The organism is Micromonospora sp. CPCC 205561 (assembly GCF_036906775.1).
Lineage (GTDB): Bacteria > Actinomycetota > Actinomycetes > Mycobacteriales > Micromonosporaceae > Micromonospora.
On sequence record NZ_JBAKHV010000041.1, the window covers coordinates 1 to 57671 of the forward strand.

40 protein-coding genes (1 of these 40 running past the window's edge) are annotated in these 57671 nt (G+C 74.5%); 16 read left to right on the forward strand and 24 right to left on the reverse strand.

Going from position 1 to position 57671, the window contains the following annotated elements:
- The 3 genes from V6V16_RS20330 to V6V16_RS20340 form a co-directional block, all read right to left on the reverse strand.
- Positions 1–1058: ATP-binding protein (locus tag V6V16_RS20330; protein WP_334564330.1), on the reverse strand; the 1058-nt coding region annotated here is incomplete at its 3' end.
- Between the two features lie 85 nt (positions 1059–1143).
- A complete protein-coding gene (locus V6V16_RS20335; protein WP_334564401.1) occupies positions 1144–1755 on the reverse strand; it encodes a TetR/AcrR family transcriptional regulator in 612 nt (203 codons plus the stop codon).
- Between the two features lie 220 nt (positions 1756–1975).
- On the reverse strand, positions 1976–2746 hold the full coding sequence (locus V6V16_RS20340) for an SDR family oxidoreductase (RefSeq protein ID WP_334564332.1): 771 nt from the start codon (positions 2744–2746) through the stop codon (positions 1976–1978).
- A 135-nt stretch (positions 2747–2881) separates the two neighbouring features.
- On the opposite strand from V6V16_RS20340, the gene V6V16_RS20345 reads away from it, so the two are divergent.
- Positions 2882–4102, forward strand: coding sequence for an acetyl-CoA C-acetyltransferase (locus V6V16_RS20345; RefSeq protein WP_334564334.1), 1221 nt, complete (start codon positions 2882–2884; stop codon positions 4100–4102).
- Between the two features lie 95 nt (positions 4103–4197).
- On the opposite strand, the gene V6V16_RS20350 is transcribed toward V6V16_RS20345, so the two are convergent.
- From V6V16_RS20350 to V6V16_RS20375, 6 genes are all read right to left on the reverse strand, one after another.
- A complete protein-coding gene (locus V6V16_RS20350) occupies positions 4198–5481 on the reverse strand; it encodes an ABC transporter substrate-binding protein (protein WP_334564336.1) in 1284 nt (427 codons plus the stop codon).
- 82 nt (positions 5482–5563) lie between these two features.
- Positions 5564–6679: a branched-chain amino acid ABC transporter permease gene (locus tag V6V16_RS20355; protein ID WP_442934117.1), complete on the reverse strand. Its 1116-nt coding sequence runs from the start codon at positions 6677–6679 to the stop codon at positions 5564–5566.
- The gene (locus V6V16_RS20360) at positions 6676–7554 is read right to left on the reverse strand and encodes a branched-chain amino acid ABC transporter permease (RefSeq protein WP_334564339.1); all 879 of its coding nucleotides are present in this window, start codon (positions 7552–7554) and stop codon (positions 6676–6678) included. The genes V6V16_RS20355 and V6V16_RS20360 overlap by 4 nt, the downstream gene beginning before the upstream one ends.
- A gap of 25 nt (positions 7555–7579) precedes the next feature.
- Positions 7580–8302 (reverse strand): ABC transporter ATP-binding protein, encoded by a 723-nt coding sequence (locus V6V16_RS20365; RefSeq protein ID WP_334564342.1) that lies wholly within the window; start codon positions 8300–8302, stop codon positions 7580–7582.
- On the reverse strand, positions 8299–9084 hold the full coding sequence (locus V6V16_RS20370) for an ABC transporter ATP-binding protein (protein ID WP_334564345.1): 786 nt from the start codon (positions 9082–9084) through the stop codon (positions 8299–8301). Before V6V16_RS20370 ends, V6V16_RS20365 begins: the two co-directional genes overlap by 4 nt.
- 196 nt (positions 9085–9280) lie before the next feature.
- Positions 9281–10120, reverse strand: a complete 840-nt coding sequence (locus V6V16_RS20375) for an alpha/beta hydrolase family protein (RefSeq protein WP_334564405.1) — start codon at positions 10118–10120, stop codon at positions 9281–9283.
- A 230-nt stretch (positions 10121–10350) separates the two neighbouring features.
- Here V6V16_RS20375 and V6V16_RS20380 point away from each other — a divergent pair, with 230 nt between their 5' ends.
- The 9 genes from V6V16_RS20380 to V6V16_RS20420 all read left to right on the forward strand — a co-directional run bounded on the left by V6V16_RS20380 (position 10351) and on the right by V6V16_RS20420 (position 19513).
- The gene (locus tag V6V16_RS20380; protein WP_334564347.1) at positions 10351–11565 is read left to right on the forward strand and encodes a hypothetical protein; all 1215 of its coding nucleotides are present in this window, start codon (positions 10351–10353) and stop codon (positions 11563–11565) included.
- A complete protein-coding gene (locus V6V16_RS20385; protein ID WP_334564349.1) occupies positions 11558–12142 on the forward strand; it encodes a hemerythrin domain-containing protein in 585 nt (194 codons plus the stop codon). The genes V6V16_RS20380 and V6V16_RS20385 overlap by 8 nt, the downstream gene beginning before the upstream one ends.
- Positions 12143–12396: 254 nt before the next feature.
- Entirely contained in the window at positions 12397–13188 is a 792-nt protein-coding gene (locus tag V6V16_RS20390) for a shikimate dehydrogenase family protein (RefSeq protein ID WP_334564352.1), read from the forward strand.
- A gap of 255 nt (positions 13189–13443) precedes the next feature.
- Positions 13444–14316, forward strand: a complete 873-nt coding sequence (locus V6V16_RS20395) for an STM4015 family protein (RefSeq protein WP_334564354.1) — start codon at positions 13444–13446, stop codon at positions 14314–14316.
- Complete coding sequence (locus tag V6V16_RS20400) at positions 14317–15270, forward strand: STM4015 family protein (protein ID WP_334564356.1); 954 nt, start codon at positions 14317–14319, stop codon at positions 15268–15270. It abuts the gene before it with no gap.
- Position 15271: 1 nt separating this feature from the next.
- Positions 15272–16423, forward strand: coding sequence for an STM4014 family protein (locus tag V6V16_RS20405; protein ID WP_334564358.1), 1152 nt, complete (start codon positions 15272–15274; stop codon positions 16421–16423).
- The gene (locus V6V16_RS20410) at positions 16411–17214 is read left to right on the forward strand and encodes an STM4013/SEN3800 family hydrolase (RefSeq protein ID WP_334564360.1); all 804 of its coding nucleotides are present in this window, start codon (positions 16411–16413) and stop codon (positions 17212–17214) included. The genes V6V16_RS20405 and V6V16_RS20410 overlap by 13 nt, the downstream gene beginning before the upstream one ends.
- Positions 17211–18533, forward strand: coding sequence for an STM4012 family radical SAM protein (locus V6V16_RS20415; protein WP_334564362.1), 1323 nt, complete (start codon positions 17211–17213; stop codon positions 18531–18533). Before V6V16_RS20410 ends, V6V16_RS20415 begins: the two co-directional genes overlap by 4 nt.
- Positions 18530–19513: an STM4011 family radical SAM protein gene (locus tag V6V16_RS20420; RefSeq protein ID WP_334564364.1), complete on the forward strand. Its 984-nt coding sequence runs from the start codon at positions 18530–18532 to the stop codon at positions 19511–19513. Before V6V16_RS20415 ends, V6V16_RS20420 begins: the two co-directional genes overlap by 4 nt.
- Before the next feature lie 111 nt (positions 19514–19624).
- On the opposite strand, the gene V6V16_RS20425 is transcribed toward V6V16_RS20420, so the two are convergent.
- The 5 genes from V6V16_RS20425 to V6V16_RS20445 form a co-directional block, all read right to left on the reverse strand.
- Positions 19625–21370: a pectate lyase family protein gene (locus tag V6V16_RS20425; RefSeq protein WP_334564367.1), complete on the reverse strand. Its 1746-nt coding sequence runs from the start codon at positions 21368–21370 to the stop codon at positions 19625–19627.
- Positions 21371–21576: 206 nt separating this feature from the next.
- Positions 21577–23166, reverse strand: a complete 1590-nt coding sequence (locus tag V6V16_RS20430; RefSeq protein WP_334564369.1) for an MDR family MFS transporter — start codon at positions 23164–23166, stop codon at positions 21577–21579.
- Positions 23167–23230: 64 nt separating this feature from the next.
- Positions 23231–23851, reverse strand: coding sequence for an acyl-CoA-like ligand-binding transcription factor (locus V6V16_RS20435; RefSeq protein ID WP_334564371.1), 621 nt, complete (start codon positions 23849–23851; stop codon positions 23231–23233).
- 115 nt (positions 23852–23966) lie between these two features.
- Positions 23967–26591 (reverse strand): discoidin domain-containing protein, encoded by a 2625-nt coding sequence (locus tag V6V16_RS20440; protein WP_334564373.1) that lies wholly within the window; start codon positions 26589–26591, stop codon positions 23967–23969.
- Positions 26592–26766: 175 nt separating this feature from the next.
- The gene (locus tag V6V16_RS20445; protein ID WP_334564375.1) at positions 26767–28008 is read right to left on the reverse strand and encodes an ROK family transcriptional regulator; all 1242 of its coding nucleotides are present in this window, start codon (positions 28006–28008) and stop codon (positions 26767–26769) included.
- Between the two features lie 220 nt (positions 28009–28228).
- Here V6V16_RS20445 and V6V16_RS20450 point away from each other — a divergent pair, with 220 nt between their 5' ends.
- The 4 genes from V6V16_RS20450 to V6V16_RS20465 all read left to right on the forward strand — a co-directional run bounded on the left by V6V16_RS20450 (position 28229) and on the right by V6V16_RS20465 (position 32823).
- Complete coding sequence (locus V6V16_RS20450; protein WP_334564377.1) at positions 28229–29527, forward strand: ABC transporter substrate-binding protein; 1299 nt, start codon at positions 28229–28231, stop codon at positions 29525–29527.
- A 66-nt stretch (positions 29528–29593) separates the two neighbouring features.
- The gene (locus V6V16_RS20455; RefSeq protein WP_334564379.1) at positions 29594–30577 is read left to right on the forward strand and encodes a carbohydrate ABC transporter permease; all 984 of its coding nucleotides are present in this window, start codon (positions 29594–29596) and stop codon (positions 30575–30577) included.
- Entirely contained in the window at positions 30570–31409 is an 840-nt protein-coding gene (locus V6V16_RS20460; protein ID WP_334564381.1) for a carbohydrate ABC transporter permease, read from the forward strand. Before V6V16_RS20455 ends, V6V16_RS20460 begins: the two co-directional genes overlap by 8 nt.
- Before the next feature lie 4 nt (positions 31410–31413).
- Positions 31414–32823, forward strand: coding sequence for a GH1 family beta-glucosidase (locus V6V16_RS20465; RefSeq protein WP_442934118.1), 1410 nt, complete (start codon positions 31414–31416; stop codon positions 32821–32823).
- 77 nt (positions 32824–32900) lie between these two features.
- Here the strand turns inward: V6V16_RS20465 and V6V16_RS20470 are convergent, their stop codons facing one another.
- Complete coding sequence (locus V6V16_RS20470; protein ID WP_334564384.1) at positions 32901–33194, reverse strand: hypothetical protein; 294 nt, start codon at positions 33192–33194, stop codon at positions 32901–32903.
- A complete protein-coding gene (locus V6V16_RS20475) occupies positions 33188–33508 on the reverse strand; it encodes a hypothetical protein (protein ID WP_334564385.1) in 321 nt (106 codons plus the stop codon). Before V6V16_RS20475 ends, V6V16_RS20470 begins: the two co-directional genes overlap by 7 nt.
- A gap of 123 nt (positions 33509–33631) precedes the next feature.
- On the opposite strand from V6V16_RS20475, the gene V6V16_RS20480 reads away from it, so the two are divergent.
- Positions 33632–34561, forward strand: coding sequence for a diacylglycerol/lipid kinase family protein (locus tag V6V16_RS20480; RefSeq protein WP_334564386.1), 930 nt, complete (start codon positions 33632–33634; stop codon positions 34559–34561).
- Between the two features lie 17 nt (positions 34562–34578).
- On the opposite strand, the gene V6V16_RS20485 is transcribed toward V6V16_RS20480, so the two are convergent.
- The gene (locus V6V16_RS20485) at positions 34579–35754 is read right to left on the reverse strand and encodes a trans-sulfuration enzyme family protein (protein ID WP_334564388.1); all 1176 of its coding nucleotides are present in this window, start codon (positions 35752–35754) and stop codon (positions 34579–34581) included.
- A 295-nt stretch (positions 35755–36049) separates the two neighbouring features.
- Here V6V16_RS20485 and V6V16_RS20490 point away from each other — a divergent pair, with 295 nt between their 5' ends.
- Positions 36050–37660 carry an RICIN domain-containing protein gene (locus tag V6V16_RS20490; protein ID WP_334564390.1) on the forward strand — a complete coding sequence of 537 codons (1611 nt, stop codon included), beginning with the start codon at positions 36050–36052 and terminating at the stop codon, positions 37658–37660.
- Positions 37661–37797: 137 nt separating this feature from the next.
- Here V6V16_RS20490 and V6V16_RS20495 read toward each other — a convergent pair whose 3' ends face one another.
- The 7 genes from V6V16_RS20495 to V6V16_RS20525 all read right to left on the reverse strand — a co-directional run.
- Complete coding sequence (locus V6V16_RS20495; RefSeq protein ID WP_334564391.1) at positions 37798–38601, reverse strand: SGNH/GDSL hydrolase family protein; 804 nt, start codon at positions 38599–38601, stop codon at positions 37798–37800.
- 211 nt (positions 38602–38812) lie between these two features.
- On the reverse strand, positions 38813–39991 hold the full coding sequence (locus V6V16_RS20500) for a class I SAM-dependent methyltransferase (RefSeq protein ID WP_334564392.1): 1179 nt from the start codon (positions 39989–39991) through the stop codon (positions 38813–38815).
- Between the two features lie 36 nt (positions 39992–40027).
- Positions 40028–40756 carry a thioesterase II family protein gene (locus tag V6V16_RS20505; protein ID WP_334564394.1) on the reverse strand — a complete coding sequence of 243 codons (729 nt, stop codon included), beginning with the start codon at positions 40754–40756 and terminating at the stop codon, positions 40028–40030.
- Positions 40757–40856: 100 nt separating this feature from the next.
- On the reverse strand, positions 40857–41792 hold the full coding sequence (locus tag V6V16_RS20510; RefSeq protein WP_334564396.1) for a TauD/TfdA family dioxygenase: 936 nt from the start codon (positions 41790–41792) through the stop codon (positions 40857–40859).
- A gap of 56 nt (positions 41793–41848) precedes the next feature.
- The gene (locus V6V16_RS20515; protein ID WP_334564398.1) at positions 41849–43240 is read right to left on the reverse strand and encodes an MFS transporter; all 1392 of its coding nucleotides are present in this window, start codon (positions 43238–43240) and stop codon (positions 41849–41851) included.
- Complete coding sequence (locus tag V6V16_RS20520) at positions 43237–44220, reverse strand: ornithine carbamoyltransferase (RefSeq protein ID WP_334564399.1); 984 nt, start codon at positions 44218–44220, stop codon at positions 43237–43239. The genes V6V16_RS20515 and V6V16_RS20520 overlap by 4 nt, the downstream gene beginning before the upstream one ends.
- Positions 44220–57671, reverse strand: the 3' portion of a protein-coding gene (locus V6V16_RS20525) for an amino acid adenylation domain-containing protein (RefSeq protein WP_334564400.1). The gene runs 444 nt beyond the window's last position; the window shows 13452 of its 13896 coding nt (coding positions 445–13896); the start codon falls outside the window, past its right edge — the gene reads right to left on this strand; its stop codon occupies positions 44220–44222. Before V6V16_RS20525 ends, V6V16_RS20520 begins: the two co-directional genes overlap by 1 nt.

Sequence of the window (57671 nt, forward strand, 5' to 3'; positions counted from 1 at the left end):
TGCCCGGCCCGGCGCAGCCGGTGCCCGGCCCCGTCGAGCACGCCGGCGAGGAGCAGGTGCGCCGCGCGCCGGGCGGCCAGCGGCGCGGCGGCGCGGACCACGGCGCGCACGAGGGGCTGTGGAAAGGTGACCCGGCGCGGCCCGACGCGCACCAGGCCGGCGAGCTCTGCCGGCGCGAGCGCCTCGACGGCGGCACCGGCGACCCGGGCGGCCCGGGCCAGGGTGGCCACTTCGCCGTCCTCGTCGAGCGCGGCGAGCAGCAGCACCCGCCGCGTGTCGGCCGGCAACCGGTCGAGCCGGGAGCGGTGGGCCCGGCCGAGCCTGCCCTCGGGCGGCGGCGCCTCGGGCAGCGGTTCCTCCCCCCGGCACTGCCCCGGGGTGAGCACCTCGGCCAGGTCGACCAGCGCCTGGGGGTTGCCACCGGCGGCGGCGTTGAGCGCGGCGGCCACCGGCGGCGCGGGCGGCCGTCCGGCCATCCGGTCGGCGAGCACGGCGGCACCGTCCGCGTCGGCGAGCGGCCGGAGCCGGTGCTGGGGTATGCCGTCGAGCGCGACGTCGGTGGTGGTGGTGAGCAGGACCGCCACCCGGTTGCGGCGCAGGCGGCGGGCGACGAACGCCAGCGCGTCGGCGGTGGGCCGGTCGCCCCGGTCGACGTCGTCCACCGTGCACAGCAGCGGGCGCTCCCGCGCGGTGGCGGCGAGCAGGTTCAGCACGGCCAGGCAGAGGGCCAGGCGGCGGTGGGCGGGGCAGCCCGCGCCGGCCAGCGCCCGCAGCAGCACCCGCCGCTGCTCCTCCGGGAGCGCCCCCGCCCGGTCGAGCACCGGGTCCAGCAGGCGTTGCAGTCCCGCGTACGGCAGGCTCGCCTCCTCGGCGAGCCCGGCACCGGCCAGCACGGCACAGCCCTCGGCCTGCCGGTGCGCGTAGTCGACCAGCGCCGTCCGGCCCGAGCCCGGCTCGCCCTGGACCAGCAGCGCTCCCCCGCCCCCGGGCAGGTCGCCGAGCAGGCGGCGAATCGCGGCGCACTCCTCGGCGCGGCCCCGCAGTACGGTTATTTGCACTGACGATGCAGTAACCATGGATCGAGTGTTACCTATTGGTAGCCCGTTGGAAAGGGCACGGAGCGCCTCGGCGCCCGATCACGCGTCAGCGCGCCCCGATGTCGGCCAACAGGGCGGCGACCGTCCGGGCCATCACCGCACGGGCCTGGTCCACGCCCAGCCCCAGCCCGTCGCGCAGCATCGACCAGGCCGACCACATGCTCGCCGCCACCAGGGCGTTCACCACCTGCTCCCGGGCCGGGCCGGCCTGCGCCAACTCGGCGGCGAAGAGCTGCTCCACCTCGTCGCGGACCCGCTCGATGTGCTTGAGGCGGTTGCGGTGCAGCTGGTCGGAGACCGGCTCGCGCATCTGGGCGGCCCGTGCCGACGGGGCGATGAGCTGGAGCAGCCGGGCCCGCTGCCGGCAGTACGCGTCGACCCGCCTGGGCAGCGGCAGCGCGGGCGAGATCGGGCGGTAGGCGGCGTCCTGCTGCCGCAGCAGCTCCGCGCCGCTGGCCTCGAAGAGGGTCTCCATGTCCTTGAAGTTCGTCCAGAGCGTGCGCAGCGAGATGCCGGCCCGCTCGGCGATGCGCTCGCCGGTCGGCCGCAGGTCACCCTCGGAGATCAGCGCCAGGTGCGCCTCGACGATGGCCGCCCGGGTGCGCTCGGCCCGAGCGGTCCGGCCGTCGACCCGGACCGGCGCCTCGGCACCGCCCATCCGCGTCCGCCCCCTCATCCCCGCCACGTCGCCCGCACCGCCCCGCCGAGTCTAGCCAGGTCCCGGCACGCCCCTGCGCGGCCGGTCCACCGGCACGCCGCGATCGTCGCGGCGCGCCGATTCCCGCCGGCCGGGCCGATCCCGCCCGCGATCGGGCCGGCCGCGCCGTCCCGCCCCGGGGCCGGCGGCCCGGCGGCCGACCCGCCCCCACCGGGCGCGCTCATCCGCTCAGCCGGCCGGCGAGGCCGACCCCGCCGTCGAGCACCAGGGTCTGCCCGGTGATCCAGGACGCGTCGTCGGAGGCGAGGAAGGCGACCGCCCCGGCGACGTCGTCCGGCAGCCCCAGCCGCTTGAGCGGGTACGCCCGGGCGGCCTCCTCCTCGCGCCCCTCGTGCAGTGCGGCGGCGAAGCGCGTCCTCACCACCGCGGGGGCGACCGCATTGACCCGGACGGTCGGGGCGAGCTCCACGGCCAGGCAGGCGGTGAGGTGGTCGACCGCGGCCTTGCTCACGCCGTAGAAGGCGATGCCGGGCGACGCGGTGCGCCCGGCGATCGACGAGACGTTGACGACGCAGCCGCCCCGGGCCCCCATCCCGGCGGCGCAGACCTGCTGCACCCAGCCGAGCGTGCCGACGACGTTGACGTCGAGGATCTTGCGGGCCGCGGCCGCGTCCAGGTCGACCAGCGGGCCGTACGCCGGGTTGATGCCGACGTTGTTGACCAGCAGGTCCACCGGGCCGAACGCCTCCGTCACGGCCTCGACCGCCGCCCGCCGGTGCCCCGCGTCGTCGGCCCGGCCGGCGACCGCCACCGCGCGGGCCGGCCCGCCGAGCGCCGCGACCGCCTCGGCCAGGGCCTCCTCGTGCCGGGCGGTCACGCCCACCCGGGCGCCCTCGGCGACCAGCCGCCGGGCCACGGCCAGACCGATGCCCCGGCTGGCGCCCGTGACGAGGGCGACCCGCCCCGCGAGCCGCCCTGAATCTGCATCCACGATGCAGATAGTAGGAGGCGCGGTCACGGCCGTCAACGACGGAACATCGATGGACGCGTCACACTCCATTGACAGACCGGCGCACTAACAGCACTGTCGATGCAGATAGTTGCCCGCCTCGGAGAGGACGTCGTCATGCCCGAAGCCGTCATCGTCGCCGCCGCCCGGTCACCGATCGGGCGAGCCCGCAAGGGGTCCCTGCGCGACCTGCGCGCCGACGACCTGGCCGCGACCATCGTGCGCGCCGCCCTCGACCAGGTACCGGCGCTCGACCCGCGGGAGATCGACGACCTGATGCTCGGCTGCGGGCAGCCGGCCGGCGAGCAGGGCCACAACCTCGCCCGGGTGGTCGCCACGCTGCTCGGGCTGGACCAGCTGCCCGGCACCACCGTCAACCGGTACTGCTCGTCGTCGTTGCAGACCACCCGGATGGCCCTGCACGCCATCCGCGCGGGCGAGGGAGACGCCTTCCTGTCGGTGGGGGTGGAGTGCGTCTCCCGCTACGACCGGGGCCGTGCCGACGGGCACCCCGGCAGCACCAACCCCGCCTTCGCGGAAGCCCTGGGCCGTACCGCCGCCAGGGCCGCCGGTGGCGTGCCGGGTTGGCACGATCCGCGCGAGGACGGCGAGCTGCCGGACGTCTACGTCGCGATGGGGCAGACCGCCGAGAACGTGGCGCGGCTGCGCGGGGTCTCCCGGCTCAGCCAGGACGAGTTCGCCGTCCGCTCGCAGCTGCTGGCCGAGAAGGCGATCGCCGACGGCTTCTGGGCCCGCGAGATCACCCCGGTCGCCGTGCCCGGTGGCGCGGTGGTCGCCGCCGACGACGGGCCGCGTCCCGGGGTGACCCTGGAGGCGGTGGCGGCGCTGCCGCCGGTGTTCCGGCCCGACGGCACGGTGACCGCGGGCAACTGCTGCCCGCTGAACGACGGCGCCGCCGCGCTCGTCGTGATGTCGGACGTACGGGCGCGGGAGCTGGGTGTCACCCCGCTGGCCCGGATCGTCTCCACCGGCCTGGGCGCCCTCTCCCCCGAGATCATGGGCCTGGGTCCCGTGGAGGCGTCCCGGCACGCGCTGCGTCGGGCCGGCATGTCCATCGGCGACGTCGACCTCGTGGAGATGAACGAGGCGTTCGCCGCGCAGGTGCTGCCGAGCGCCCGGGAGCTGGGTGTCGACTGGGACCGGCTGAACGTCAACGGGGGCGCGATCGCGGTCGGCCACCCGTTGGGCATGACCGGTGCCCGGATCACCACCACGCTGCTCAACTCGCTGCGCTGGCACGACCAGCAGATCGGGTTGGCGACCATGTGCGTCGGCGGCGGCCAGGGCATGGCGATGATCGTCGAACGGCTGAGCTGACGCCGGACGCCGGCACCCGCCCCGCCGCCCGACGACCGGGCGGGCCCGGCGGCGCCGGCGCGGTCACCGGGTGACCGTGCCGGCGCCGCGCCTCATCAGGAGGCCGTCGGGATGCCGTTGGCCGGCGGGGCCACCGCCGGTGCGGTGTACTCGCGGACCGGCCCGTCGCCCTCGTCCGTCTCGTACGTCGGCCCGAAGTAGGTCTGCACCCCACCGCTGACCCGGTTGAGTCGCTGCCCGCCGTAGCCGGAGTGGTCGCTCTCGGAATAGCGCAGCGGGGCCAGCCCCGGGCCCTGGTAGCCGCCCTTGCCGACCGCCTCCAGCACCGACTCGCGGGTGAGGTCCTTGCCCGCCGCCTGGAGCACCTGGACGAAGAGGTAGCCGACCGCCATGCCGTAGACGGTGTTGCCGTCGAACGGCGCGTCCGCGTTGTGCTCCTTGTTCACCTTCGTGAAGAGCTGGATCCACGGGTTGGCGGCGTCGTTCTGCATCGGCAGGTAGTTGGCGCCGATCATGCCCTCCAGCAGCCCCGCGTTCTCGCCGAGCTGCTTGGCGAGGGTCGGGTGGTCGGCGCCGACGTTGGAGACGATCCACTGGGGCTTGAAGCGCAGCCGGGCGGCGGTGCCGACGGCCAACGCGGTGAACCCCGGCACGGTGGCGAGGACGACGACCTCGCACCCGGCCGCCTTGAACGCGCCGATCTGGGGCGCCACGTTGGGGTTGCTGGTGACGTACGTCTGCTTGGCCACCACCGCGCCCGCGCCCAGCACCTTCTCCACCCCGACCAGGCTGTCCCGCCCGAAGTCGTCGTCCTGGCCGAGGAAGCACACCTTGCGCCCCGGCAGGCTGGTCTTCACGTGGTTGGCGAGGATCTTGCCCTCGACGGTGTAGTCGGGGTTGAACCCGAACGTGCCCGGATACCGGTCGGGCTGGTCCCAGCTGCGGCTGCCCGAGGCGACGAAGAGGTCGGGCACCCGGTTGCTCTTGAGGAAGTCCAGCACCCCGCTGTGGGTCGGCGTGCCGAGCCCGTTGAGGACGGCGAAGACCTTGTCCTGGAGGACCAGCTGACGCACCACCTGCTGGGTGTTCGCCGGGTTGTACCCGTCGTCCATCACCTTGTAGGTGATCTTGCGGCCGTGCACGCCGCCGTTGGCGTTGACGTAGTCGAAGTACGCCTTGGTGGCCGGGGCGATCTTGGAGTACCCGGCCGCGGCCGGGCCGGTGAGCGGCATGTGGGTGCCGACCACGATCTCGCTGTCGGTGACGCCGGGCACCGGCCCGCGGCCTCCGCCGCCGCCGTCGTCGCTACAGCCGGCGGCGGTGACGAGCAGGGTGAGGGCGCTGGCGATCGCGAGAGCGCGTCGTGTCGAGGGTGGCATGTGGACACCGACCTTTCCTCGGTCCGGTCATTCGGTGATGGGGCGGGTGGGGCGAGGTACGCGTCCGGTGGACCCGGACCGTTCAGGAGCGTCGCCGGCGCGGCAGGCGGGCGGCCAGGGCCCGGCCGAGCCGGGCCACCAGGCCCTGCACGCCGCCGGGCGCGGCGATCATGACGACGATCAGCGTCACCCCGAAGATGGCCAGCGGCAGGTTGCCCTCCATCCGCTGCGCCGCAGCCGGTGAGAGGCTGAGCCAGTCGGTCAGGGCGTGGGTGAGATCCGGCAGGGCGACCAGCAGGACGGCACCCCAGAGCGCACCGGCCAGGCTGCCCAGCCCACCGATGACGACGGCCATCAGCAGGAACAGCGAGAGCGTCAGCGAGAACGCCCCGGGCGACACGCTCTGCGCGAGCACCGCGAGCAGGGCCCCGCCGAGGCCGGCGCAGGCGGCGCTGACCACGAAGGCGAGGACCTGGGTGCGGGCGACGTGGATGCCGGCGAGACGGGCGGCGACCTCGTCGTCGCGGACCGCGCGGAAGGTGCGGCCGTAGCGGCTGCGCACGAGGTTGGCCAGCAGCAGCAGGGCGAGCAGGGTGGCCGCCGCGGTGACCCAGAGCTGCCACCGCTCGTAGGGGAAGTAGGCGCCGAGCGCCGCCGGCGAGGGCTCGACCGGCACCGCCAGCCCCTGCTCCCCGTTGAACACGCCGTCGAAGGTGACGGCCAGCGCCGGCACCACGACCGCCACGGCCAGGGTGACGCCGGCCAGGTAGGGGCCGCGCAGCCGGGCCGCGGCCACCCCGACCACCGCGCCGACGCCGAGTGTGGCGACGACCGCCGCGGCCAGCGAGACCGGCAGCAGCCAGCCGCCGGTCATCCCGGCGTCGGCGAACGCGTTCTGGCACAGGGCCGTCGTGTACGCCCCGGTGGCCATCAACGCGCCGTGCCCCAGCGAGAGCTGGCCGTTGAGGCCGGTGAGGACAGTCAGCCCGGCGGTGGCGCAGAGGTAGGCGGCCACCGTGGCGAGCTGGAAGTTGCGGAACGGCTCCAGCCCGTAGCTGGCGGCCACCAGCAGCAGCGCGGCGACCGCCGCGAGGCCGAGGTGCCGCAGCAGGGTCGAGCCTCGGCGGGGGTCGGCCGGTCCGGCGTCGGCGGCGGGAACGCGGGCCTGCGGCGGAGTTGCCGCCCGGGTGGCGCTCACACCCGCCTCGCCGTGACCGGTGCGAAGAGGCCGCCGGGGCGGACCAGCAGCACCGCCAGCAGCAGCACCAGCACCGCGAGCGGGGTGAGGTCGCTGCCGGCGTACCCGCTGACGTAGGAGAGCAGCAGGCCGACCGCGAGGCCACCGACCACCGCGCCCGGCGGACTGTCCAGCCCGCCCACCACGGCGGCGGTGAACGCCGAGACGAAGACCAGGTCCATCGCGTGCGGGTGCAGGCCCAGCTCGGTGGGGATGACCAGCATGCCGGCCAGCGCACCGACCCCGGAGGCCAGCGCCCACCCCAGGGTCAGCATGCCGCCGACGTTCACCCCGAGCAGCCGCGACACCTCGGGGGCGAAGGCCGCCGCGCGCATCCGCAGCCCCACCGCCGTCCGGGTGAAGGTCCAGGCGAGCGCGACGACGACCACCCCGACCGCGGCGAAGACGAAGAGGTCGTACGGCGAGACGACGGCGAGCCCGCCCACGGTCAGCGCGGACCGGGAGAAGGGCGCCCCGGCCGGCAGGAACTCGCTGCCGTAGACCATGCCGAGGACGGCCTGGATCAGCAGCACCAGCCCGAGCGCGACGATCACCGGGTTGAGCGGCGACGCGTGGTCGACGAAACGCATCACCGCCACGTCGACCACCGCGCCGAGGAGCAGCCCGGCGGCGAGCGCGGCCAGGAAACCCAGCCAGTACGAGCCGGTCGCGGCGGAGACGCTGTACGCCACGTAGGCGGCGGCGACGGCCATCGCGCCCTGGGCGAAGTTGACGATCCGGGCCGCCCGCCAGATCAGCACCAGGGCCAGGGCGAACGCGGCGAGGACCGCGCCCCTGGAGAGGCCGTCGAGGGTGAGGAAGACGAAGCGGTCCAACGGTCCTCCCGCGGGGACGAGGTGGTCAGAAGCCGAGGTAGGCGTGGCGCAGGTCGGCGTCGTCACGCAGCCGCGCCGCCGGGGCGGTGCTGACGACCCGGCCCAGGGACATCACCACCCCCTGGTCGGCGACGGAGAGGGCGCTGCGGACGTTCTGCTCGACCAGCAGCACGGTCAGCCCGGTGTCGTCGCGCAGCCGGCGCAGCAGCGCCATGGTCTGGGCCACGACCCGGGGGGCCAGGCCCAGCGACGGCTCGTCGAGCAGCAGCAGGCGGGGCCGGCCGACCAGGGCCCGCCCCAGGGCGAGCATCTGCCGCTCGCCGCCGGAGAGCTGGTGCCCGAGGTGGCGGCGGCGCCGGGCCAGCGGCTCGAAGAGCTGGTAGACCTCGTCGAGGGCGCGGGCGGCGTCGGCCCGGTCGCGCCGCCACAGGCCGCCGAGCCGCAGGTTCTCGTCCACGGACAGCTCGCCGACCACGCCGCGGCCCTCCGGCACGTGGGCCATGCCGCGGCGCACGAGCTGCTCCACCGGGACGCCGCGCAGGTCCTCCCCGGCCAGCACGACCCGGCCGGCGACCGGACGCAGCATGCCGGAGAGGGTGCGCAGCAGGGTGGTCTTGCCGGCGCCGTTGGCCCCGACCACCGCCGCGATGGTGCCGCGCGCGACGGTGAGGTCGATCCCGTGCAGCACCGGCGCGGCCCCGTAGCCGGCGACCAGGCCGCTCACCTCGAGCAGGCCGTCGCCGGTCATGCCGCGGCCTCGTCGACCGCGGCGCCCAGGTAGGCGTCGGCGACCGCCGGATCGTCGCGCACCTCGTCGGGGGTGCCGGTGGCGATCACCCGGCCGAAGTCGAGCACCACGATCTCGTCGCAGACCGACATCACCAGATCCATGTGGTGCTCCACCAGCAGCACGGCACACGGGTCGGCGTCGCGCCGGGGCAGCCCCCGGATCAGCTCCGCCAGCTCGGCGATGTCGTCGGCGCCCAGCCCTCCGGCGGGTTCGTCGAGCAGGAGCAGCCGGGGACGCGCGGCCAGCGCGCGGGCCAGGGCGACCCGCTGGCGTACGGCGAAGGGCAGCGTGCCCGGAGCGGCGCCGGCGTGCCCGGCGATGCCCAGGCCGTCGAGGACGTCGAGGGCGTGCCGGCGCAGCCGGCGCTCGTCGCGGTCGCTGCGCGGCAGGCCGAGCAGGGCGGCGAGGAATCCGGCGCGGGCCGTGTGGGTGGCCCCGGCCATCACGTTCTCCAGCACGGTGAGCCCGGCGAAGAGGCCGGTGCCCTGCAGGGTGCGGGCGATGCCGTGCCGGGTCAGCTGGTGCGGGCGCGGGCGCAGTGCGCGGCCGTCGAGGCTCAGCGAGCCCGAGTCCGGCGCGACGAAGCCGCAGACGACGTTGAACAGCGTGGTCTTGCCGGCCCCGTTGGGCCCGATCACGCCGACCACCCGGCCCGGGGGCACCCGCAGCGAGACGTCGTCGAGGGCGGTGAGCCCGCCGAAGCGCACCCCGATCTGGTGCAGTGCGAGCCCTTGCTCCATGACCCGTCCCCCCGGCAGCCGCCAGTATTTACACTGGGAGTGTACGTTTCTGAGATGCGCCGTCAATACCTCCGACGTCCCGGGCGCACGCGCTCGTCGGTCGCCGCCCGACGGGCACGGCGACCGACGATCTGCGCACCGACCGGGCGGCCACGCGCCGCGGGGCGGCCGCGGGTGGCGGCCGCCCCGGGGAGCGTCAGGCGCTCGGGCAGGTGTTGCGGTACTCCTCGACGGCGGAGCCGCTCGGGCCCGGGCAGAGGAACTGCTCGTAGCGGGTGTCGTCGTCGACGAACCGCTTGAGCCAGGCGACCGCCTGCCGGGCCGTCGGCGTGTTGACGGACTGCGGGAAGAAGTGGCTCGCCCCGTTGAGTTCCAGGTACGCCTTCTCCGACGCTGCCGGGATGGTGTTGTAGAACGGCTCCGAGTGCGACGAGACCGGCGCGACGCTGTCGCTCTCGCCGCCGATGATCAGCGTCGGCACCCGGACGTCGGACCAGGACTTGTCCAGGTTCCACGGCGCGAGCGGCACGGCGGCCTGCAACGACGGCCGCGCGACCGCGGCCTCCAGGCTGCCGCCGCCGCCCATCGAGTGGCCGGAGACGGCGAGGCGGCTGGCGTCGATCCGACCGCGTACCGAGCTGCGCTGCGTCAGGTAGTCGAGCGCGGCGAGCAGCTGCCGGCCCCGGCTGTCGGGCTGGTCGAGGCGGCTGTTGGTCTCGATGCCGATCACCACGAACCCGTGCGAGGCGATCCGCGGCCCGAGCCAGTCGATGCTGGACCAGGCGGCGGTGTAGCCGGGCGAGATGGCGACGGCGCCGAAGGTGCCCTCGCTGGTGCTGGTGGGGTAGTAGATGACGCCCCCGCCGAAGCCCGTCACGCTGAGCGAGGAGACGCTCTGCGACGAGGTGGCGAACGGGCCCCTGCTCGCCTCCAGCAGCGCGACGGTCGGAGCGGGGCCGCGCTCGTACGGGTTGGCGGCGGCGCTGGCGGCGGGCGGGGCGGCCAGCGCGCCCGTCGCGGCCAGCGCGGCGGCCATGGCCAGCCCGGCGGCTCGGCGGGCGAAACGGGGACGGGTGGTGGTGGTTGCTGATGACACGTCGGGAACTCCCTACGGGACGGGGCATATCGACTCGCATCAGTCTTCGGCGGTGGCGACGGGCCCGCATCGGTGAAATCACCAGTCCCGGGAGGGAAAACCGCGGTGGGCCGTTTTCGGCCGGACTGTCGGGGTACGGCAGGAACACCCCGGCCGTATGAGGAGATGACGTGTTCAATCCGCTGGAGCACAAGGGAATCCCACTGGAGAGCCAGATCCGCAACTGGCGTGAGCTCAACGTGGAGCCGATCGACCCGGAGGCGGTCGACCCGTACACCCGCTGCCGCATCATCACGATGAACGGCATCGAGGTCGAGGCGATCAACTTCCAGCACCAGTTCGCCCGCAACTGCCCGGACCAGGACGTCCGCCGGCAGCTGGCGTACGTGCGCTACCTGGAGAGCCAGCAGCAGCGGGTGGTGAACTGGCTGCTGCCCGGCGTGGCGAGCGTGCTGGAGACGACGCTCGGCTACGAGCAGGTCGCCGTCGACCTGACCGCTTGGGTGGCCCGGCACGAACCGGACCCCTACCTGAAGCAGGGCTACGAGTTCGGCGTCCTGGAGGACTTCGACCATCTGTACCGCTACGCCAACCTCTACGAGATGGTGGAACGCCGCAAGGCCGAGAAGATCGTCGACGGCCTGACCGAGGTCATGCCCGGCCGGCCCACCATCGTGGAGCACCGGCACCCGTTCGACGAGGTGCGCACCCCGTACGACCGCAACACCGTCGACCCCCGCTCGAAGCTGCACGCGCTGACCATCCTGTCGGCCGAGCAGCAGGTCATGTTCTATTACATGAATGTCGGCCCGCAGTACATGGAGCCGATCGCGCGGCAGCTCTACCAGGAGATCAGCCTCATCGAACAGGAGCACGTGACGCACTACGAGTCGCTGCTCGACCCGGGCGAGAACTGGTGGGAGCGGCTGCTCACCCACGAGTACAACGAGTGCTGGCTCTACTACTCCTTCATGACGCAGGAGACCGACCCGCGGATCAAGGCGGTGTGGGAGCTGCACCTGCAGATGGAGTTGGCGCACCTGCAGCAGGCCGCCGACCTGCTGCGCCGCCACGACGGTCGCGAGCCGGAGGAGATCGTGGGCAACGCCGGCCTGCCCGAGCCGCTGACCTTCGAACCGAACAAGGAGTACCTGCGACACCTGCTCGCCACCCAGGTCGACCTGAACAAGATCGGCGAGGGGTACGTGCGGGAGGCGCACGAGCGGTTCGAGTCGATGCAGCAGCAGCTGCACGGCGGCCAGAAGCCGCCGAGCGAGCAGGTCATCGACATGCACCGGGAACGCTTCGGCGACGAGTACCGCATCGAGACCGAGGGGCCCCACCCGGTGGAGTCGCTGCGTTCGCGGGGCGGCAGCCATGCGTGACAACGGCACCCCGGCCACGCCCGGTCCCGAGGAGGACGTCGTCGACCTGCTGCTGGCCCAGCACGCGCAGATCGAGCAGCTGTTCCTGCTGGTCATCGGCAGCACCGGAGAGACCCGCCGGGAGGCCTTCGACGACCTGGTCAAGCTCCTCGCCGTGCACGAGACCGCCGAGGAGGAGGTCGTCCACCCGATGGCCCGGACCCTGCCCGTCGGTGGCGGCGACGCGATGGTCGACGAGCGGCTCGCCGAGGAGCGTCAGGCCAAGGAGACGTTGCAGACCCTGATCGCCGGCGGTGTCGACGCCGACGGCTTCGACACCGGGATCATCCTGCTGCGCGACGCCGTGCTCGCCCACGCGCGCTACGAGGAACGCCAGGAGTTCCCGATGCTGCGCCAGCACCTGCCACCCGACCGGCTGCGCACGATGGCCGGCGCGGTGCGCATGGCGGAGGCGACCGCCCCCACCCGGCCGCACCCGAGCACCCAGTCGGCGAAGGGCAACCTCGCGTTGGGGCCGGCGCTGGCGGTCATCGACCGGGTGCGCGACGCCCTGCGCAGACCCTCCTCCAGCGGCTGAGCCCGCCGGACACACCCACCTGCCGCGCCCACCCGACCAACCGGCCGGGTGGGCGCGGCGCGTCCGTCCCGGTGCGACGGAGGCGGCCGACCCCCGGCGCGTCCCGACGCCGCCCCGGCCAGCCACGACCCGTACCCGTCGTGGCCGGCCGTCGCGTGGACGGCCCGCGCCGGGGCGGGCGCCGCGTCACGTAGGGTCGGCAGCGCCCCGGTCCGGCCGCGCCCGGACGTCCCCTGCCCACCCGGAGCCGACCGATGACCGAGATTGGCGGAGCCACCAGGGTGTACGCGCTGCTCGGCGACCCGATCGCGCAGGTCCGCGCCCCCGGGCTGCTCAACCCGCTGCTGGCCCGGCGCGGCACCGACGCGGTGCTCGTCCCGGTGCACGCGGCCCCGGCCGACCTCGACCAGGTGGTGCGGGGCCTGCAGCGGGTGGCGAACCTGCACGGGATGCTCGTCACCGTGCCGCACAAGGCCGCCGTCCTCGCCCTCGCGGACCGGGCCAGCGGGCGCGCCCGCCTGGCCGGCAGCGCCAACGCCCTGCGGCGCGAGCCGGACGGCACCTGGAGCGCCGACACCTTCGACGGGGACGGCTTCGTCCGCGGGCTGGCCGCGGCCGGGCACCACCCGCGGGGTCGCCGGGCGTGCGTGGTCGGCGCGGGCGGGGCGGGCAGCGCCATCGCGGTCGCCCTGCTCGACGCCGGCGTGGCGGAGCTGCGGCTCAGCGACACGGACCCGGAACGACGGGAGACGCTGCGGCGGCGGCTCTCGGCCGCGTACCCGGGCCGGGTCCGCGCGACGGCGCTACCGCTGCTGGCCGACGCCGACCTCGCCGTCAACGCCACGCCCCTGGGGCTGCGCCCCGACGACCCGCCGCCGTTCCCGGTCGCCGAGCTGCCCGCGGACGCCCTGGTCGCCGACATCATCATGACGCCGGCGGAGACCGCGCTGCTGGCCGAGGCTCGCGCGCGGGGACTGCCGGCGCATCCCGGCGAGCCGATGCTCGCCCACCAGCTCGACGCCTACCTCGCGTTCTTCGGTCTGTGACCGGCCGCCGACCGGTGCGGCACACCCCGTGACCGCCGCCCGCCGGGGACCGTCACGTCCGCTGCCCGCGGGTGGGCCGCGGGCGCACCACGATGGCGTCGGGGTGGGAACCGGTCGGCGGCCGTCGCTGATCATCATGTCGCCCGGACCTGTTACCGTCGCGCCGCCGCTGCACCAGTCGGACCGGAGGTAGGCGTGATCAATTCGCACGTGTCGTCGTTCGTCGGATTACCGGTAGTGACCTTCACCCCGGGAATGACACTCCCCGACGACCCCTCGGCGGTCGCCTGGCGGCTGGAGGTCGAGGAGCACGACGCGGATCCGGAGGAGTTCGCCGCCCTGGTGGCGGCGATGCGCGAGCAGGTGCCCGCCGACGCGGTGCGCGCCCTGGTGATCGGCGAGTGGGGCGAGGCGTACGAGCGGCCGCTGCCCGTCGGGACGCTGGTCGAGGCCGCCGGGGAGTGGACCGGGCTGCGGGCGGTCTTCCTCGCCGACCTGACGTACGAGCAGTGCGAGATCTCCTGGCTGACGCACGGCGACATCACCGGGCTGCTGGCGGCGTACCCGTCGCTGGGGGTGCTCTGGGTGCGCGGCGCGCAGGGCCTGCGGCTGGAGCCGATCCGGCACGCCGGGCTGCGCGAGCTGCGCTTCGAGTCCGGCGGGCTGCCCGCCGTGTTGGTCCGCGCCGTCGGCGCGTGTGAGCTGCCGGCCCTGCACCGGCTGGACCTCTGGCTCGGCAGGCGCGACTACGGCGGCGACGCGGGCGTCGAGGACCTGGCCGGAGTGCTCTCCGGTGCCGGCCTGCCGGCGCTGCGGTACCTCGCTTTGGGCAACGCCGAGATCGCCGACGCGGTGGCGGCGGCCGTCGCCGACGCGCCGGTCGTCCCCCGGCTGGAGGCGCTCGACCTGTCGAGGGGCACGCTGACCGACGAGGGCGCGAAGGCGCTGCTGGCCGGCCAGCCGCTGACCCACCTGACGCGGCTCGACCTGCACCACCACTTCCTCTCGGAGGAGATGGCCGCCGCCGTGGTCGCCGCGCTGCCGGGCGTGCAGGTCGACCTGGCGGACCCGCAGACCGCCGAGGAGTACGACGGCAAGCTCTACCGCTACACCGCCGTCGGGGAGTGAGTGGCGTTGACCTTCGGTTCCCACGCGCAGCACTTCGCCGGCCGCCCGGTGGTGGACGTCCCCGTCGACGGGCCGCTGCCCACGGTGGACGGTCCGGTCTCGTGGCGGTTCGCCCTCTGGCACTTCAACGAGACCACCGAGTACAAGCTCTCGGAGGAGTTCCGCGTCGCGTTCGACCGGTTCGTCGCGCAGGCCGGGCCGTCCGTGGAGTCCCTGGTCATCGGCTCCTGGGGCTACGCGGCGTTCCACACCGCCCCGGTCGCGCAGCTCTGCGCGGCGGCGTCGCGCCTGCCCGCCCTGCGTGCCCTGTTCCTCGGTGACATGACTGTCGAGGAGTGCGAGGTCTCCTGGATGAAGGTGGGCGACGTCAGCCCGCTGCTGACGGCGTACCCGCAGCTGGAGGTGCTGCGGGTACGCGGCGGCGAGGACTTCGCCTTCTCCCCCGTGCGGCACGCGCGGCTGCGGGAGCTGGCGGTGGAGAGCGGCGGGCTGCCCCGGGCGTTCGTCGGCGCGGTGCTCGACTCCGACCTGCCCGCGCTGACCGACCTGGAGCTGTGGCTCGGCACCCCCGACTACGGCGGCGACACGCAGGTGGCCGACCTCGCCCCGCTGCTGGCGGGGGAGCGGTTCCCCGGGCTGCGCCGGCTCGGGCTGTGCAACTCGCAGATCGCCGACGACCTCGCCGCGGCGCTGGCGTCGGCGCCGGTGGTGCCCCGGCTGGAACGCCTGGACCTGTCGATGGGCACGCTCGGCGACGAGGGCGCGGCGGCCCTCCTGGCCGGGCAGCCGCTGACCCACCTGGCGGAGCTGGACCTGTCCCACCACTACCTGGCGGAGGAGACGGCCGCGGCGCTGGTCGCCGCGCTGCCGGGCGTCCGGGTGGACGTCTCCGACCCGCAGGAGCCCGACGAGTACGACGGCGAGAGCTACCGCTACACGGCGGTGTCGGAGTGACATGCGCCTGACCGTCGTCGGCAACCCCGGCAACCGTCGGGTCGACCTCTTCACCCGGGCGGTCGTCGACGCCGGCCTGCCCAGGCCCGCCGTGCTGCCGTGGCTCGACGTGCTGACCGGGGCGGCGCCACCGGGGGCCGGGGCGCTGGTCCGGGTCGACTCGCCCGGGGAGGACGTGGAGGTGGACCGGCTGCTGCGCCGGTCCGCCGTCCCGGCCCGCCACGGCGAGCTGGTCGGCCTGGCCGACACGTACGCCGGGCTGCTGCGGGGCCTGGACCGGGTCGCCGCCGGCGGCGCGGAGCTGCTCAACGACCCCGGGGACGTCGCGGTGCTCTGCGACAAGCGGCGCTGCCACGCGCGGCTGACCGCCGCCGGGGTGCCGGTGCCGGCCGCGCTGCCGGCCGTGCGCGGGTGGGAGGAGCTGCGGGCGGCGATGGCGGCGGCCGGCTGGAGCCGCGTCTTCGTCAAGCCCGCGCACGGCTCGTCCGCCGCCGGGGTCGTCGCGCTCGCGGTGGCCGGGCGGCGGGTGCAGGCCGTGACCACGATCGAGGCCACCCCGGACGCGCTGTTCAACTCGCTGCGCCCCCGCCGCTACACCGACGAGGCCGAGGTCGCCGCGATCGTCGACCGGATCGCCGGGGAGGGCCTGCACGTGGAACGGTGGCTGCCCAAGGCGGGCCTCGGCGACCGGGTGGTCGACCTCCGGGTGGTGGCGGTGGCCGGGCGGCCGACCCACGCCGTGGTGCGCGCCGCCCGGGGGCCGCTGACCAACCTGCACCTGGGCAACGCGCGCGGCGACCTCGCCGAGGTGCGCGCGGCGGCCGGACCGGCGGCCTGGGCGGCGGCGATGGAGACCTGCGAGCGGGTCGCCGGGTGCTTCCCCCGCACCCTCCACGTCGGGATCGACCTGATGTTCCTCGTCGGCTGGCGACGGCACGCGGTGGCCGAGGTCAACGCCTTCGGCGACCTGCTGCCGGGGGTGCTCGCCGACGGCCGGGACAGCTACGCCGAGCAGGTGCGCGCCCTGACCGACGGCCGGTGGCACCGCTGGCGGGCGGCGGCCGGGCAGACACCGACGGGCGACGACGCGACGGGGCAGACCCCGACGCGCGGGGACGCGGCCGGGCGGGAGGTGCTCGCGTGCGGAGCCTGATCGGCAGCCACGACCTGCTCCTGCTCACCCTCGACACGCTGCGCCACGACGTCGCCGCCGACCTGGTCGCGCGGGGGCGCACGCCGCACCTGGCGCGGGCGCTGCCCGGGGGCCGGTGGGAACGCCGGCACTCCCCCGCCAGCTTCACCTACGCCGCGCACCACGCGTTCTTCGCCGGTTTCCTGCCCACCCCGGTCACCCCCGGCCGGCACGAGCGGCTGTACGCGGCGGCGTTCCCCGGCAGCGAGACCTCGGGCGCCGACACCTGGGTCTTCGACGCCCCGGACCTGCCCACGGCCCTCGCCAGCGTCGGCTACCACACCCTCTGCCTGGGCGGGGTCGGCTTCTTCAACCGACGCAGCCCGCTCGGGGCGGTGCTGCCGGGCCTCTTCGCCGAGGCGCACTGGGAGCCGGAGTTCGGGGTCACCTCCCCCACCTGCCTGGACGCCCAGCTCGACCGGCTGGCCGAGGTGCTGCCCCGGGTGCCGGCGGAGCGTCCGCTGTTCACGTTCCTCAACGTCGCCGCCCTGCACCAGCCCAACCGGCACCACCTGCCCGGCGCGCAGGCCGACGACCTGGCCAGCCACGCCGCCGCCCTGGAGTACGTCGACGGCCGGATCGACCGACTGTTCGCCCTGCTCACCGGCCGGGGGCGGCCGGTCTTCGCGATTGTCTGTTCCGACCACGGCACCGCCTACGGCGAGGACGGCCACACCGGCCACCGCATCGGCCACGACGTGGTGTGGACCGTCCCGTACGCCCACTTCACCCTGCGACCGGGAGAATGGTGACCAGCACCGACACGGGCCTCGACGGCTCGCCCTACCAGCAGTACCTCTACGCGTACCCGCACAAGACCTCCTACCGGCCGCTGCGGCCCCGCCCGGCGCTGGCGGACGTGTGGCGGGCCGAGGCGCGCGAGGCGCTCTTCCTCTACGTGCACGTGCCGTTCTGCGAGATGCGCTGCGGCTTCTGCAACCTGTTCACCCGCGCCAACGCGCCCGCCGAGCAGGTGACGGCGTACCTGCGGCAGCTGCGCCGGCAGGCCGGGCGGGTCGCCGACGCGCTGGGCGACGACGCCGGGTACGCCCGCGCGGCGCTCGGCGGCGGCACCCCCACCTACCTCACCGCCGACGAGCTGACGGAGCTCTTCGCCGTCGCCACGTCGATGGGGGCCCGGCTGCCCGGCGTACCGCTGTCGGTGGAGACCTCGCCGGCCACCGCGACGCCGGACCGGCTCGCGGTGCTCGCCGCGCACGGCACCACCCGGGTGAGCATCGGCGTGCAGAGCTTCCTCGACGCCGAGGCCCGCGCCGCCGGCCGCCCGCAGCGCCGCACGGAGGTGGAGGCGGCCCTGGCCGCGATCCGCGACGCCCGGATCCCCGTGCTCAACATCGACCTGATCTACGGCATCGACGGGCAGAGCGCCGACACCTGGCGGCGGAGCCTCGACGCGGCCCTGGCGTGGCGCCCGGAGGAGCTCTACCTCTACCCGCTCTACGTGCGCCCGCTGACCGGGCTCGGGCGGCGGGCGCACGGCCGGGCCGACTGGGACGCGCAGCGGCTCGCCCTCTACGAGCAGGCCGTGGCGACGCTGGGTGCGGCCGGCTACCGGCAGGAGTCGATGCGCCAGTTCCGCCGCGCCGACGCGCCCACCCCCGACGGGCCGGACTACTGCTGCCAGGACGACGGCATGGTGGGCCTGGGCTGCGGCGCGCGCTCCTACACCACCTCCCTGCACTACTCGTTCGACTACGCGGTCGGCGTGTCGCAGGTGCGCGCGGTGCTCGACGACTACCTGGCCCGCCCGGCCGACGACTTCCGGTACGCGGAGTTCGGCTTCCCCCTCGACGGCGCCGAGCAGCGCCGCCGCTGGCTGCTCAAGTCGCTGCTGCGGGTCGAGGGAGTCGACGCCACGGCCTACCGGGCCCGGTTCGGCGCGTCCCCCGCGGACGACTTCCCGGAGCTGGGGCGGCTGGCCGAGCGGGGCTGGGCCGACGACGGCGGCCTGCGGCTGACCCCGGCCGGGCTGGCCCGCTCCGACGCGATCGGCCCGTGGCTGACCTCGGCCCGGGTGCGCGACGCGATGACCGGGTACGTGCCGAGGTGAACCTGGCGATCCTCTACCGGGGGCCGCTGGCGAGCTGCAACTACGACTGCCCGTACTGCCCGTTCGCCAAGCGGCACGACCCGCCGGAGCTGCTGCGCGCCGACCGGGCGGCGCTGGAGCGGTTCGCCGGCTGGGTGGCGGCCACCGGTGACGTGCGGCTGTCGGTGCTGTTCACCCCGTGGGGCGAGGGACTGACCCGCAGCTGGTACCGCGACGCGATGGTGTCGCTGTCGCACCTGCCGCACGTCGAGCGGGTGGTCATCCAGACCAACCTCGCCGCGCGGGTGGAGTGGCTGGCCGACGCCGACCCGCGCGCCGCCGCCCTCTGGGCCACCTACCACCCCGGTCAGGTCGAGCGGGACCGCTTCCTGCGCCGCTGCGCCCGGCTGACCGAGCTGGGCGTCCGCTACTCGGTCGGGGTCGTCGGCCTGCCGGAGCACCTCGCCGAGGCGCGGGCGCTGCGCGCCGCCCTGCCCGCCGAGGTCTACCTCTGGGTGAACGCCGCCGAGGGCCGGCGCTACGACGCCGACGAGGAGGCGACCTGGACGGAGCTGGATCCGCTCTTCGGCTACAGCGTCCGCCCGCACGTCTCGCTCGACCGCCCGTGCCACGCGGGAGAGACGGCGATCTCGGTGCTCGGCGACGGCACGGTACGCCGCTGCCACTTCGTCGACGAGCCGATCGGCAACCTCTACGACGGCTCCTGGCGCTCGGCCCTGCGGCCGCGTCGCTGCCGCAACGCGGTCTGCGACTGCCACATCGGGTACGTCCACCTCAAGCCGCTCGGCCTGCGCGACGTCTTCGCCGGTGGGGTGCTGGAACGCATCCCGGCGGCCTGGCCGCCGGCACACCCGCCGGCGGGGGGCACCGCGCCGGGGCGGCGACAGGTGCCGCTCGCCGCGCCGCGACGGCGCCCGGTGGCGCTCCCCACGCCGGGGCCTCGACCCGACCGGAGCCCGCCCGGGCGGCACCGCGACTGAGCCGGGAAGCCGGGGGCACCCGACCGGGCCGGCGGCGGGGGCGGGAGGCGCCTGCTCGCCCCCGCCGCCGGCCGGTTCAGTCCGGGGCGCCCGCGCCGGCCGGCGACAGCGTCACGGAAGCTGCTCCGCGCCGCCCGTCCCGGCGCCGGCGGCGGGCGGGGTGGCCGAGGCGGAGCCGGCCGTGTACGCGTACGTGGGCCGGGCGACGGTGTTGTCGATGCGCAGCCAGTCGTCCATGGTCTTGCCGGAGTCGTTCGCCCGGGTGATGGTGGCCCTGTCGTAGAAGTTCGTGCCCGTCCAGGTCAGCCGGGTGTCGCCGTAGTCCTCGGTGATCGTCTTGGCGCTCTTCACGTGGTTGGTCTCGGCGTAGACCTGGCCGCCGACGCCGAGGCCGATGAAGTAGTCGTCGACCTCCACGAAGTTGCCGAACAGGTGGGCGTAGCCGAACCGCACCCGGGGGTGGCGGGTGTTGGAGCCGTCGAACCAGTTGTGGTGGTAGGTCGCGCGCAGGTAGCCGGTGTCCTGGGCGCCGTTGCTGTCGCTGTGGCCCAGCAGCATCGACTTGTCGGTGCCGACGAACCGGTTGTACGACACGGTGACCAGGTCGGAGCCCCGCTTGACGTCCACCGAGCCGTCCGCCGAGGGGTGGAAGGTGTTGTGGTCGATCCACACGTGGTGCGAGTAGCACTGCACGTTGATCGAGTCGTCCGGTGCGGCGCGGAACGTGAGGTTACGGATGATCACGTTCTGGACGTGGGTGAAGAGCCCCCGCTCGGCCGGGTCGCAGAGGTCCCCGCCCCAGGCCACCTCGTCCGGGCCCCAGCCGTTGACGTCCAGGCCGAAGCCGCTGATCGTGGCGGTGGAGCCGACCCCGATGATCGTCTTGTTGGAGCCGACGTCCAGCATGGCCGCACCGGCTCCGGTGATCGTGCCGGAGACACGGACGATGCGCGGGGCGTCGTCGGCGACGGCGGCGGCCAGTTGCGCGTAGGTGCCGACGGTCACCGTCGGGCCGCCCGCCCCGCCGTTCGTGCCGGTCCGGCCGTGGCCGGCCATGGTGGCGAAGCCCTGTAGGCCGGGCGCGCTGCCGCCCGGCGGGGGCGTGGTCGGCGGAGGCGTGCTGGGCGGCGGCGTCGTCGGCGGCGCGGTGGTGGGGGGTGCGGTGGTGGGTGGCGCGGGGGTGGGTGCTGCGGTGGTGGGTGGCGCGGTCGTCGGCGGCGGGGTCCCCCCGGTGGTCACCACCACGTCGTCGAAGGACGCCGAGGAGTACGCGGTCTGCAGGCCGACGCGGCCGGCGGCGGGCCCCGAGGTCGACCGGGAGGCGAACTGCGTGCCGTCGACCGACGCGCTGACCACGGAGCCGCTGGCGGTGATCGACAGTTGGTACCAGGTGCCGTTGCCGATGGCGCGGGCCGAGCTGCCCAACACGGTCACGGAGCTGCCGTTGACCGCCTGCAGCTCGACCCGGCCCGGCAGCAGGGCCAGCCGGTGGAAGGTGGTGGACCCGGAGGCGCGGGCGAGCAGCCCGACGAAGCCGTTGGCGCCCAGGCTCACCGGCTTGACCCGGGCCTGGACGGTGTAGTCGGCGAGGGTAATCGGGCCGTTGAAGAGCCGGGCGTTCTCGCTGGAGGCGCTGGACTGCCGCGCCACCTGGGATCCGTCGGTCACCACCGACCAGCTGCCGCCCGACTTGGACCAGCCCGCGATGCCGCCGTCCTCGAAGTCGGCGGAGAAGGCGGTGGCGGCGCCGGCCGCCGGCGAGAGGACGAGGCTGGCGGCGGTGATCACGGCGACCGCGCCGCCGACGAGGGGCCACCTCTTCCGGTGCGACGGACGTGGGGGGTCCGGCCTTTCCATGACTGACCTCCTGGGGTGGTGGGGGCGATGCGATGCTGGAAAGCGCTTTCCCGAGCGACCGTAACGCGCCGTTCATCAGCTGTCAATCAACGACGTCGATGCCACAGGGAGGCGGTCCGGCCCTCGGGGGCACCCGTGCGGACGGCCACCGGCACACGAGAGGGCGGCCCGGCAGAAGACCGGGCCGCCCTCTCGAACGGGTTCGTTCAGTGCGCGCCGGGCACGGCGGCGGCCGCCTCCTCGCGGGCGAGCCGCTCGGTGCCGCTCAGGGTGTGCAGCGGCTTCTCCCGGATGAACAGCACCACGACCACGGCCAGCAGCGCGATCGGCGCGCCGATGAGGAAGAGCTCCGCGGTGGCGGTGCCGTAGACCTCCTGGATCACCCGGAGCACCGGCTCGGGCAGGGCGGAGAGGTCGGGCACCTCCGTGGAGCCCCCGCCGGTCGCCCCGCCGGCCAGCGGGCCGAGCTTCTCGGCGCTCAGCGTCGCCACCCGGTTGGCCAGCACGGCGCCGAGCGCGCTGACGCCGATCGTCCCGCCCATGCTGCGGAAGAAGGTGAGGGTGGAGGTGGCGGCGCCGAGTTCCTGCGCGGGCACGTCGTTCTGCGCGGCCAGCACCAGGTTCTGCATCAGCATGCCGACGCCGACACCCAGCACCGCCATGTAGATCCCGAGCAGCAGCATGCTGGTGCTCGCGTCGATGGTGGCCAGCAGCAGCATGCCCGCCGTCATCACCACCGCGCCGGCGACCAGGTAGCGCTTCCAGCGGCCGTACTTCGTGATCAGCTGACCGGCGACGGTCGACGAGACCAGCAGGCCGAAAATCATCGGCAGGCTCATCATGCCGGCCATCGTCGGCGACTTGCCCAGCGAGATCTGGAAGTACTGGGACAGGAACACGGTGCCGCCGAACATGGCCACGCCGACCAGCACGCTGGCGACGGTGGTCAGCGAGACCGTCCGGTTGCGGAAGATGCGCAGCGGCACGATCGGCTCCTCCGCGCGGGACTCGACCCAGACGGCCAGCGCCAGCAGGACGAGGCCGCCACCGACCATCAGCGCCGTCCAGCCCGACGCCCAGGCGAACTTGTTGCCGGCCAGCGACGACCAGATCAGCAGGGTGCAGACGCCGGAGGTGATGAGCAGCGCGCCCAGCCAGTCGATGCGCACCTTGCGGCGGGTCACCGGCAGGTGCAGGGTGCGCTGGAGCAGGACGATGGAGAGCAGGCTGAACGGGACGCCGATCAGGAAGCACCACCGCCAGCCCAGCCACGAGGTGTCCACCAGCACGCCACCGATCAGCGGGCCGGCGATCGTGCCGACGCCGAAGACGGCGCCGAAGATGCCGGCGTAGCGGCCCAGCTCGCGGGGCGGGATCATGGCCGCCATCACGATGGTGGCCAGGGCCGTCATGCCGCCCGCGCCGATGCCCTGCACGACCCGGCTGACCAGCAGCACCTCGACGTTCGGGGTGAGCCCGGCGATGAGCGAGCCGGCCACGAAGAGGCCGAGGGAGAGCTGGATCAGCAGCTTCTTGCTGTAGAGGTCGGCCATCTTGCCCCACAGCGGCACGGTCGCCGTCATGGCCAGCAGTTCGGTGGTGACGATCCACGTGTAGACGGTCTGGGTGCCGTCCAGGTCGGCGATGATGCGCGGCAGCGCGTTCGCCACGACCGTGGAGGCGAGGATCGACACGAACATGCCGACCATCAGGCCGGAGAGTGCCTGGAGCACCTCGCGGCGGGACATGCGGCCGGCGCCGACCTCTGAGGTCTTGGCGGGCACGGTGGCGGTCATTGACCTTCCTTACCGGGTACGGATTTCTCGGCCTTCCGGGCACCTTCCCGGAAGGGTCTGCGGGTCAGGGCCGGTCCGGTTCGGGCAGCCCCGCGGCGATGGCGGCGAACGCCTCGTCGACGAGGTCGGGCAGGTCCGGCCGGTCCGGATGGGCGGCCCACCGGGTCATCGCGTTGCGCAGCACCGCGCCCGTCACGGCGGTGACCAGCGCCGGGTAGGCGTGGCCGGGATCGACGCCGACCCGCGCCGCGACGACCTCGACGATGGCCCGCTCCGCCTCGGTGTTGCCCGCCAGCAGGCGGGGCAGCAGCGCGGGGTTGCGCGTCACCACGTCCATCCGCAGGCACCACAGCTCGGGCTCGGCGCGGATCTCGTCGATCACCTCGTCGAACGCGGTGCGCAGCGCGGCCAGCACCGGCACCTCGGGCGGCACGGCGGCCAGTCGGGCGACCAGGCGCGCCGCGTGGCCCGCCTGGTCGCCGACGAGCGCGTCGTCCTTGCAGCTGAAGTAGTTGAAGAAGGTACGCGGGGAGACGTCGACCGCCTCGCTGATCTCCTCCACCGTCACCTGGGCCAGGCCGCGCTCGGCCACCAGGCGCAGGGCCGCCTCGGTGAGCGCGGCCCGGGTCTGGCGCTTCTTGCGGTCGCGGCGCCCGGGGCCCGGTCCGGTCGCGGTGGGGGTCACCCGGGGACCCTACAAGCGATCTTGCAGCATCTGCAATCTTTTATTGCGCGTAGTGACGCGGAACATCCGCCGGGCCCGGCCGGGAGATCCCGGCCGGGCCCGTGTCCGGTACGGATCAGGGATAGTTCGTCAGGTACACCTGCTGGTTGGCCGCGTTCGCGGTGCCGCCGGTGCCGTTGACCACCCGGTTGATGGTGCCCACGCCGCCGAGGGAGACGGTGACCATGTTGGTGAACCGGACGTTCGGGTTGGTCGGCGCCTCGATGGCCCGCTCGGCGACGACGGACGGGTCGACGTTGAAGTAGCAGTAGCTGCCCATCCCCCACGCCTGGTGACTGGTCACCCCGTCGGCCACCTTGTACGCCGCATAGCCGCGGGTCGCCCCGTTCATCCAGGCGGCCTGGTTCGGCGGGTCGTAGGGCATCTCGTTCTGGTAGAAGTACGTGCGGCCCCCGTTTCCGTTCCAGACCGTCTGGTACCGCTGGTAATGCTCGACGAAGAGGCCGTACATGGTCACGTCGTCGCCGTTGACCGTGAGACCGGTGTCGGCGGTGTTCACCGCCCAGCCGACCCCGTCGCCGTGGTCGGCGCGCCAGAGCCACATGTGGTCACCGATCACGTTGTCGCTGTTGACGGTCAGCGTGTTGGTCGCCCGGCCGACGCCCGGCCCGCCGATGCGGAAGAAGACGTCGTGCAGCGAGGTCGGGTTGGCCGCGTGGTTCGCCGCCGAGCCGGTCGGGCCGACCTCCATCAGCACCGGCGAGTTGACCTGACCGGCCTCGAACATGATGCCGGCCACCTTCACGCCGTCCACGTCGGCGACCCGCATCGCCACGGTGCCGTTGTCGGCCTGGATGGTCGCCAGCCCGAGGCCGAGGACCACGGTGTCGGGGCGGTCCACCCGGATCGGCTCGGTGACCCGGTGCACGCCCGGGGTGAAGAGCAGGTGCCGGCCCTGGGCGAGCGCCGCGTTGATGGTGGCCGCGCTGGTGCCCGGCCGGACGACGTAGAACTGGCTGAGCGAGATGGAGGAGCCGGCCGGGGTCTTGCCGTACCAGCTGGTGCCGGTCGAGTTCGTGCGCAGCGCCGGCACGAAGACCCGGTACTCGCCGGTGCCGTCGACGTAGAGGAAGGGCTTCTCGCGCACCTGGGGGGTCTGCGGGATGACGGTGTGCGAGGGGTTGGGGAAGTGCGGCGGCGGGGCCCCGGTGACACCCTGGAAGACCATGTTCCACACCGAGCCGGTCCAGCCGTTGCCGAACTCGCTGTTGCGCGAGTACCACTGCTGCTGCGAGCCGGAGACGACCAGGCCGTCGATGCGGGTGTCGGCCATCAGCCCGCCGCTGGACCAGCCGTCGCCGCCGTTCCAGAGCTGGATCTGGTTCTGCGCGCCGCGCAGGTGCATCCGTCGGTACGGCGCGGCCTGCGAGACCGCCCAGCGTTCCACGCTCACGCCGGGCGGCAGGGTCACCGAGAGGTTCTCGGCGGCCCGCCAGAAGTTCTGCGTGGCGTTGCCGCCCATCCAGAACGCCTCCACCCGGACGTGCCCGTTGAGGTTCACGTCGTCGGGGCTCATGCCGAGGCCCGCGACCTGGGTGAAGAAGCCGAGGTTGACGTCGGCGGTGTAGGTGCCGGGCTTGAACAGCACCGCGTAGCGCTCGGGGCCGAACTGGTTGCGCTCCTGCTGCGTGAAGATCGTGTTCAGCCGGTTCTGGATGGTGGCGGTCGGGGTGGAGGGGTCGAAGACGAAGGTGTTCGGCCCGAGGTTCGGGTTGCGCGGGTCGGTCGGCTCCACCGGCGTCACGTCGCCGCCGGTCACGTTGACGGCCAGCTCCCAGAGCGAGTAGCCGTGGGTGGTGGCCCGTGCCGTGCCGTACACCCGCAGGTAGCGGCCGCTGCCGGAGACGGCGAGCGACTGGGTGCCGCCGGTGCCGGTGGCGGTGCTGTACACGGTGGTCCAGGAGCTGCCGTCGGCCGAGGTCTGCACCTGGAACGCCCGCGCGTGGGCGGCCTCCCAGGTCAGCACCACGCGGCAGACGGAGCGGACGGAGCCCAGGTCGACCCGCAGCCACTGGGGGTCGGCGGCGGTGCTGGCCCAGCGGGTGCCGGGGTTGCCGTCGACCGCCGCCGAGGCCGGCAGGCCGGCGCTCTCCACCGACGACGCCGTGGCCGGGCGACCCTGCGCGACGTTCGTTTCGCCGCAGGTCGGCGCGGTGCCGCCGGTCTCGCCGTAGACCTGGAACTCCCAGAGGGAGTAGCCGTAGCCGGTGCCGCGCGCGGTGCCGTACATCCGCACGTAGCGACCGGCGCCCGCGACGTTCACCGTCTGGGTGCCGCCGGTGCCGGCGGTGGTGCTGTGCACGGTCGTCCAGGTCGCGCCGTCGTCGGAGGTCTGGATCTGGAAGGCCCGGCCGTAGGCGCCCTCCCAGGCCAGGGTCACCTGGCTGAGGGTGGCCCGGGTGCCGAGGTCGACCTGGATCCACTGCGGGTCACTGAAGACGCTGGCCCAGCGGGTGCCGGGGTTGCCGTCGACCGCGGCTGCCGCGGGGGTGCCGGCGTTCTCGGTGGACGAGGCGGTCGCGGGTCGACCCTGGGAGAGCAGGGTCGGCGCGGCCTGCGCCGGGGGCGCGCCGGCGGGGGTGAGCGCCGCGACCAGCAGCAGCGCGAGCGCGCCGAGCAGTCGCCGGGCCGGGCGTCGCCGCCGGGGCACCGGGCGTACGGATTTAGCACGAGATGTCATGACTTCGCCTGTCGGTAGGGGGTGACTGACCTCGGGCGTGACGGGGTGACGGAAGGACCGCGGCGCCGGGTTGATGCCGCCGGGGATCGGTGCCGCAGCCGGGGAGAGCGCTCCCCGTCAGAGTGTTGCGGCGCGGTTGCGCGGCCGTCAAGGCATCGATAAATAACGCTGTTATTTATCCGCTAAGTTCGATTTGCTCGACTATCCGGCGGTTGGTTGTCGAGCGGACCCCGCCCGCCGCGAGCAGCCGACCGATCGGCAGGGTCGCCGCGCCGAGCGCCACCGCGTCGACGCCCAGCACGCAGAGCTCGATCGACGCCTGCCCGTACGGCTGCCGCAGCGCCTGCCGGCCGGCGGCCTCCCGGACCGCCGGCAGCAGGTCGCCCAGCGCCATCCCGGCCCAGCCCCCGAGCACGACCCGCTCCGGGTTGAACAGGTTGATCAGGTTGGCCACCCCGGCGCCGAGGTACCCGGCCGTCTCGTCCAGCACGCGCCGGGCGGCGGCCGAGGTCCCGGCCGCGTCGACGAGCGCGGCGAGCTGGGACTCCTCGTCCTCGCCCGGGACCGGGTGGCCGCCGCGGGCCTCCCGGTAGCGGTCGATGACGGCCTCCGCCCCGACGTACGCCTCCAGGCAGCCGCTGGCCCCGCACCGGCAGGGGCGCCCGCCGTAGACCAGAGTGGTGTGCCCCCACTCCCCCGCGCTGCTGGAGGCGCCCCGGTAGGTGGCCCCGTTGGTCACCACGGCGGCGCCGATCCCGGAGCCGACCAGCGCGAAGACCGCGTGCCGGGAGCCCCGGCCGGCGCCGAACCACATCTCCGCCTGGCCGAGCGTCTTGGCCCCGTTGTCGATGTGCAGCGGCAGGTCCGTGCCGGCCGCGATCAGCCGCTCCAGCGGCACCCGGTCCCAGCCGAGCGACTGGGCGTGCACCACCGCCTCGCGGCCCTGCTCGACCACGCCGGAGACGCCGATGCCGACGCCGAGCACCTGGGTGGCGGCCACCCCGGCCCGGGCGGTGACCGCCTCGATGCCGGCCAGCACGTGTCCGGCCACCACGGCCGGCTCGGTCCGGCGCGGATCTAGCGGGTAGGCGACGCTGGCCAGCTGGGTCATCGCGAAGTCGAAGAGCTCCACCCGGACCCGGGTCTCCCCCACGTCCACCCCCACCACGAAGGCGAAGCGCGGGGCCACCCGCAGCATCATGCTGGGCCGGCCGCCGTCGGACTCCGCGGCGCCGGCCTCCACGACCAGCCCCTCGTCGATGAGGTCACCGACCACGTTGCTGACCGCCGGCTGGCTGAGCCCCGTGCTGCGCACCAGGTCCTGCCGGGTGAGGGGGCCGTCGAGGAAGAGCTTCGTCAGCAGGGCGGACCGGTTGCGCAGCCGGACGCCCCGGTTGGTCGCGCGCGCCAGCTCCACTCGCCACCTCGATCCCCTCGGCCGCCCGGAGCGACTCTACGACCCCGTGCTTGACGGCCCTCCGGCCAACCACTTTAATGACCACATTCATTAAGACGTAATGAAACTCCGGGAACGCCGGCCCCGCCGACGCGTCCCGCCCACCGTCCGCCGAGCCCCGTCACCCCCCGCGCCACGACGGGCGCCGGCGACCCCACCACTTGCAACGGAAGGGCTGACCGTGTCGAGACGACACCTCGGGATGTTCGCGGTGGCCGTGCTGGCCGCCGCCACGCTCACCGCCTGCGGCGACTCCGGCGGCGACCCCGGCACCGCCGCGAAGACCCTCACCTACTGGGCCAGCAACCAGGGCGCCAGCCTGGAGGCGGACAAGCAGACCCTCCAGCCGGAGCTGGACAAGTTCGAGCAGCAGACCGGCATCAAGGTCAACGTCGAGGTGGTGCCCTGGTCGGACCTGCTCAACCGGCTGCTCACCGCCGCCACCTCCGGCCAGGGCCCGGACGTGGTCAACATCGGCAACACCTGGTCGGCGTCCCTGCAGGCCACCGGCGCGTTGGTCGAGTTCGACGACGCCACCCTCGGCAAGGTCGGCGGGAAGGACCGGTTCGTGCCCGCAGCGCTCGCCGCCGCCGGCGCGCCCGGCAAGCCGCCCGCGGCGGTGCCGCTCTACAGCCTCGCCTACGCCCTCTACTACAACAAGAAGGCGTTCGCCGACGCCGGCGTCACCAGCGCGCCCACCACCTGGGAGCAGGTGGCCGAGGTCGGCCGGAAGCTGACCGGCGGCGGCCGGTGGGGCCTCGCGGTCGAGGGGGCCAACCCGTCGGAGAACGCCCACCACGCGTTCACCTTCAGCCAGCAGTACGGCGGCGAGTGGTTCGACTCCGCCGGAAAGCCCACCTTCGACACCGCGCAGAACGTCGCCGCCGTCAAGCGGTACGTCGACCTGATGGCCGTCGACAGGATCGTCAACCCGAGCAACGCCGAGTACGCGCAGAACCAGTCGGTCTCCGACTTCGCCAACGGCAAGGCGGCGATGCTGCTCTGGCAGGCCGCCGGGTCGAACCTGAAGTCGCAGAACATGGCCCCCGACGCGTACGGGGTCGCGCCGGTGCCGTTCCCGGCCGTACCGCCGGCCGGCGGCAAGAAGGTCAACAGCATGGTCGCCGGAATCAACCTCGCGGTGTTCAAGCACACCAAAAACCGCGACGCCGCGCTGGAGTTCGTCAAGTTCATGACCAGCGACGCCGAGCAGGTGACGCTGAACAAGACGTACGGTTCCCTGCCGGCCGTCACCACGGTGGCCGGTGACCCGGCGTTCGCCGCGCCGGAGCAGAAGGTGCTCCAGCAGACCCTCGCCGGCACCGCCGCGCCGCTGCCGCAGGTGCCCGACGAGAGCACCTTCGAGACGCTCGTCGGCACCGCCATCAAGGAACTCTTCGCCGACGCCGCCAGCGGCAGGCCGGTCACCGAGGAGAGCGTCCGGCAGAAGCTGACCCGGGCCCAGCAGCAGATGCGCTGACCCGCCGGACCGGTGGCCGTGGGAGGGACGCCGACCCTCCCACGGCCACCCAGCGAGAGGACCCCGATGGCCACCACCACGACCTCCCGGGACGTCGCCGCGCCCGACCGACCGGCCCGCCGGGCGGCCCCGGCGGGCCGGTCGACCGGCCGCCGCCGGCCCCTGCTGCCGTACCTCCTGCTCGCCCCGGCCGTCGTGCTGGAGCTGGCGATCCACGTGGTCCCGATGCTGGTCGGGGCGTGGATGAGTCTGCGGGAGCTGACCCAGTTCCACATCCGCGACTGGTCCACCGCGCCCTTCGTGGGCACGGAGAACTACCGGGTCGTGCTCGACGTGGACTCGGCCGTCGGGGCCGGGCTGCTCCGCTCGTTCGGGGTGACCGTCGCGTACACGGTGGCCTCGGTGGGGCTCTCCTGGGTGCTCGGCACCACCGCCGCCGTGCTGCTGCAACGCCCCTTCCGGGGCCGGGGCGTGCTGCGCGCGCTCTTCCTGACCCCGTACGCGCTGCCCGTCTACACCGCCGTGATCACCTGGAGCTTCCTGTTCCAGCGCGACACCGGTCTGGTCAACCACGTGCTGGTCGACCAGCTGCACCTGCTCGACGACCGGCCGTTCTGGCTGATCGGGGAGAACAGCTTCGGCGCGCTGCTGATCGTCTCGATCTGGCGGTCCTGGCCGTTCGCCTTCCTGTGCGTGATGGCCGGCCTGCAGAACATCCCGGGCGAGCTGTACGAGGCCGCCGCGATGGACGGCGCCGGGTTCTGGCGGCGGCTGCGCGCGGTGACGCTGCCGATGCTGCGCCCGGTCAACCTGGTCCTGCTGCTGGTGCTCTTCCTCTGGACCTTCAACGACTTCAACACCCCGTACGTGCTCTTCGGCGGCTCCGCGCCCGAGCAGGCGAACCTGATCTCCCTGCACATCTACCGCAGCTCCTTCAAGACCTGGGACTTCGGCGCGGGCTCGGCGATGTCCGTGGTGCTGCTGCTGTTCCTGCTCCTGGTCACGGCCGGGTACCTGCTGATCACCAACCGCCGGAGGAACGATGCGTGAGACCGCCGCCGAGCGCTGGGCCCGCCGGATCGTGCTGACCCTGCTCACGCTCTTCGTGCTCGTCCCGCTCTACGTCATGCTCAGCTCGGCGCTCAAGCCGTTGCAGGACGTGCAGAACGCGTTCACCTGGTGGCCCCGGCGGCCGACCGCGCAGGCCTTCGTGGACATGTGGTCGACCGTGCCGCTCGGCCGCTACCTGGTCAACAGCCTGGTCGTGTCGACGGTGGCGGCGGTCTTCTCGGTCACCGTGGCGATCTTCGCGGCGTACGCGGTCAGCCGGTACCGGTTCCGGGGGCGCGGCCTGTTCTCGGTCACCGTGCTCTCCACCCAGATGTTCCCCGGCATCCTCTTCCTGCTGCCGCTCTTCCTCATCTACGTCAACCTCGGCAACGCCACCGGCGTGCAGCTGTACGCCAGCCGCACCGGCCTGATCATCACCTACCTGACGTTCTCCCTGCCGTTCTCGATCTGGATGCTGGTCGGCTACTTCGACTCGATCCCCCGCGACCTCGACGAGGCGGCGCAGGTCGACGGCGCCGGCCCGCTGCGCACGCTGTTCCGGGTGATCCTGCCCGCGGCGGTGCCGGGCGTCGTCGCGGTCGCCGTGTACGCCTTCATGACCGCCTGGGGCGAGGTGCTCTTCGCCTCGGTGATGACCGACGAGGGCAGCCGCACCCTCGCCGTCGGGCTGCAGGGCTACTCCACCCAGTTCAACGTCTACTGGAACCAGGTGATGGCCGCGTCGCTGGTGGTCAGCGTCCCGGTGGTGGCCGGCTTCCTGGCGTTGCAGCGCTACTTCGTCGCCGGCCTGACCGCCGGCGCGGTCAAGTAAGGCCATGTCGGCCGCACACCAAGAGGAGAGCCCGCCCGTGCCGGACCTGTCCACCCTGCCGCCCGACTTCCTCTGGGGGGTCGCCACCTCCGCCTACCAGATCGAGGGGGCCGTGCGCGCCGACGGCCGCACGCCGTCCATCTGGGACACCTTCTGCCAGGTGCCGGGCGCCATCGACAACGGCGACACCGGCGAGGTGGCCTGTGACCACTACCGGCGGTGGCCGCAGGACGTGGCGCTGATGCGGCGCCTCGGGGTCGACGCGTACCGGTTCTCGGTCGCCTGGCCCCGGGTGCTGCCCGAGGGGACCGGGCGGGTCAACCCGGCCGGCCTCGACTTCTACGACCGGCTGGTCGACGCGTTGCTGGCGGCCGGGATCCGGCCGTTCGTGACGCTCTACCACTGGGACCTGCCGCAGGCGCTTCAGGAGCGGGGCGGCTGGCCGGAGCGGGCCACCGCGGAGGCCTTCGCCGACTACGCCGCCGTCGTGGCCGGCCGCCTCGGCGACCGCGTCGCCGACTGGACCACCGTCAACGAGCCGCTCTGCGTCGCCTGGATCGGGCACCTGGAGGGGCGGATGGCCCCCGGCGAGCGGGACCTGACCAGGGCGGTGCGCGCCTCGCACCACGTCCTGCTCGGGCACGGGCTGGCCACCCGGGCGATCCGGGCCGCCGCCGTCCGGCCCGCCGCCGTCGGCGCGGTGCTCAACCTCAGCCCCTGCGAGCCGGCCAGCGACCGGCCGGAGGACGTGGCCGCCGCGCGGCGGATGGACGGACACGTCAACCGGTGGTGGCTCGACCCGCTGCACGGGCGCGGCTACCCCGCCGACATGGTCGCCACTTACGGCGTCGAGCCGCCCGTGCGGGGCGACGACCTGGCGGTGATCGCCACGCCCACCGACTTCCTCGGCGTGAACTACTACTTCCGCCAGGTGGTGGCCGACGACCCGACGGGGCCGCCGCCGTACGCCCGGCAGGTCCCGGTGCCCGGCTCGGTCTGCACCGCCATGGGCTGGGAGGCGTACCCGGCCGGGCTGGAACAGCTGCTGGTCGCGGTGAGCGAGGAGTACGCCCCGGCGCGGCTGGTCGTCACCGAGAGCGGCTCGGCGTGGCACGACGAGATCGCTGCGGACGGCACCGTCGCGGACCGGGAACGGACCGACCACCTGGAGCGACACCTGGCGGCCTGCGTGGCGGCGGTCGACCGGGGCGTGCCGCTGGGCGGCTATTTCGCCTGGTCGCTGCTCGACAACTTCGAGTGGGCGTACGGCTACGACAAGCGCTTCGGCCTGGTGCACGTCGACTATTCCACCCAGCGGCGGACGGTCAAGGCGAGCGGTCTGCGCTACGCCGAACTGATCCGCGCCCACCAGCGGCTCGCCGGGTCGAGCGACGCCGTCGAGGTGAGCCGATGACGGGCTGACGGGGCCCGGGAGACCCCGGGTGCCGCCGCCGGGCGGCACCCGGGGACCCGCCCGTCACCACGGCGCGGTCAGCAGAACCAGCCGTCCTGGACCCAGCCGCGCCGGTTGACGTGCCCGTAGGCGAAGCCGTAGACGTAGCCGCCGCTGCGTGGCCCCTCGACGAGGAACGTCTGGCCGCGGTAGAGGGTGCCCATCCACGCGCCGACCGGGGCGGTGCGGACGAAGAGGTCCTGGGAGCACACCTCCTCGCGCTGCCCGATCGTCCCGTTCGCCGCGTGCCCGGGCGCCGGGCTCAGCGCCAGCGCGAGGCAGCCGGCCGTCACCGACGCGCCGAGCCGGCGCGCGACCCTCCCGCTCACCATGAGTCGTAACCTCCGATGCACTCGATCCGCACGTAACCCCAGTCGTTGGGACCGAAGTCGAAGGTGGCGGCCCAGCCGTTGTAGACCGGGTGCGCACCGGGCGTGTGGCCGATCTTGTTGCCGGGTCCCAGCGTGCGCTTGAACCCGCGCGGGCCGCTCGCGGAGTCGTAGTTGGCGTAGAAGCTGGCGCTCTGGCAGACGATCACGGCGTGCCGGGGCACGACCGGGTCGGCCTGCGCGGCCGTGCCGCCCAGTGCCAGCAGGGCCGCGCCCACCGTCAGGACGCCGGCCGCTCGGGTCAGCTGTGCTCGCATCCGCACCTCCGAAGGGAAGACCTCACTTCTGTCGCACCCTACCCGTTACCTCGACGTCCTTCTATGCGAGCGGCCGCGCCCGTCGTCGAGTCGGAGCCGGCGGTGCCGATAGGGTCGGGGCCCATGCGGACGAAGCAGGAACTGGGCGAGGCCATCCGGCGCGAGCGCAGGGCCGTCCTCGTCGTCAACGCCCGCTCCCGCCGGGGCCGGCAGCTGCACGAACACGCCCGGGCGCGGCTGGCCGCGGCCGGGCTCCGGCTGCTCGCCGACCATCCCGTCGACCGGCCCGGCCAACTCGAACACGCCCTCGCCGCCGCCGTCGAACTCGGGCCCGACCTGCTGGTGGCCGCCGGCGGGGACGGCACCCTCAGCGCCGCCGCGCGACTGCTCGCCCACCGCGACATGGCGCTCGGCCTGCTGCCGCTGGGCACCACCAACAACTTCGCCCGCACCGTCGGCGTGCCGCTCGACCTCGACGGGGCGGTCGAGGTGCTGACCGGCGGCACGGTGATCGACGTCGACCTCGGCCTCGCCGGCGGCGTGCCGTTCACCAACCACGTCGGCATCGGCCTCTCGGCCGACATCATGCTCCGCACCCCGCCGCGACTGAAGCGGGTCATCGGCCGGCTCGCCTACCCGCTCACCGCGCTGGCCCTGCTGGCCCGGCACCGTCCGCTGCGGGTGACCGTCCGCGCCGGGGACGCCCGGCACGAGTTCGTCACCCACCAGGTGTACGTGGCCAACGGGGGCTTCCACGCCGGCCGCCCGATCGCCGCCGACGCCGACGCCGACGACCGGCTGCTGGTCGCGTACCCGGTCGGCGGCGCCAGCCGCCGCGCACTGGTCCGGGAGACCGCCCGCAACGCGGCTACCGGGCACCGCCGCTCCCTGGCCGACGAGCCGTTCCTCGCGGTCGGGGAACTGTGGCTGGAGACCGACCGGCCCGCGCGCGTCGAGGTCGACGGCGAGCCGTGCGGCCGTACGCCGATCCGGATCGGCCTGGCCGCCAACGCGCTGCGCGTGATGGCGCCGGCCGGGACCCCGGACCGCTGACGGCGCGGCCGGCCGCGCTACCGCGCGCGCTCGGCCGCGTCGAGGGCCGCCAGGAAGTCGGCGACGAGGTCCTCGGTGTCCTCGATGCCGGTGGAGACCCGGACGAGGCCCGCGCCGATGCCGGTGGCGGCCAACTGCTCGGCGTCCACGATCCCGGCCCACATCGAGCGCGGGTGCACCACCAGGGTGCTGACGCTGCCCAGGCTGGCCGCCCGCTTGGCCAGCCGGAGCCCGTCCAGCAGCCCCGCTGCCGCCCGCCCGTCGCGCAGTTCCACGCCGAGCACCCCGCCGGAGCCGGTCATCTGCCGGGCGGCCAGCTCGTACTGGGGGTGCGTGGGCAGCCCCGGGTAGCGCACCCGACGCACGGCCGGATGGCCATCCAGGGCGCGCGCCAGGGCCAGCGCGTTGGCGTTGTGCCGCTCCACCCGCAGCGACAGGGTCCGGATGCCGCGCAGCAGCAGCCAGGCGTCGATCGGGCCGAGCGTGCTGCCGGTGACGATCGCGGTCTGCCAGACCCGGTCGACCAGGGCGGCGGGGCCGACGATCACCCCGGCGGAGACGTCGGAGTGCCCGCCGAGGTACTTCGTCCCGCTGTGCCACACCAGGTCGGCGCCGAAGTCCGCCGGCCGCTGGTTGACCGGCGTGGCGAAGGTGTTGTCCACCGCGACCAGCGCGTCGTTGGCGTGCGCCAGCTCCACCACGGCGGCCAGGTCGGTCAGTTCGAGCAGGGGGTTGCTCGGCGTCTCCACCAGGACCAGCCGGGTCCGCGGGCGCAGTGCCCGGGCGAAGGCGTCGGGGTCGGTCTGGTCCACCTGGGTGAAGGCCACCCCGAACCGGGCCAGCAGGCCGGTGACCAGGGACGTCGTGCCGCCGTACGTGCTGCGCTGCACGACGACGTGGTCCCCGGCGGCGAGCAGGGCCAGGGCGATCGTGCTGATCGCGCCCATCCCGGAGGCGGTGACCAGGCCCGCCTCGACGCCCTCCAGCTCGGCGACCACGGCGGCGACCTGCGCGTGGTTCGGGTTGCCGTAGCGGGTGTAGAAGGCCTCGCCGCGGGTCTCGGTGGCCACGGCGGCGAACCGCTCGTCCGACTCGGCGCTGAAGGTGGCACTCTGCACGATCGGCGGCGACACCGCCCCGCCCGGGTGCAGGCCGTCGTCGCCGTGGACAGCGGTCGTACCGAAGCCGGTCACGGGTTCTCCTCACGTGGTGGCGCCGCCCGGGCGGGGCGACGGGACGGGACGCGGCCACCGGGGGGTTCGGGCGGCGGGCATCCGCGGCGCGGGACGGCGTCGCCCGCGGCTGCCGGGCCGGCGTCGGCGACGACCCGCCGTCGGGAGCGTACCGGGTGCGGCGACCTGCGCGGCCCGGTACTTCACGGCACCACGGGAAAGCGCTTGCCATTCACTTGTCTCGATGCATTTGGTCGCCGGGCGGCCCCGGCCCGCCCCGCGCGGCCCTTCCGCCCGGCTAATCCGAAGGAGCCCGATGACACTCCCCTACCCCGGCAGACACCCCGGCCGCCGCCTCGGCCTGGCGGCCACGGCCGTGCTGGCACTCCTCGGCGCCGGCGCGGCCGTCGGTCCGCGGCCGGCCGCGGCGGCCACCGTCGACCCCGGCGCCAACTACGTCCTCGTCAACCGGCACAGCGGCAAGGCCATGGACCTGTGGGGCTGGTCCACGGCCGACGGCGCGCCCGTCAACCAGTACGCCCGCAACGACCTGGCCGTGCAGCAGTGGCGCTTCGTCGACGTGGGCGGCGGCTACCACCAGATCCGCTCCGTGCACAGCGGCAAGGTGCTGGAGCTGCCGAACGCCGACGACGGCGTCCAGCTCGTGCAGAACGGCGCCGTCGGCGGCAACACCCGGCAGCACTTCCGGCTCGCCGACTCCGACGGCGGCCACGTCCGTCTCGTCAACCGGCACTCGAACAAGGCGCTGGACGTGTGGCAGTGGTCGACCGCCGACGGCGCGATGATCTCCCAGTACCAGGACCTCGGCGGCGCCAACCAGCAGTGGCGCCTGGTCAGCCTCGGCTCCGGCGGTGGCGGCTGCGGCAGCGGCGCGTTCCACGCCGAGGCGGTGCTCAGCGGCGGCACCTGGACCGCCCGCAACGGCGCCACCACGGTCCACACCGGCGGCGACCTGCGCGCCGCCGTGCAGGCCGCCGTGAACAGCCTGGGCGCCGGGCGGACCAGCAAGCAGCGCGTCGTCGTCCGCGGCTCCGGCTCGATGAGCGCCGGCTCGCGGATCTCCCTGCCCAGCTACACCGCGATCGACGTGTGCGGCACCATCAACGTCACCGGCTCGGGCAGCGGCGACCAGGCGCCGATCTACTCCCGTGGCACCAGCCACGTCGAGGTCGGGCACCTCACCGTCACCGGCACCCCGCTCTACGGGATCTTCCTGCGCAACGTCACGGACGTCGTCCTCGGCCGGATCGACATGCGGCTCGGCGGTGGGCTGGGGATCCGGATCGACAACCGCGGGGACACCAGCCAGTGGAGCCGCGACGTCCGCATCGACAACGCGTACGTCTCCGGCGCCAGCTCGCACGCCGTCGAGACGTACGGTGTGGACGGGCTGACCGTCGGCACCGTCACGGCGCGCGACGTGGGCGAGTCGGGCCTGCTGCTCAACCAGACCATCAACGCCACGGTCGGCACCGTGGACGCCGAGAACGCCGGCGCCGGCACCGGGTACGCCGCGTTCCGGATGGCCAACCGCAACGGGCGCGTCGGCTCCGGCTACCCGACCAACGTGCGGGTGGGCACCGTGCGGGCGCGCGGCGGCGGCCGGGGGATCTTCTGCGTCTCCGAGTCCGGCGGCGCCGCCATCGACCGGGTGGACATCGCCGACACCGGCAACAACGCGATCCTGATCGAGAACTGCCAGGGGGTGCAGATCGCGGCCGGCGGCGGCACGATCAGCGGCGGCGGCGAGGTGCGGCTCGCCGAGCGCGCCGAGTTCCCCGGCAACCGCGACATCACGCTGCGCAACTTCACCCTGGTGAACAGCCGGATCGTGGAGAACCCCTGCGCGGAGAACCTGACCATCACCAACGTCGTCCTGAACAACTCCACGGTCAGCCGCTGCTGACCGGTACCCCTACGGCGACGCGCCGCCGCCCGGGCGGCCCCGCCCCGCAGGGGGTGGGCGGGGCCGCCCGGGCGCCGTGGTCAGTCCGCGGCGGAGCGGTCAGTCCGCGGCGGAGCGGTCAGTCCGCGGCGGAGCGGTCAGTCCGCGGCGGAGCGGAAGACCGGGTAGTAGCCGCCGGCCTGGCCGGCCGCGGTGGGGTGGTAGGAGACGCCGAGGGTGGCGAAGTTGAGCGCGTGCAGCCACTTCTCGCCGTAGCTGCACAGCTGGTGCCCGACGAACTGCGCCCGCACGTCGGCGAAGGTGAAGCCGGCGGCGACGGCGGCGCTGCGGGTGATGTCGTCCACCAGGTTGATGCCCTCGTTGATCTTCGCGCGCGAGGTGGCGCTCAACCCGACGCAGACGGTGCCGAGCTGGTAGAAGACCGGGTAGCCGACGACCACGACCCGGGCGTTGGGGGCCCGGTTCTTGATTCCGTTGTAGACGTTGCGCAGCAGGCCGGGGAGCTGGGTGCGGGCCTTGTCCTGCGCGGCCTGCACGGCGGCCACGCACTGGGTGGTCCCCTGCAGCACGCAGGTGGACATGATGCTGGCGAACCCGACGTCGTTGCCGCCGATGGTGACGCTCACCAGGCTGGTGGTGGAGCTCAGCGCCGAGAGCTGGGTGTTGATCAGGCTGGTGGTGGTGGCGCCGGAGCAGGCGACCGAGCGGTACGACGCGGGCTTGACGTTGGCGGCGTACAACGCCGGGTAGGCGTTCGTGCTGCGCTGACAGGAACCGCTCTCGCTGGTGTAGCTGCCGGCGCCCACGCCGGAGGCGTACGAGTCGCCGAGCGCCACGTAGCGGTCGGCGGGCGCGGCCTGGGCGGGCGCGGCCAGGGTGAGGCTGGCGCCGAGAGCCGTGGCCAGGCTCAGGGCGAGGGAAACGAGACGGGTCTTCCGCACGTCGCACTCCGGGGGTTGAGGGATCGAGTGCGAGATTGATATCACTAAATATCTACGAGCGAAAGATCTTGCCGGGGAAGTTAGGGGTGCCGGCAACGACTTACCGGTTCCGTACCGGGTGCGCCCGGCGGCAGGGGTTGCGCGCCCCGGACCGGAGCCTCGACCCGTACCCGGCGGGGACGGGCGTGGCCCCGGTCCGGGGCGTCGGGGGTCAGCGCGCCGGCCCGGTCCCGCCGGGGGCCGTCGCCGTGAACACGGTCTGCACCTGCTCGCCGTCGGCCAGCCCCGGCACGCCGTACGCCCGCACGTCGACGAAGCCGGCCGCGCGCAGGGCGGCCCGCCAGCCGGGCACGTCCAGCAGCGGGGACGACTCGACGCGCGGCTCGTCCTCCGCGTGCCGCCACCAGCCCTCGGCCAGCCCGAAGGTAAGCGTGTTGTAGTCGAGTCGGCTGGTCATCTCGTTGACCACCAGCACGCCGCCGGGCTTGAGCAGCGCGTGGCAGTGCCGCAGCGCGCCGGAGATCCGCAGGGTGGCGTGCAGGACGTTGCTGGCCAGGACCACGTCCATCGAGCCCGGCTCGATGCCCTGCTCCCCGGGCGCGCCCTCGACGTTGTACCGGGCGAAGTCGACGTGCGGCCGGGTGGCGCCGAAGCCCTGCCGGCCCAGCCGCAGGAAGGCCGGGCCCACGTCGGTGTAGAAGTACCGCAGCCGCTCCGCCCGCTCGGCCAGGGCGTCCAGCACCGGGCCCGTGGTGGCGCCGGTGCCCGCCCCCACCTCCAGCACCTGGGCGTAGGAGCGGGGGTAGCGCCGGAGGAACCCCAGCACGTGCTCGCGCACCCGGTCCGCGCAGAGCCGGTTGTGGAAGTCGAGCTGGACGTTGTCCCGGTAGATCGCGGCGACCAGGTCGGCCGAGCCGCCCGGGAAGAGCACGTCGTTCGCCGGGCGCTCGCCCCGCACCACCTCGATCAGCTGCGTCTGGCAGGCGACCAGCAGCGGCACGTACCCGGCCGCCTCCGGGTGCTCCCGCCGCAGCGCCGTCGCCGCGGCGTCCACCGCGGCGTCCCCGGCCAGCCCCGCCGCCCCCGACACCCGCTCCGTCACGGCGAGCCGGTCGCCGTGCCGGCGCAGGAGGTCGGCGCGCTCCAGCATGTCCAGCAGGGCCTCGCCGAGCCGCTGGTACCCGGGCGAGACCGCGAGCCGGGCCAGGAGCTCGTCGCGGCCGGCGGCGGCCCCGGGAGCCGGCAGGACGTCCGCGGCGGCCAGCCGGGCGGCCAGCAGCCGGTGACCGAGGTTCGTCACCGCCTCGAAGGAGGTCCGGAAGCGCGCGTAGCGTTCCTGGTCCAGTTCCACGAGCGGCGACGGCGTCGCCTCGACGTCCAGTTCGGTCACGGTGTGCCCTCCATGGTGCGACTGCGGTGGTGCGGGTCAGGTGGGATTCGGGATCGCGGGGCCGCGGCCGATGGTGCGGCCGTGCGCGCCCGCGAGCTGTGCGGCCAGGTCCGCGAGCAGGTCGGCCCGCGCCGGCACCAGGTAGAAGTGGTCCCCCGGGAACGCGCGCAGCCGGAAGCCGCCGGTGGTCAGCTCCGCCCAGGCGGAGACCGAATCCCGGTCGCAGGCCGGGTCGCCGGTGCCGAGGTACGCCGTGACCGGCGCCGACACCTGCCGCGGCTCGCTCGGCAGGTAGCCGTGGATCAGCCGCAGGTCCGCCCGGAGCGCCGGCAGGACCAGCTGCCGCAGCCTCGGCGAGCGGAAGACCGCCGCATCCACCTCGCCGAGCCCGGCGACGCGGGCGAGGAACTCCTCGTCGTCGAAGTCGTCGGGATGCCGGTCGATCCGCGTGACGTGCGGCGCGCCGTGTCCCGAGACGAAGAGCGCGACCGGCACGGTGCCGAACCGCTGCTCCAGCCGGACGGCCACCTCGTAGGCGACGGACGCGCCCATGCTGTGACCGAACAGCGCGAGCGGCCGGTCCAGGTACGGGACGAGCGACTCGACGATCCGGTCGGCGAGCGGGTCCATCCGCTCGACGCACGGCTCGGCGAGCCGGTCCTGCCGCCCGGGGTAGCGCACGGCGAGCAGCTCGACACCGTCGGGCAGCCGGCCCGCCCACGACTGGAAGAAGCCGGCCGCCCCGCCGGCGTGCGGTACGCACACCAACCGCACCCCGGCCCGCGCGCCGCCGCGGAGGACCCGCAGCCACGCGTCGCCGGACGGGTGGGACGGGGGCGTCCGGGTCGCCACGGACACGCGCCCGTCAGTCCGACATCGCCACCAGCACCCGGCGGTCGCCCGTGTACGGGCGCCGGCCGTGCGCGGTGAGCACGTTGTCGATCAGCAGCAGGTCGCCCACCCGCCAGTCGACGTCGACGGCGGCCTCCAGGCCCCGGTCGCGGATCTGGGTGACGTACTCGTCGGGAATCGGGGAGCCGTCGGCGAAGGTCACCGACTGGGGCAGCTCGTCGGGGCCCATCACCTGGGTCATCACGCGGGCGATGTCGTCGTCCAGGCCGGCCGGGTGCCACTGGTCGGCCTGGTTGAACCACACCTCGGCCCCGGTCACCGGGTGCCGGAGGGTGGCCGGGCGGAGCTGGATCACGCGCAGCCCGTCGGCGGTCCACTCCCAGGTGGCGCCGGCGGTGGAGAGGAACTCCTCGACCTCGTCCCGGCTGTCGGTCTCGAAGGTCTCCCGCCAGCTCTTGCCCAGCCCCATGCCGTCGTGCAGGTTCTGCTGGTAGCGCAGCCCACCTGCGAAGTCGGCGCGCAGCCGCGGGTCCAGCGAGTCGAGCCACAGCTCGGCGTCGACCACCGGGGTGGCGCCGCCCGTCTCGGCGGCGATCTGGCAGAAGAAGAGCAGGCGGGCCGGCCAGCGGGCGGCGTACGACAGCTCGTTGTGCATGGAGATGGTGTACCGGGCCGGGTACTCGGTGGACGTGTAGACGTTGCGCCCCACCTTGGTGCGGGGCGAGTTGCCGTGCACGTAGGCCAGCCGCCGCGGCAGCAGCAGGTCCATCACCGGGTCCAGGGTCTCCGGCCGGACCCCGAAGCCACGGAAGACGAGCGCCTTCTCGGCGGTGAGCACCTCCGCCAGGTCCAGCTCGCGGAGGTGACCGGCCAGGCCCTCGGCGCTCGGCGCGCAGCCGGCGCTCTCCGGGGTGATCTCCAACGGCTTCCAGCTCGCGTGCTCGTTCATTCCGGGGCTCCTCACCGTCCCAAGCTGTGCGATCCCTCCCAGGCTCTGCCGGTCCGCTATATTCCGTCCATATCGCCGCCGGCCGCGACCTTCCGGCCCGACGCGCCCGCCCCCCGCCCCACCGCCGGCTCCGCCTCGGCGAGCCCCGCCGCCACCCGCTCCCGCTCGGCCCGCTCGCGCTCCGCCTGCTCGCGCTCGGCCCGCTCCGCCTCGGCTCTGGCGCGACCGCCGAAGCCGAGCACCGCGAGCACCGCGATCACCCCCATCGCCCCGCCCACGATCAGCATGGCCCTGGTGATGCTGATCGAGTCGAGCAGGAGGCCCGCCAGCAGCGCCCCCAGCGAGTTGGCTCCCGAGCTGAGCAGCATGACGATCGAGCCGGCCCGCCCGCGCAGGTGGTCGGGGGCGCTCTGGAGCACGTACAGCATCCCGGCCACGTTGCTGATGCCGGCGCCGTAGTGGATCAGCGCGAAGACCGCGCCGAGGGCGACGAGCCCCGGGGCCAGCCCGACCAGCGGCATCAGCACCGCCCAGGCGATGTTGACCCCCATGATGATCCGGCGGATCCCCCAGCGGTCCAGGAAGAAGTGGCTGGTCATCGCGCCGGCCATGCCGAAGACGCTGTTCACCACCAGCAGCATGCCGACCGTGGGCGGCGACCCGCCGCGGGCCTTGACGATCACCACGAGCCCCAGGCCGAGCACCTGGAACAGGATGTTGCTCGCCGCGAAGAGACCCAGGGCCCGGCGCAGGTAGAGCTGGCCCCAGACGAAGACGAAGCCCTCCCGCACCCGGGCCAGCAGGCCACCGGCCTCGTCCGTACGCGCCTTCGGCGCCTGCAGGTCGCGCCGGACGAAGAGGAGCGTCACCAGCGAGAGCACGTGCATCAGCACGGCGAAGCCGAACGGCGCCCAGCGGGTCAGCGCGTACAGCAGGGTGCCGGCCGGCTGGCCGAGGATGCTGGCCGCGTTGGCCCGCGACTCGTTGGCCGCCGTCGCCGCGCCGTACCGCTCGGCCGGGACCACGTTGAAGACGGCGGCGCGCTCGGCCAGGGCGTAGCAGATGCCGAGGCTGGCCTCCACGAACGCGACGGCCATCAGGTGCGGCAGCCACAGCGAGTCCCGGGCGACCGCGACCGCGACGCTGCCGATGGCGACGATCCGCCCGGCGTTGCAGAACACCATCGTGCGGCGGCGGTCCCAGCGGTCCACCAGCGCCCCCGCCGGCAGCTGGGTGACCAGGTTGGGCAGGAGCGCCGCGAAGGTCACCAGGCTGGCGGCCGTGGCCGATCCGGTGGACCAGAAGACCAGCAGGGTGTAACTGATCGAGGTGGCCCGGGATCCGAGCGCGGAGACCCCGGAGCCGACCCAGAGCAGCAGGAAGTCGCGGTTGCCGGTCAGCCGGCCCGGCTGCCGGGAACTGGCCGCCGGGTGCCCGGCGGCGCTCACGACGGGTGCCCGACGGGCGTGGCGCGGCACCAGTCGAGCACTGCCATCGCGCTGTAGAGCTTGTTCTCCGCCTGCCGGAAGGCGATGCTGGCCGGCCCGTCGAGCACCTCGGCGGTCACCTCCTCCCCCCGGTGCGCCGGCAGGTCGTGCATGAAGACCGCGTGCGGGCTGCGCCGCCACAGCTCCCGGTCGACCCGGAACGGGGCGAAGCGCAGCCGCCAGTCCGGGTCGGACTTGCTGGTGCCGGTGGTCTGCCAGCGGGTGGTGTAGATGGCGTCCAGGTCGCCCGGCAGGTCGTCCATGTCGTGCCGTTCGACGATCCGGGCGCCGCAGCGCCGCGCCTGCGCCGACGCGACGTCGGCGATCCCGGCCGGCAGCCCGTACCCCGCCGGCGTGCGCAGCTCCAGCTCCACGCCCGGGAACCGGGTCAGCGCCAGGGCCAGCGCGGTGGCGGTGTTGTTCGCCTCGCCGAGGTAGAGCAGCCGCAGGTGCTCGATGCGCCCGAAGCGCCGCAGCAGCGTCGTCAGGTCGGCCAGCGCCTGCGTCGGGTGCTCCTCGGCGCTCATCGCGTTGACCACGGCCATCCGGTCCTGCCGCGACCAGTCACGCATCTCCCCCGGGTCGGCCGCGGTGCGCGCCACCAGCACGTCGAGCATGCCCGAGAGCACCCGGCCGGTGTCCGCGCTCGACTCGCCCGTGTTGACCTGGAGGTCGCCCGGTCCGTACTGGACGGTCTTCGCGCCGAGCCGCAGCGCGGCGACGGTGAACGCGGTGCGCGTCCGGGTCGACGTCCTCACGAAGTAGGTGCCGACCACCCGGTCGGCCAGCGAGCTGGCGGACTCGCCGGCGGCGAACCTGGCCCCGCGGGCCACGATCGAGTACAGGTCGTCGTCGGTCAGGTCGCGGATCGACACCAGGTGCCGCACCTGCCGCGCCGGTGGCTCGGTCGCCGTCGCGGGGATGCCCGGTACGGTCGTCATCACATGTCCTCCGTCAGTGCGGTGTCGGACGCCAGCAGCGACACGACCTCGTCGCCCGCGTCGCCGTTGGTCAGCAGCACCAGCCCGGACCCGTCGGGGGCCCGGCCGGCGGTGAGCGCCCGGTAGCCGGCGGTGCGTCCCCGGTGGGTGAACTCCACCCGCTCCCCGGCGGGGCCCCCGATCCGGTCCACCATGCAGCCGAGCCCGAAGATCCCGCCCGGACCTGCGGTCAGCAGCGCCGTCGCCAGCTCCCGGCTCAGCAGGGCCGGACCACCCCGGTGCGCGAGGTGGATCTCCCTGGTCAGGTGGGCCAGGTCGGTGGCGGTGCTCCAGAGACCGGCCGCCGCCAGGTCCGTACGCACCCGCCAGCCGCCCGGGACGGGCTCGCCCCGCTCGTCGTGCCCGACGGCCACCGGCCGGCCGGACGTCTCCGGGAAGCTCTGGTCGAAGCTGCTGCCGGTCATCCCCAGCGGCGCGAGGAGCAGCTCGGCCATCAGGTCGGCGAAGGGCGTCGCGGTGGCGTCCTCCATGAGCTGTTGCACCACCACGAAGTGGCTGTTGCGCTCCACCGCGACCGGGTCGGGCGCGTCGAGCGCCCGCACCGGGCCGGTGGGCACGCCCCGGCCGCGCAGCAGGTCCGCCAGCGTCGGCACGGGACCGCCGCGCGGGTGCCCGGTGCTGCCGGTCGCGGTGAGCCCGGCGACGTGGCCGAGCAGCTGCCGCAGGCTCACCGGCCGGTCGGCGGGCAGGCGCCACGTCTTCAGGTACCCGTTGACGTCCGCGTCGAGCTGGAGCAGCCCCCGGTCGACCAGCACCAACGCACCCACGGCGGCGACCAGCTTGCTGACCGAGCCGACCTGGAAGAGCGTCGCCGGCGTCACCGGGGCGCCACCGCCGGCCGCGAGGTGCCCGGCCGCGCGGACCTCCACCAGCTCACCGTCCGCGAGCAGCGCCAGCGACGCGCCGGGCACCCGGTGGGCGGCGAGCAGCGGCTCGATCGGCCGCAGCATCGCCGCGACCCGCGCCGGGCCGGCCGGCGTCGCCGGGTCGTCGGGCACCGTCGGATCGGCCGGGGCGAGCGAGGCGGCCAGCTCAGCCAGGGTCCGGTCGAGCATCGCCGCCCGCAGCGTCAGCGCGACGCCGGCCCGCCGGGCGGCCGTGACCACCGGTACGACCAGCAGCGAGTGCCCGCCGAGGGCGAAGAACCGGTCGTGCCGGCCGACCCGGTCGATCTCCAGGACCTCGGCCCAGATGTCGGCGATCAGCCGTTCCAGCCCGGGGCGGGGCGGGATGTGCCCCGCCGCCCCGGCCGGCTCCACCGGGGGCAGGGCCCGGCGGTCGACCTTGCCGTTGGCGTTGAGCGGGATCGCCGGCACCGGGATGAGGACGCCCGGGACCAGCTGGCTCGGCAGCCACCGGGCGCAGTGCTCGGCCAGGTCCGGGGCGTCGCCGACGTGGTACGCCACCAGCCGGGGCCCGCCCGGGCCCGCCGGGTCGACGGTGACCACCGCGTCGCGGATCCCCGGATGGGTGAGCAGCACCGCCCGGACCTCCCCGGGTTCCACCCGGTGGCCACGGATCTTCACCTGGTCGTCGACGCGGCCGAGCAGGTCCAGCTCGCCGTCGGGCAGCCAGCGGCCCAGGTCGCCGGTGCGGTACAGCCGCCCGCCGTCCGCGCCGAACGGGTCGGGCACGAACCGGTCGGCGGTCAGGCCCGGCCGGCCGGCGTAGCCCCGGGCGAGACCGGGGCCGCCGAGGTGGACGTGGCCGACCACGCCGACCGGCACCGGTTGCAGATCGGCGTCGAGGACGTAGGCGCGCATCCCGCCCAGGGGGCGGCCGATCGGCGCCACGTCGGTCGGCAGTGCCCCGGCGACCGGGTACCGGCTGACCGCCACCGTGGCCTCGGTGGGTCCGTACTCGTTGAGCAGCACGGTGCCCGGCGCGAGCGCGTGCCAGCGGTCGCAGACCCGCCGGGTCAGCGCCTCACCCCCCACCACCAGCAGCGATGTCAGGGCGGCGGCCTGCTCGGCGTCGAGTTGCCGGGTCAGCAGGTCGAGGTGGCCGGGGGTCAGCTTGACGAAGCTGAACGGGCCGGCGCCGGCCAGCCTCGGGCCCAGCTCGTCGAGGCCCGCGTCGGGCGGCAGCAGCCAGAGCCGTTGCCCGGTGACCAGCGGCGCCCAGATGCTGGTCACCACCAGGTCGTACGCGACCGAGGAGAAGAGCGCGGCGCCGCCGGTGCGGTCCCCGACCAGCTCCTCGGCCGCCCAGCCGAGATAGTTGGCGAGGCTGCGGTGGCTGATCTGCACGCCGTTCGGCCGGCCCGTGGAGCCGGAGGTGAAGATCACGTACGCGAGGTGGTCCGGGTCGGGCCGGCCGGGCGGCGGGTCGGCGGGGAGCGCGGCGATCCGGTCGGCGTCGCGGTCGGGCAGCACCAGCCGCACGCCGCTGAACCGGTCGGCGTACGCGGCCGACGTCACCACCACCGTCGCGCCGGCGTCGGCGAGCATCGCGGCGACCCGCTCGGCCGGGTGGCCCGGGTCGATCGGCAGGTACGCGCCCCCGGCCCGCCAGACGCCGAGCAGGGCGGCGACCAGGTCGACGCCCCGGTCCAGCAGCACTCCCACGACCTGCTCCGGGCCGACCCCGGCCCCGCGCAGGTGGTGGCCGATCCGGTTGGCCGCCGCGTCCAGTTCGGCGTAGGTCGTGCCGTCGACGGCCTCGGCGTCGGGGGTCGCCGCCGCCCGCGCCGCCACCCGCCGCGGCACCAGGTCCGTGTCGCGCGGCGTCGCCGAGGAGTTCCAGCCCACCAGCACGTCGTGCCGTTCCCCGGCGGGCAGGTACGCCTGGCGGGGGTCGCCGTCGGGGTCGGCCGCCATGGCCTCCAGCACGAGCCGGTACATGCCGGCCAGCCGCGCGGCGTCCGCCCGGCCCATGGCGTGGCTGTCCGTGCTCAGTTCGATCCGGCCGGCACCCGCGGCGACGGCGAGGGCGAACTCGGAGGTGCTGGCGCCGATCCGCGGCCCGGGTGCGGTACGCCCGCCGGCCACCTCGGTGAAGTCCAGGTAGCTGAAGTAGACGTCGGTGAGGCGGGCGCCGCGGCCGGCGGTGCGGATGGCCGGGGCGGGATAGCGCCGGTGCGGCCACAGTTCGGCCTCCCGGGCGTGCACCCGCCGCACCAGCTCCCGCCAGCTGCCGGCGCGCCGGTCGTGCGGGAACGGCAGGGTGTTCAGCGACATCGCGTAGACCCGTTCGCTGCCGGGCACGTCCGGCCGGGTGTTGCAGACCAGTCCGCCGTAGAAGGTGGGCTCGTCGGTGAGTTGGCTGAGCACCTTCAGGTGCGCGGCGTGCAGCACCGCCTTGAGCGACACCCCGGCCGCCGAGGCCAGGGCCCGCAGCGACGGCTCCAGGTCCGCGTAGGGGACCACCTCGGTGTACGGCACGAGGGCGGCCGGCGCCGACGGCGCCCACGCGGCGGGGAGCACGAACCTCGGGTGCTGCTCCACCACGTCCTGCCAGTAGCGCCGGTCGGCCGGCGAGGCCAGGGCGCGCAGCTCGCCGGCGACGAAGTCGGCGAACCGCACGCCGGGCGGGGCGGTGGCCGCGGGTTCCCGGCCCGCCCGTCGGGCGTGGTACCGGTCAAGGATCTCCGTCACCAGGGCGTGCAGGCTCCAGCCCTCGATGATCACGTGGCAGATGGTGAGCACCAGCCGCCAGCTGCGGTCGGTCTCCAGGCAGACGGTGAACCGCAGCAACGGCGCCCGCTCGACGTCGAACAGCTCGTCGTACTCCTCGCCGACCAGGCGGCGCACCAGGGCCGTCCGCTCCGCCTCGGTCCGCCCCCGCAGGTCGCGGGTGCGCACCGGCACCTCCACCGACCGGTGCACCAGTTGCATCGGCACCGAGTAGCCGGTGGTGTCGAGCGAGGTACGCAGCACGTCGTGCCGGGCCGCCACCTCGTCGACGGCGGCCCGCAGGGCCGCCGGGTCGAACGGCCCGTCGTCGGGGACCAGGAACGAGGCGACGTTGTGGTAGTGGTTCTGGCCGTTGTCGGACAGCATCTCCAGCAGCATCCCGAGCTGCACGCGCGACAGCGGGTACGCGTCGTCCAGCCCGGCCGGCAGCAGCGGCAGGTCCGCCGGCGCGACCAGCTCGAAGGGCTCGACGGGGCGGTCGGTCGGTGCCGGCGCGTCCCGGTCCGCCAGCACCTCGCAGAGCGCCCGGACGGTCGGGTGCCGGAAGATGTCCGCCACCGTCGCGTCCAGCCCGGCCGAGCGGAGCGTGCCGGCCAGCACCAGCGCCGTGATCGAGTGCCCGCCGAGGTCGAAGAAGCCGTCGGCGACGCTCACCGCCGGCAGGCCCAGCACCTCGGCCCAGATGCCGGCGACCCGCTCCTGAAGCGGTCCCGCCGCGGCGACGAAGTCCGCACCCGGCAGCGAGGCGCCGGTGGGCGCGGGCAGCGCCCGCCGGTCCAGCTTGCCGCTGTTGTTGCGGGGCAGCTGGTCCAGGACCACGAACGCCGAGGGGATCATGTATTCCGGCAGGACGCGCGCCAGCCGCTCGCGCAGCGGACCGACCTGCGGCGGCTCCCCGTCGCCGGTCACCAGGTACGCGGTCAGCCGGGGATCGGCCGGGTCGTCCGCGCGGAGCACGACGACCGCCTCCGCGACGCCCGGCACCGCGTTCAGCGCCGCCTCGATCTCGCCCGGCTCGATCCGGTAGCCGCGGATCTTCACCTGGTCGTCGAGGCGGCCGAGGAACTCCACGCTGCCGTCGGGCAGCCGGGTGGCCAGGTCGCCGGTGCGGTACATCCGGCTGCCGGGCGGGCCGTACGGGTCGGGCAGGAACCGCCGGGCGGTCAGCTCGGGCTGACCGAGGTAGCCGCGGGCCACCCCGTGCCCTCCCAGGTGGACCTCGCCGGGCACCCCGATGGGCGCCGGGTGGCCGTGCTGGTCGAGCACGTACATCCGCACCCCGGAGAGCGGCCGGCCGATCCGGCTGCCCACCCCGGGCGCGAGGTCGGCGCGGGTGATCCGGTGGTAGGTGGAGTAGACGGTGGTCTCGGTGATCCCGTACATGTTGACCAGCGCCACCCGGGCCAGCCCGAGGCGGGCCGCCCAGGGCGCGAGGTCGGCGAAGTCGAGCTTCTCCCCCGCGACCACCACCGCGCGCAGCGACAGGTCCCGGATGCCGGGGGCGTCCTCGGCGGCGAGCCGGACCAGCCCGCGCAGCGCCGTCGGGGTCTGCGCCAGCATGGTGACCCGCCGCGTCACCAGCAGGTCCAGCAGGTCCTGCGGCACCCGGGCCACCTCGCGCGGCACCAGCACCAGCCGGCTGCCGTGCAGCAGCGCCCCCCACAGCTCCCAGACGGAGACGTCGAAGGCGTACGAGTGGAACAGCGCCCACACGTCGGTCTCGTCGACCGCGTAGTGCTCCTGGGCGGCGTCCAGCAGGCGCAGCACGTTGGCGTCGCTGACGCAGACGCCCTTGGGCCGGCCGGTCGAGCCGGAGGTGTAGATGACGTAGACCAGGTCGTCCGGGTCGCGGGCGACGCCCGGGTCGGTCTCCGGCTCCCCGGCCAGGTCGCCGGCGTCCAGCAGCACCCGCCGCCCGTCGAAGCCGGCGAGAAGCTCCGCCTGCGCCGTGGTGGTCACCACCGTGCGCACCCGGGCGTCGGCCAGCATGTAGCCGATCCGCTCGGCGGGCTGGGCCGGGTCCAGCGGCAGGTACGCCGCGCCGGCCTTGAGCACGCCGAGCAGCGCGGGCACCAGGTCCGCGTCCCGGTCGAGGCAGACACCGACGACGGTCTCCCGGCCGGCGCCGGCCGCGCGCAGGTGGTGCGCCAGCCGGTTGGCGGCGGCGTCGACCTGGGCGTACGTCAGCTCGACCGGGCCGGCCACCACCGCCACGGCCCCCGGGTCGCGGGCCAGCTGCGCCTGGAACAGCTCGACCATGGTGCCGGTGACCGGCTCGTCGGCGCCCGTGTCGGTGACGCCCAGCAGCCGGTCCCGCTCGCCGCCGGGCACGCAGACCACCTGGCAGTCGCCGTCGGGGTCGGCGACCATCGCCTCCAGCACCGCCCGGTACATGCCGGCGATCCGGTCCAGGTTCGCCCGGCTGACCAGGGCGGCCCGGGCGGAGAGCGCGTAGCGGCCCCGCTGGGCGAAGCAGGAGAGGTCGAACTCGGTCGCCCCCTCGCCCGCGGCGCCGGTGACCACCGGGCCGGACTCGTCGCCCTGCGCGGCGCGGCTGAAGTCCTGGTAGTTGAAGAGGACGTGCAGCAGCCGGTGCCCGGCCTCGCGCTGCATCTCGGCCAGCGGGAAGCGCCGGTGCGGCCAGAGCGCGACCTCCCGGTCGAACACCGCGGCGACCAGCTGCCGCCAGCTGCGGGCGGACCGGTCGTACGGGAACGGCACCGTGTTCAGGTACATGCCGTGCACCTCGTCGGCGCCGAGCACCTCGGGCCGGGCGTCGCAGACCAGGCCGGCGTGGAAGTCCGGCTCGCCGGTGAGCTGGCTGAGCACCTTCAGGTGCGCGGCGTGCAGCACCGCCTTCACCGACACGTCGGCGTCGCGGGCCAGGGCGCGCAGCGCCTCGCCCAGGTCGGCGAAGTCCACCGTGGCGTCGATTGTGGCGTCCGGCGCGTCCGGCTCGCCCCAGCCGGCGGGGAGGGCGAACGGGGCGCGCCCGTCCCACACCGACCGCCAGTGGTCCCGGTCGGCGGGCGACTCCAGCGCGGCGAGTTCGGCGGCGATGAAGTCGGCGTAGCGCACGGCGGGGCGCTCGACCGGGCGCGGGGTGCGGCCGGCGGCCAGCTCGGCGTAGCCGTCGAGCACCTCGGTGACCAGCCGCGCGCTGCTCCAGCCCTCGGTGACCGTGTGGCTGATGGTGAAGGTGAACCACCAGCTCTCGTCGCTGTCCACGTGCGCCGTGACGCGCAGCAGCGGCGCGGCGGCGACGTCGAACGGGCGGGCCCGCTCGGCGGCGATGAACTCCGCGAAGAGGGCGGCGTGCCGCTGCTCCGGGATCCCCCGGCCGTCCTCGACGCGCACGTCGGGTTCGGCGTCGGCGTGCACGAGCTGCATCGGCGTCGAGTAGCTGACCAGGTCGAACGACGTACGCAGGATCTCGTGCCGGGCGACCACGGCGCGCACCGCGCCGCGCAGCGCCTCGGCGTCGAACGGCCGCCCGTCGCGGACCCGGTGGGCGAGGACGCTGTGGTAGACCGCCCGGTCGCCGCTGACGGCCGACTCCACCAGCATGCCGAGCTGGGTGCGCGACGCCGGGTAGGCGTCGACCAGGCCGCCGGGGAGCCTGGCGCGGTCGGCGGCGCCGATCAGCGCGTACGGTGCGACCGGCCGGAACTCCTCGGTGTCGGCGTCGGCCAGCGCGACGGCCAGCCGGCGTACGGTGCGGTGCGCGAAGACGTCCCGCACGCTGGTCCGGTGGCCGGCGGCGCGCAGCGTGCCGACCAGGGTGACCGCGAGCATCGAGTCGCCGCCCAGGTCGAAGAAGCTGTCGGTGACGCCGACCCGCGCGACGCCCAGCACCCGCGCCCAGATCGCGGCGATCTCCTCCTCCACGCCGCCGGTCGGGGCCTGGTACTCCCCGATGGCGTACGAGCCGGCGTCGGGGGCGGGCAGCCGCCGGCGGTCGACCTTGCCGTTCGGGTCCTTCGGGACGGCGTCGAGGGTGACGTAGGCGGCCGGCACCATCGCCTCGGGCAGCTCGGCCAGGAGCCGTTCCCGCAGCCGCGCCGGGGCCGGCGCCGCGTCGTGGTGGGTCGGCAGCAGGTACCCGACGAGGGTGCGGCGGCCGTCGTGCTCGCGCACGGCCGCCACCGCGTCGGCCACGCCGGGGCAGGCCCGCAGGGCCGTCTCGATCTCCCCCAGCTCGATGCGTACGCCGTGCAGCTTGACCTGCGAGTCGATGCGACCGAGGAAGTCCACGGTCCCGTCGGGCCGCCACGCCGCCGCGTCGCCGGTGCGGTAGAGCCGCGCACCGGGGGGACCGTACGGGTCCGGCAAGAACCGCTCGCCGGTCAGCCCCGGCCGGCCCAGGTAGCCCCGGGCCAGCCCGACCCCGCCGACGCAGAGCTCGCCGGGCACGCCGACCGGCACGAGGTCGAGCCGGTCGTCGAGGACGTACAGCCGCAGGTTCGGGTGGGGCGTGCCGAGCGGCACCCGGGAGAGCCCCGCCAGGGCGTCGGCGGTGCACGGCCAGCCGCTCACGTCGACGGTGGCCTCGGCCGGCCCGTACGTGTTGTGCAGCTCGCAGCCGGGCAGCGCGGCCAGGAACGCCCGCGCCACGTCGACCGCGATCTCCTCGCCGCCCACCGCCACCGAGCGCAGCGACCGGCAGCCGCCGATCCCCTCGGCGAGCAGCGCCGGGAGCATCGACGGTACGAAGTGGACGGTGGTGACGCCCTCGCGCGCCATCAGCTCGCACAGGTACGCGGGGTCGCGGTGCCCGCCGGGGCGGGCCACCACGATCCGGGCGCCCGCCGACAGGGCCGCGTAGACCTCGCCCGGGGAGACGTCGAAGCCGATCTCGGTCTTCTGGAGCACGACGGCGTCGGCGTCCAGCCGGTAGACCCGCGCGCCGACGTGGTCGGTGCGGTTGACCAGGGCCCGGTGCAACAGCAGCGAGCCCTTGGGGCGGCCGGTGGAGCCCGAGGTGTAGATGACGACGCTGCCGTTGTCGGGGTCGGTGAGTGGTTCCGGGTCGGTCGGCGGCCGGTCGGCCCAGCCGTCCGGCTCGTCGAGCAGCACGACGGTGGCCTCGACCGGCGGCAGTTGCGCCCGCAGCCCGGCGGTGGTGAGCAGCACCGGGGCCGCCGCGTCGGCGAGCATGAACGCCAGCCGCTCCGCCGGGTACGACGGATCCAACGGCAGGTACACCCCACCGGCCTTGTGCACCGCCAGCATCGCCACCACCTGCTCGACCGAGCGGTGCGCGCACACCCCGACCAGGACCTCCGGCCCCACCCCCAGCTCACGCAGGTGACGCGCCAACCGGTTCGCCCGACCGTTGAGCCGCCCGTACGACAACGACGCGCCCTCCGACGTGATCGCCACCGCGTCCGGGCGCCGCGCCGCCTGTGCCTCGAAGGCCGCCGGCAGGTACCCGCCGACCTCGACGGTGCGGCCCGGGGCGAACCGGGTCAGCTCGGCGCGCTCGGCCGCCGGCAGGCGGACGGCCGCCGCGTCGCCGTCCGGGTCGGCCACCATCGCCGCCAGCACCTCGCGGAACATCGCCCCGATCCGCACCAGGGCGGCCGGGCCGGCGGTACGGCTGTCGCTGACCAGCCGGACGGTGCCGCCACCGGCCCCGACCGACAGGCCGAACTCGGTGGCGCCGGGGCCGCCGACCTCGACGAGGTCGGTGGCGCAGCCGCCGGGCGTCTCGGCCGCGCCGGCGCCGTCCTGCCGGGTCTCCACGTAGCCGAAGACGACGTCGATCGGCCGGGACCCGGCGTCGGCCAGCCGCGCCACCGCCGGCAGCGGGTAGCGCCGGTGCGGCCAGAGCTCCACCTCGCGGTCGAAGACGGAGCGCACCAGCTCCCGCCACGTCCCCGCCGAGCGGGCGTGCGGGAACGGCAGCACGTTGATGTACATGCCGTGCACCCGCTCCGCGCCCCGCACCTCCGGCCGCGCGTCGCACACAAGGCCCGTGTAGAAGCCGGTCTCGGCGGTGAGCTGGCTCATCACCTTCAGGTGCGCGGCGTGCAGCACCGCCTTGACCGAGGTGCCGGTGTCGCTGGCGAGGCGGCGGAGCGCCGCGTCCAGGTCGTCGACGTCCACGGTGTACCGGCAGACCGCCGCCGGGCCGGACCGGTCGGCGAAGGAGACCGGAAGGGTCAGCTTCGGCCGCCCGGTCACCACCGCCCGCCAGTGCCCGGCGGTCTCCGGCGAGCGCAGCGCCGCCAACTCCCCGGCGACGTGGTCGGCGTAGCGGACGGCGGGGGCCTCGACCGGCGTCGGCGCCTCGCCGCGGCTGCGCCGGGCGTACTCGCCGAGCAGCTCGGCGATCAGGGCGTTGAGGTCCCAGCCGCCGGTGACCAGGTGGCTCACCGCGAGGGTCAGCCACCAGGGTCCGGCGCCGTCGGCGTGCGCGGCGACCCGCAGCAGCGGCGCCGCCGAGTCCAGGTCGAACGGGGTACGCCGCTCGGCGGCCAGGTGCTCCTCGTGCCCGGCGGCCGGGTGCACGGCGACCGGCACGGCGGCGCTCGCGCGCACCAGCTGCATCGGCACCGGGTAGCCGGTCAGGTCGAACGAGGTGCGCAGCGTCTCGTGCCGGGCGACCAGCGCGTCGACCGTCGCCCGGAGCGCGTCGGCGTCGAACGGCCGGCCGTCGTCGACCCGGACCGACTGCACGATGTGGTACAACGACCGGTCCGGGTCCTTCTGGATCTCCACGGCCATGCCGACCTGCGCCTGCGTCGCCGGGTACGCGTCGACCAGCCCGCCGGGCAGGGCGGCCCGGTCGGCGGCGTCGATCAGCGCGTACGGCTCGACGGGGCGAAAGGCCCCCTCCCTGGCGGTGTCGGCCTCGGCGAGGGCGGTGACCAGGCGGCGGATCGTGCGGTGCGCGAAGATGTCCCGCACCGAGACGTCGTGCCCGGCGGCGCGCAGCGACCCGACCAGGGTGACCGCCGTCATCGAGTCGCCGCCCAGGTCGAAGAAGCTCTCGGTGACGCTGACCCGGTCCAGGTCGAGCACCCACGACCAGACGCCGGCCATCGCCGACTCGACCGGGCCGTTGGGGCGCTCGTAGCGGCCCCGGGCGTAGGCCTTAGCGTCCGGCGCCGGCAGTTGCCGCCGGTCGACCTTGCCGTGCGGGTCCACGGGGACGGCGTCGACGGCGACGTAGGCGGCCGGCACCATCGCCTCGGGCAGCTCCGCCAGCAGCCGTTCGCGCAGCTCGCCGGGGGTGGGCGTGGATCCGCCGTCGGCGACGAGGTAGCCGACCAGGGTGCGCCGGCCGTCCTGTTCGCGGACCGCGGCGACCGCGTCGGTCACCCCGGGGCAGCCCCGCAGGGCCGTCTCGATCTCCCCCAGCTCGATGCGTACGCCGTGCAGCTTGACCTGCGAGTCGATGCGACCGAGGAAGTCCACGGTCCCGTCGGGCCGCCACGCCGCCGCGTCGCCGGTGCGGTAGAGCCGCGCACCGGGCGGGCCGTGCGGGTCCGGCACGAACCGCTGCGCGGTCGTTCCGGGTGCCCCGAGGTAGCCGCGGGCCAGCCCGACCCCGCCGACACAGAGCTCGCCGCGCACCCCGACCGGCACCGGTTGCAGGTGCTCGTCGAGCACCCGGACGGTGAGGTTGGCGAACGGCGTGCCGAGCGGCACCCGGGTCAGCCCGGCCAGGGCGTCGGGGGTGCAGAGCCAGCTGGTGACGTCGACGGTGGTCTCGGCCGGGCCGTACGTGTTGTGCAGCTCGCAGCCGGGCAGCGCGGCCAGGAACGCCCGCGCCACGTCGACCGCGATCTCCTCGCCGCCCACCGCCACCGAGCGCAGCGACCGGCAGCCGCCGATCCCCTCGGCGAGCAGCGCCGGGAGCATCGACGGTACGAAGTGGACGGTGGTGACGCCCTCGCGCGCCATCAGCTCGCACAGGTACGCGGGGTCGCGGTGCCCGCCGGGGCGGGCCACCACGATCCGGGCGCCCGCCGACAGGGCCGCGTAGACCTCGCCCGGGGAGACGTCGAAGCCGACCTCGGTCTTCTGGAGCAGCACCGCCCGCTCGTCGAGGCGGTTGATCCGCCGCCCGGCGTACGCCGAGCGGTTGACCAGGGCCCGGTGCGGCACGAGGACGCCCTTGGGCTGGCCGGTCGAGCCGGAGGTGTAGATGACGTAGCAGCCGCTGTCCGCGTGGCTGAGCGGTGCGGGGTCGGTGGCCGGCTGGCCCGCCCAGGCGTCCGGGGCGTCCAGCAGGACGGTGACCGCCTCGACCGCCGGGAGCTGACCGCGCAGCTCGGCGGTGGTCAGCAGCACCGGGGCCGCCGCGTCGGCGAGCATGAACGCCAGCCGCTCCGCCGGGTACGACGGGTCCAACGGCAGGTACACCCCACCGGCCTTGTGCACCGCCAGCATCGCCACCACCTGCTCGACCGAGCGGTGCGCGCACACCCCGACCAGGACCTCCGGCCCCACCCCCAGCTCACGCAGGTGACGCGCCAGCCGGTTCGCCCGGGCGTTCAGGTCGCGGTAGCTGACCCGGGTGCCGTCGCAGGTGAGCGCGACGGCGTCCGGCCGCCGCGCCGCCTGCGCCTCGAAGGCCGCCGGGGCGTACCCGCCGACCTCGGCGGTGTCGCCGGCCGACCAGCCGTCGATCTCGGCGCGCTCGGCCGCCGGCAGCCGGACGGCGACCGCGTCGCCGTCCGGGTCGGCCACCATCGCCGCCAGCACCTGACGGAACATCGCCCCCACCCGGGCCAGCGCGGCGGGGCCGAAGACGTGGCTGTCGCCGACCAGGTCGAGGAAGCCGCCGGCGGCGGTCACCTGGAGGGCGAACTCGGTGCCACCCTCGCCGGCGACGGCCTCGAAGTCGACGGACTCGTCGGCGACCGCGCCGGCCCGGCGGAACTCGGTGTAGTCGAAGACCACGTCGATCGGGCGGGATCCGGCGCCGGCCATCCGCTGCACCGCCGGCAGCGGGTACCGCCGGTGCGGCCACAGCTCCACCTCGCGGTCGAACACCGACCGCACCAGCTCCCGCCAGGTGCCGGCGCCGCGGGCGTACGCGAACGGCAGCACGTTGATGTACATCCCGTGCACCCGCTCCGCGCCCCGCACCTCCGGGCGCGCGTCGCACACGAGGCCGGTGTGGAACCGCCCCTGCTCGGTGAGCTGGCTCATCACCTTCAGGTGCGCGGCGTGCAGCACCGCCTTGGGCGACACGTCGAGGGTCGACGCGAGCGCGCGCAGCTTCGGCTCCAGGTCCTGGTAGCTGACCCGGGTGCGCAGGCTCTCCCGGGGGGCGTCGGTGCGGCCCCAGCCGTCCGGAAGGGTGAAGCCGGCGTACCCGTCGACGACGCCGCGCCAGTACGCCTCGTCCTCGCCGCCCTTCAGCGCCGCCAGTTCGGCGGCGACGAAGTCGGCGTACCGCACGGCGGTCGGCTCCGGCGACTCGGGCACCATGCCGGCGCTGCGCCGCTCGTAGCAGCCGATCAGCTCGACCAGGAGGGCGTTGAGGTCCCACCCTCCGGTGACCAGGTGGCTGACGGCGACGGTGAGCCACCAGCCCCGGTCGTCGGTGCGGTGCGCGGCGACCCGCAGCAGCGGTGCCGGCTGGTCCAGCTCGAAGGGCCGGGCCCGCTCGGCGTCGACGTACGCCCGCAGCCGGGCCTCGACGTCGCCGCCGGCCAGCTCGGTGACCCGCACGTCGACGGGAACCTCGGCGTGCACGAGCTGCATCGGCGCCGAGTAGCCGGTGAGGTCGAACGAGGT

Coding starts and splice junctions, on each gene's coding strand:
- V6V16_RS20395 (WP_334564354.1), top strand. CDS start 13,444: ATGACACTCCCCGACGACCCCTCGGCGGTCGCCTGGCGGCTGGAGGTC.
- V6V16_RS20440 (WP_334564373.1), bottom strand. CDS start 26,591: ATGACATCTCGTGCTAAATCCGTACGCCCGGTGCCCCGGCGGCGACGC.
- V6V16_RS20390 (WP_334564352.1), top strand. CDS start 12,397: ATGACCGAGATTGGCGGAGCCACCAGGGTGTACGCGCTGCTCGGCGAC.
- V6V16_RS20475 (WP_334564385.1), bottom strand. CDS start 33,508: ATGCGAGCACAGCTGACCCGAGCGGCCGGCGTCCTGACGGTGGGCGCG.
- V6V16_RS20335 (WP_334564401.1), bottom strand. CDS start 1,755: ATGGGCGGTGCCGAGGCGCCGGTCCGGGTCGACGGCCGGACCGCTCGG.
- V6V16_RS20490 (WP_334564390.1), top strand. CDS start 36,050: ATGACACTCCCCTACCCCGGCAGACACCCCGGCCGCCGCCTCGGCCTG.
- V6V16_RS20375 (WP_334564405.1), bottom strand. CDS start 10,120: ATGGCCGCCGCGCTGGCCGCGACGGGCGCGCTGGCCGCCCCGCCCGCC.
- V6V16_RS20430 (WP_334564369.1), bottom strand. CDS start 23,166: ATGACCGCCACCGTGCCCGCCAAGACCTCAGAGGTCGGCGCCGGCCGC.
- V6V16_RS20350 (WP_334564336.1), bottom strand. CDS start 5,481: ATGCCACCCTCGACACGACGCGCTCTCGCGATCGCCAGCGCCCTCACC.
- V6V16_RS20370 (WP_334564345.1), bottom strand. CDS start 9,084: ATGGAGCAAGGGCTCGCACTGCACCAGATCGGGGTGCGCTTCGGCGGG.
- V6V16_RS20470 (WP_334564384.1), bottom strand. CDS start 33,194: ATGGTGAGCGGGAGGGTCGCGCGCCGGCTCGGCGCGTCGGTGACGGCC.
- V6V16_RS20460 (WP_334564381.1), top strand. CDS start 30,570: ATGCGTGAGACCGCCGCCGAGCGCTGGGCCCGCCGGATCGTGCTGACC.
- V6V16_RS20465 (WP_442934118.1), top strand. CDS start 31,414: ATGTCGGCCGCACACCAAGAGGAGAGCCCGCCCGTGCCGGACCTGTCC.
- V6V16_RS20425 (WP_334564367.1), bottom strand. CDS start 21,370: ATGGAAAGGCCGGACCCCCCACGTCCGTCGCACCGGAAGAGGTGGCCC.
- V6V16_RS20365 (WP_334564342.1), bottom strand. CDS start 8,302: ATGACCGGCGACGGCCTGCTCGAGGTGAGCGGCCTGGTCGCCGGCTAC.
- V6V16_RS20405 (WP_334564358.1), top strand. CDS start 15,272: ATGCGCCTGACCGTCGTCGGCAACCCCGGCAACCGTCGGGTCGACCTC.
- V6V16_RS20510 (WP_334564396.1), bottom strand. CDS start 41,792: ATGAACGAGCACGCGAGCTGGAAGCCGTTGGAGATCACCCCGGAGAGC.
- V6V16_RS20520 (WP_334564399.1), bottom strand. CDS start 44,220: ATGACGACCGTACCGGGCATCCCCGCGACGGCGACCGAGCCACCGGCG.
- V6V16_RS20345 (WP_334564334.1), top strand. CDS start 2,882: ATGCCCGAAGCCGTCATCGTCGCCGCCGCCCGGTCACCGATCGGGCGA.
- V6V16_RS20385 (WP_334564349.1), top strand. CDS start 11,558: ATGCGTGACAACGGCACCCCGGCCACGCCCGGTCCCGAGGAGGACGTC.
- V6V16_RS20480 (WP_334564386.1), top strand. CDS start 33,632: ATGCGGACGAAGCAGGAACTGGGCGAGGCCATCCGGCGCGAGCGCAGG.
- V6V16_RS20455 (WP_334564379.1), top strand. CDS start 29,594: ATGGCCACCACCACGACCTCCCGGGACGTCGCCGCGCCCGACCGACCG.